The sequence below is a fragment of the Streptomyces sp. NPDC005423 genome (assembly GCF_040606415.1).
Classification (GTDB): Bacteria; Actinomycetota; Actinomycetes; order Streptomycetales; family Streptomycetaceae; genus Streptomyces.
Window position 1 is genome coordinate 1 of record NZ_JBEXET010000052.1, and the last position, 47,354, is coordinate 47,354.

General features: G+C 71.9%; 34 protein-coding genes and 1 other RNA gene. 16 read left to right on the forward strand and 19 right to left on the reverse strand.

The genetic code is table 11. The features are described from left to right. Positions 1-208: 208 nt before the first annotated feature. Positions 209-979 (reverse strand): Rv3235 family protein, encoded by a 771-nt coding sequence (locus tag ABZT12_RS34235; RefSeq protein WP_356392032.1) that lies wholly within the window; start codon positions 977-979, stop codon positions 209-211. Positions 980-1,299: 320 nt separating this feature from the next. On the opposite strand from ABZT12_RS34235, the gene ABZT12_RS34240 reads away from it, so the two are divergent. The 4 genes from ABZT12_RS34240 to ABZT12_RS34255 all read left to right on the forward strand — a co-directional run bounded on the left by ABZT12_RS34240 (position 1,300) and on the right by ABZT12_RS34255 (position 8,577). Next, complete coding sequence (locus ABZT12_RS34240) at positions 1,300-1,815, forward strand: hypothetical protein (RefSeq protein ID WP_356392035.1); 516 nt, start codon at positions 1,300-1,302, stop codon at positions 1,813-1,815. Positions 1,816-1,880: 65 nt separating this feature from the next. Then, positions 1,881-2,546, forward strand: a complete 666-nt coding sequence (locus ABZT12_RS34245) for an HAD family hydrolase (RefSeq protein WP_356392038.1) — start codon at positions 1,881-1,883, stop codon at positions 2,544-2,546. A gap of 506 nt (positions 2,547-3,052) precedes the next feature. Beyond that, positions 3,053-7,987: an NAD-glutamate dehydrogenase gene (locus ABZT12_RS34250; protein ID WP_356392041.1), complete on the forward strand. Its 4,935-nt coding sequence runs from the start codon at positions 3,053-3,055 to the stop codon at positions 7,985-7,987. 128 nt (positions 7,988-8,115) lie between these two features. Beyond that, positions 8,116-8,577, forward strand: a complete 462-nt coding sequence (locus tag ABZT12_RS34255) for a GtrA family protein (RefSeq protein WP_356392044.1) — start codon at positions 8,116-8,118, stop codon at positions 8,575-8,577. Positions 8,578-8,611: 34 nt separating this feature from the next. Here the strand turns inward: ABZT12_RS34255 and ABZT12_RS34260 are convergent, their stop codons facing one another. Next, positions 8,612-9,454 (reverse strand): ABC transporter ATP-binding protein, encoded by an 843-nt coding sequence (locus ABZT12_RS34260; RefSeq protein ID WP_356392047.1) that lies wholly within the window; start codon positions 9,452-9,454, stop codon positions 8,612-8,614. After that, positions 9,447-10,364, reverse strand: coding sequence for an ABC transporter permease (locus tag ABZT12_RS34265; protein ID WP_356392050.1), 918 nt, complete (start codon positions 10,362-10,364; stop codon positions 9,447-9,449). Before ABZT12_RS34265 ends, ABZT12_RS34260 begins: the two co-directional genes overlap by 8 nt. Before the next feature lie 236 nt (positions 10,365-10,600). Here ABZT12_RS34265 and ABZT12_RS34270 point away from each other — a divergent pair, with 236 nt between their 5' ends. Beyond that, positions 10,601-11,239 (forward strand): TetR/AcrR family transcriptional regulator, encoded by a 639-nt coding sequence (locus ABZT12_RS34270; protein WP_356392053.1) that lies wholly within the window; start codon positions 10,601-10,603, stop codon positions 11,237-11,239. A gap of 336 nt (positions 11,240-11,575) precedes the next feature. On the opposite strand, the gene ABZT12_RS34275 is transcribed toward ABZT12_RS34270, so the two are convergent. Beyond that, on the reverse strand, positions 11,576-12,310 hold the full coding sequence (locus tag ABZT12_RS34275; RefSeq protein ID WP_356392056.1) for an NAD-dependent epimerase/dehydratase family protein: 735 nt from the start codon (positions 12,308-12,310) through the stop codon (positions 11,576-11,578). Positions 12,311-12,396: 86 nt separating this feature from the next. Beyond that, positions 12,397-13,653, reverse strand: a complete 1,257-nt coding sequence (locus ABZT12_RS34280; RefSeq protein ID WP_356392058.1) for a glycosyltransferase family 87 protein — start codon at positions 13,651-13,653, stop codon at positions 12,397-12,399. A gap of 143 nt (positions 13,654-13,796) precedes the next feature. Between ABZT12_RS34280 and ABZT12_RS34285 the strand changes: the two genes are divergently transcribed. Then, positions 13,797-15,506: a glycosyltransferase family 39 protein gene (locus ABZT12_RS34285; protein ID WP_356392118.1), complete on the forward strand. Its 1,710-nt coding sequence runs from the start codon at positions 13,797-13,799 to the stop codon at positions 15,504-15,506. Here the strand turns inward: ABZT12_RS34285 and ABZT12_RS34290 are convergent. Then, entirely contained in the window at positions 15,454-15,924 is a 471-nt protein-coding gene (locus tag ABZT12_RS34290) for a MarR family transcriptional regulator (protein ID WP_356392061.1), read from the reverse strand. The genes ABZT12_RS34285 and ABZT12_RS34290 overlap by 53 nt on opposite strands. 108 nt (positions 15,925-16,032) lie before the next feature. Here ABZT12_RS34290 and ABZT12_RS34295 point away from each other — a divergent pair, with 108 nt between their 5' ends. Next, positions 16,033-16,446 carry an organic hydroperoxide resistance protein gene (locus ABZT12_RS34295; protein WP_356392064.1) on the forward strand — a complete coding sequence of 138 codons (414 nt, stop codon included), beginning with the start codon at positions 16,033-16,035 and terminating at the stop codon, positions 16,444-16,446. 86 nt (positions 16,447-16,532) lie between these two features. Here the strand turns inward: ABZT12_RS34295 and ABZT12_RS34300 are convergent, their stop codons facing one another. From ABZT12_RS34300 to ABZT12_RS34335, 8 genes are all read right to left on the reverse strand, one after another. Further along, on the reverse strand, positions 16,533-17,786 hold the full coding sequence (locus ABZT12_RS34300; RefSeq protein WP_356392121.1) for a hypothetical protein: 1,254 nt from the start codon (positions 17,784-17,786) through the stop codon (positions 16,533-16,535). A 74-nt stretch (positions 17,787-17,860) separates the two neighbouring features. Continuing rightward, on the reverse strand, positions 17,861-20,080 hold the full coding sequence (locus tag ABZT12_RS34305; protein ID WP_356392067.1) for a CDP-glycerol glycerophosphotransferase family protein: 2,220 nt from the start codon (positions 20,078-20,080) through the stop codon (positions 17,861-17,863). Positions 20,081-20,087: 7 nt separating this feature from the next. Then, on the reverse strand, positions 20,088-22,280 hold the full coding sequence (locus ABZT12_RS34310; RefSeq protein WP_356392070.1) for a bifunctional glycosyltransferase family 2 protein/CDP-glycerol:glycerophosphate glycerophosphotransferase: 2,193 nt from the start codon (positions 22,278-22,280) through the stop codon (positions 20,088-20,090). A gap of 130 nt (positions 22,281-22,410) precedes the next feature. Further along, positions 22,411-24,687, reverse strand: a complete 2,277-nt coding sequence (locus ABZT12_RS34315) for a bifunctional glycosyltransferase family 2 protein/CDP-glycerol:glycerophosphate glycerophosphotransferase (protein ID WP_356392073.1) — start codon at positions 24,685-24,687, stop codon at positions 22,411-22,413. A 156-nt stretch (positions 24,688-24,843) separates the two neighbouring features. Continuing rightward, on the reverse strand, positions 24,844-25,755 hold the full coding sequence (locus ABZT12_RS34320) for a carbohydrate ABC transporter permease (RefSeq protein WP_356392076.1): 912 nt from the start codon (positions 25,753-25,755) through the stop codon (positions 24,844-24,846). Beyond that, on the reverse strand, positions 25,752-27,092 hold the full coding sequence (locus tag ABZT12_RS34325) for a sugar ABC transporter permease (protein WP_356392079.1): 1,341 nt from the start codon (positions 27,090-27,092) through the stop codon (positions 25,752-25,754). Before ABZT12_RS34325 ends, ABZT12_RS34320 begins: the two co-directional genes overlap by 4 nt. A 7-nt stretch (positions 27,093-27,099) precedes the next feature. After that, the gene (locus ABZT12_RS34330; RefSeq protein WP_356392082.1) at positions 27,100-28,482 is read right to left on the reverse strand and encodes an ABC transporter substrate-binding protein; all 1,383 of its coding nucleotides are present in this window, start codon (positions 28,480-28,482) and stop codon (positions 27,100-27,102) included. Between the two features lie 164 nt (positions 28,483-28,646). Next, a complete protein-coding gene (locus tag ABZT12_RS34335) occupies positions 28,647-32,153 on the reverse strand; it encodes an FHA domain-containing protein (protein WP_356392124.1) in 3,507 nt (1,168 codons plus the stop codon). Positions 32,154-32,481: 328 nt separating this feature from the next. Here ABZT12_RS34335 and ABZT12_RS34340 point away from each other — a divergent pair, with 328 nt between their 5' ends. The 4 genes from ABZT12_RS34340 (at position 32,482) to ABZT12_RS34355 (ending at position 37,660) form a co-directional block, all read left to right on the forward strand. Further along, positions 32,482-34,170, forward strand: coding sequence for a serine/threonine-protein kinase (locus ABZT12_RS34340; protein ID WP_356392127.1), 1,689 nt, complete (start codon positions 32,482-32,484; stop codon positions 34,168-34,170). Between the two features lie 156 nt (positions 34,171-34,326). Beyond that, positions 34,327-35,571, forward strand: coding sequence for a serine/threonine-protein kinase (locus ABZT12_RS34345; protein WP_356392085.1), 1,245 nt, complete (start codon positions 34,327-34,329; stop codon positions 35,569-35,571). 55 nt (positions 35,572-35,626) lie between these two features. Next, positions 35,627-36,733: a peptide chain release factor 2 gene (gene prfB / locus ABZT12_RS34350; protein ID WP_356392088.1), complete on the forward strand. Its 1,107-nt coding sequence runs from the start codon at positions 35,627-35,629 to the stop codon at positions 36,731-36,733. Between the two features lie 297 nt (positions 36,734-37,030). Then, on the forward strand, positions 37,031-37,660 hold the full coding sequence (locus tag ABZT12_RS34355) for a hypothetical protein (RefSeq protein WP_356392090.1): 630 nt from the start codon (positions 37,031-37,033) through the stop codon (positions 37,658-37,660). Between the two features lie 116 nt (positions 37,661-37,776). Here the strand turns inward: ABZT12_RS34355 and ABZT12_RS34360 are convergent, their stop codons facing one another. Continuing rightward, positions 37,777-37,971 (reverse strand): hypothetical protein, encoded by a 195-nt coding sequence (locus ABZT12_RS34360; protein ID WP_356392093.1) that lies wholly within the window; start codon positions 37,969-37,971, stop codon positions 37,777-37,779. A 251-nt stretch (positions 37,972-38,222) separates the two neighbouring features. Here ABZT12_RS34360 and ftsE point away from each other — a divergent pair, with 251 nt between their 5' ends. From ftsE to ssrA, 5 genes are all read left to right on the forward strand, one after another. Then, positions 38,223-38,912: a cell division ATP-binding protein FtsE gene (ftsE, locus tag ABZT12_RS34365; protein ID WP_356392096.1), complete on the forward strand. Its 690-nt coding sequence runs from the start codon at positions 38,223-38,225 to the stop codon at positions 38,910-38,912. A gap of 43 nt (positions 38,913-38,955) precedes the next feature. Next, positions 38,956-39,873: a permease-like cell division protein FtsX gene (ftsX, locus tag ABZT12_RS34370; RefSeq protein ID WP_356392099.1), complete on the forward strand. Its 918-nt coding sequence runs from the start codon at positions 38,956-38,958 to the stop codon at positions 39,871-39,873. A 67-nt stretch (positions 39,874-39,940) separates the two neighbouring features. Next, positions 39,941-41,137: a S41 family peptidase gene (locus tag ABZT12_RS34375; protein ID WP_356392103.1), complete on the forward strand. Its 1,197-nt coding sequence runs from the start codon at positions 39,941-39,943 to the stop codon at positions 41,135-41,137. 58 nt (positions 41,138-41,195) lie between these two features. Next, positions 41,196-41,726 carry an SsrA-binding protein SmpB gene (gene smpB, locus ABZT12_RS34380; RefSeq protein WP_356392129.1) on the forward strand — a complete coding sequence of 177 codons (531 nt, stop codon included), beginning with the start codon at positions 41,196-41,198 and terminating at the stop codon, positions 41,724-41,726. A gap of 119 nt (positions 41,727-41,845) precedes the next feature. Then, positions 41,846-42,234, forward strand: a transfer-messenger RNA (tmRNA) gene (gene ssrA / locus ABZT12_RS34385). 72 nt (positions 42,235-42,306) lie between these two features. Here the strand turns inward: ssrA and ABZT12_RS34390 are convergent. The 4 genes from ABZT12_RS34390 to ABZT12_RS34405 all read right to left on the reverse strand — a co-directional run. After that, positions 42,307-43,317: a LacI family DNA-binding transcriptional regulator gene (locus tag ABZT12_RS34390; RefSeq protein ID WP_356392106.1), complete on the reverse strand. Its 1,011-nt coding sequence runs from the start codon at positions 43,315-43,317 to the stop codon at positions 42,307-42,309. After that, complete coding sequence (gene yicI / locus ABZT12_RS34395) at positions 43,317-45,590, reverse strand: alpha-xylosidase (RefSeq protein ID WP_356392109.1); 2,274 nt, start codon at positions 45,588-45,590, stop codon at positions 43,317-43,319. Before yicI ends, ABZT12_RS34390 begins: the two co-directional genes overlap by 1 nt. A 12-nt stretch (positions 45,591-45,602) precedes the next feature. Continuing rightward, positions 45,603-46,427: a carbohydrate ABC transporter permease gene (locus ABZT12_RS34400; RefSeq protein WP_356392112.1), complete on the reverse strand. Its 825-nt coding sequence runs from the start codon at positions 46,425-46,427 to the stop codon at positions 45,603-45,605. Then, positions 46,424-47,354, reverse strand: a 931-nt coding sequence (locus tag ABZT12_RS34405; RefSeq protein WP_356392115.1) for a sugar ABC transporter permease, incomplete at its 5' end; no start/stop codon positions are given. The genes ABZT12_RS34405 and ABZT12_RS34400, both read right to left, overlap by 4 nt.

Genomic DNA, 47,354 nt, shown 5'->3' on the forward strand with positions numbered 1-47,354 from the left:
GAGGACCCCGACCTGCCCGCGTACTTCTTCGCCGCCACCCCCGTCGACCAGCTCGCCGACCTGCACCTCCGGCTCGACCGCCGGACCTGAAGGGCCGGACGCCGCGGCGTCCGGCCCTTGGCCGTGTCCGGCCCGGTGAATCGGCCGGTGCCGATCGGCGTGAAGGTGCGTCGTGGTGCGGGTGGTCGTGGTGCCGGCGGTCGGGGTGTCAGTCGCCGTCCGGGCGGGGGCCGCGGGGGCCGCCGAGTTCCACGGCCGTGCAGCGCCAGCGGAGGTCCGCTCCCTGTTCCAGCCGGAAGGCCATCGCGCGGAGTTGGTCGCCGGCGCCGATACGGGCGAAGGCTTCCACGGCGCCCGTGCGCGGCACGTAGTAGCCGATGTCGCGGACCACGGGCCGGGTGCCCCGGAGGGTGCGCAGCGGCCCGATCTCGGCGAGGCGGGCCAACTCGTCGTAGGCGCGGCCCGCGGTGTGCCGGAGCATCCAGTGCACGGGCCGCTGACCGCTCAGGACGGCCAGCAGCCGGTCGGCGAAGACATCGGTGGGCCGCGGCTGCGGGACGGGCCCACGCGCCCGCCCGGCGGGCAGGGCGCGGGACGGCCGGGTACGCGCACCGAAGCTGGTGCCGGAGCCGGTCGCGGTGGCCGTACCTGTGCCTGCACCACCCGTGCCGGTGCTTGCGCCGGTGGCGGAGCTGACGGCCGTGCCGATGGCCAGATCCGTACCCGTACCCGTGCCGCCGACCGCGTGGCCCGGCGCGGCGGCTGTCCCGCCAGCGGACCCGGGGGCCGTCCCGCCGACAGCCGTACCGGACCCCGTACCGGACCCCGTACCGGTGCCGGTCGGCGTCCCGTCGGGGGTCGTCCGGGATGTCCCGGCGCCCGGTGTGCGGGGTGATGTGCCGCCGGGGCGGCGGGGGTCGCGGCGGGCCGGGGGGCGGGTGGACGGGTGCTGGGCCGACCTGGTCATGACCTTGTTCATGCGTGTCCCCGCTCAGTGCGCCCGGAACGTACCGGGAAGTAACTTGTTGGTCGGAGACCTTGTACGACGCCGCGCACCAGGACGGCAAGGACCCGGTGGGACGCGTCGGGGGGCCGGGAAGGTTCACTTATCCGAGTGACCGGGCCGTGCCGGAGCCCATGGGCTCGGGGGTGTGCCGGGTGAATCCCGGGCGCCGGGTGGACGCCTCCGCGGCTCTGGGCGGGGACTCGATCGGGGACTCCCGCACGTATCCTGAAGGCCCTCCCGGAGACGCGGCACCGCGCTCCCCGAGGCCCTCTCCGACTACGAAAGCGGCAGCCATGCGCGTCTACGTGCCCCTGACCCTCCCCGGTCTCGCCGAGGCGTACAGGACGGGCGAGTTGGGGGCGGGAGGGTTCGTCGCGTACGCCGTCACACCCGCGCTGCGCGAGTGGTACCTCTCCGAGGACATCGAGGAGCTGGAGTACGCGGCGCTCAACCGGGCCGCGTTCGCCTCGCTCCGGCTGCTCGCGGCCGAGCCGGACGCGGTGCGCCGCCGGGTCGTGGTCGCCGTCGACGTACCCGACGGCACGGCGCAGGCCGACCCGGAGCGCGGGCTCGACCCGGCGGCGCTCGGCGAGGTGCGGGTCACCGGCACCGCGAGCCTGGCGAGGGCCGCCGCGGTCCACGTCGACCTGGCCGACGCGCAGCGGGACGTGGCCGCCGCCGCCGAGGCGCTGGCGGCGGCGGACCGGGGCGACGACGACGCGCAGTCCGTCGTGGACGACGCCGAGGACCACGAGCTGCTCTGGTACGCCACGCAGGAGATCCCGAACCTGGTCGGCCTCGCCGACTGAGCCTCCTGCACCCCTGTGACCTGCGGTTCTCCTGATTGTCAGTGGCGGCGGGTACTTTTTCCGACATGGGGATGCAAGCAAGCGCGCACATCGTGTGGGACTGGAACGGCACGCTGTTCCACGACAACACGGCGATCATCGGCGCGACGAACGCGGCCTTCGCCGAGCTGGGCCTGGCGCCGATCACGATGGAGGAGTACCGGGCGCTGTACTGCGTGCCGGTGCCGAAGTTCTACGAGCGGTTGATGGGGCGTCTTCCGACGGACGCAGAGTGGCTGATCATGGACGAGATCTTCCACCGTTACTACGCGGAACACCGGCTCACCTGCGGGCTGACCGAGGGTGCCGCGGAGCTGCTCGCCGGCTGGCGCTCGGCGGGGGGCAGCCAGTCGCTCCTCAGCATGTACGTGCATGACGAACTGGTGCCGCTGGTAAGGGAGTTCGGCATCGAGCCGCACTTCATACGGGTCGACGGGCGCACCGGCCCCTCGGGCGGCAGCAAGGCCGAGCACATGGTGCGTCACCTCTCCGCACTGACCGGGGTCGATCCCGCGCGCACGGTCGTCATAGGGGACGCGGCCGACGACGCGGTGGCCGCCCTGCACGTGGGGGCGCGGGCGGTGCTCTACACCGGCGGTTCGCACGGCCGGGCCAGCCTCGAAGCGGTGGGCGTGCCCGTGGTGGACTCGCTGGCCGAGGCCGTCACGGAGGCGGAGCGGCTGGCGGCCTGAGAAAGGTCCTGCCCCGCCCGGCCGGACGCCGGTCGGCCGTAGGACGGCCTCCCGGTACGGCGGTCGGGGCCCGCGCGCTTTTGTGCAGAACGTCGAAGTCGCACCCCCGGTTCTGTACACATACGGGTCATGACGACCCCCGGGTGAGGGGCGATAGCCTTGTGGCGTGATCAGCGCGATAGTTCGCGGGGGCACCATCGCCTCTGCTCCGCGCCCGGTGAGCACGGACGACATCCGTGACCGGGCGGCGGTCGCTGGTCCTCGCGGGCGGGACGGAGCTCTAAGGGCTTCCAGGACGCCGTACACACCACGGGAACAGGCGCCGCAGAGAGCAGGGTCACACCCCGTGAGCGTGTCGAGAATGGCTGATAACCCTCCGCTCATCTCACCTTGCGGCATAGCGTCGGAGCAGACCGGAGACCCCGGGCCGTGGCGTCGAGCCGCAGGGGAAGAGACCGTACTTCCTTCTACGTCACGCAACGGCGCGCGACAGGAGTCAGAGGACAATGCAGACCAAGCTGGACGAAGCCAAGGCCGAGCTGCTCGAAAGGGCTGCCCGGGTAGCTGAGAACAGTCCGGCCGGGGGCCACCTACCGACCGGGACGACGGACGAGAGCACCCCGGACCGGGACACCGTGTTCGCGTTCCTCCAGCGCTACTACCTGCACACCGCCCCGGAGGACCTCGGCGACCGCGACCCGGTCGACGTCCTCGGAGCCGCCTACTCCCACTACCGGCTGGCCGAGACCCGCCCCCAGGGGACGGCCAGCGTGCGGGTGCACACCCCGACCGTCGAGGAGAACGGCTGGACGTGCAGCCACTCCGTGGTCGAGGTGGTCACCGACGACATGCCCTTCCTCGTCGACTCGGTCACCAACGAGCTGACCCGGCAGGGGCGCGGCATCCACGTCGTCATCCACCCGCAGATCGTGGTCCGCCGCGATCTCACCGGCAAGCTCATCGAGGTGCTCACCACCCCGCCCCCCGGCGAGCTGCCGCACGACGCGCACACCGAGTCCTGGATCCACGTCGAGATCGACCGCGAGACCGACCGCGCCGACCTCAAACAGATCACCGCCGACCTCCTGCGGGTCCTCTCCGACGTCCGTGAGGCCGTCGAGGACTGGGAGAAGATGCGGGACGCCGCCCTGCGCATGGGCGAGGAACTGCCCACCGAGCCGACCGCCTCCGACCTGCCCGGCGACGAGGTCGCGGAGGCCCGCGAGCTGCTGCGCTGGCTGGCCGCCGACCACTTCACCTTCCTCGGCTACCGCGAGTACCAGCTCCGCGAGGACGACTCCCTCGCCGCCGTCCCCGGCACCGGCCTGGGCATCCTGCGTTCCGACCCGCTGCACGGCGGCGACGACAGCCACCCCGTCAGCCCCTCCTTCGAGCGGCTCCCGGCGGACGCCCGGGCCAAGGCCCGCGAGCACAAGCTGCTCGTCCTGACCAAGGCCAACAGCCGCTCCACCGTGCACCGGCCGTCGTATCTCGACTACGTCGGCGTGAAGAAGTTCGACGCGAACGGCGAGGTCGTCGGCGAGCGCCGCTTCCTCGGGCTGTTCTCCTCCGCCGCCTACACCGAGTCCGTGCGCCGTGTGCCCGTCATCCGGCGCAAGGTCGACGAGGTGCTGCGCGGCGCCGGCTTCTCGCACAACAGCCACGACGGCCGCGACCTGCTGCAGATCCTGGAGACGTACCCGCGCGACGAGCTGTTCCAGACGCCGGTCGACGAGCTGCGGACCATCGTCACCTCCGTGCTCTACCTCCAGGAGCGCAGGCGGCTCCGTCTCTACCTGCGCCAGGACGAGTACGGCCGCTACTACTCCGCCCTCGTCTACCTCCCGCGCGACCGCTACACCACCGGCGTGCGCCTGCGGATCATCGACATCCTCAAGGAGGAACTCGGCGGTAACAGTGTCGACTTCACCGCCTGGAACACCGAGTCGATCCTCTCCCGGCTGCACTTCGTGGTCCGCGTGCCGCAGGGCACCGAGCTGCCGGAACTGTCCGACGTGGACAAGGACCGGATCGAGGCCCGGCTGGTGGAGGCCGCGCGGTCCTGGGCCGACGGCTTCGGCGAGGCGCTCAACGCCGAGTGCGGCGAGGAGCGCGCCGCCGAACTGCTGCGCCGCTACGGCAACGCGTTCCCCGAGGGCTACAAGGCGGACCACTCCCCGCGCGCCGCCGTCGCCGACCTGGTCCACCTGGAGCGGCTCACCGAGGACCAGGCCTTCGCGCTCAGTCTCTACGAGCCGGTGGGCGCCGCCTCCGACGAGCGCCGCTTCAAGATCTACCGCAAGGGCGGCTCGGTCTCCCTCTCCGCCGTCCTCCCGGTCCTGCACCGGCTCGGCGTCGAGGTCATGGACGAGCGGCCGTACGAACTGCGCTGCGCGGACCGGACGACGTCGTGGATCTACGACTTCGGGCTGCGGATGCCCAAGGCGCCCGGCGGCGGCACAGGCGACCATCTCGGCGAGGACGGCCGCGAGCGGGTGCAGGAGGCGTTCGCCGCCACCTGGACCGGCAAGGCGGAGAACGACGGCTTCAACGCGCTGGTGCTCAGCGCCGGGCTCAACTGGCGTCAGGCGATGGTGCTGCGGGCGTACGCCAAGTACCTGCGGCAGGCCGGTTCCACCTTCAGCCAGGACTACATGGAGGACACCCTCCGCAACAACGTCCACACCACCCGGCTGCTCGTCTCCCTCTTCGAGGCGCGGATGTCGCCGGACCGGCAGCGGGCCGGCCGGGAGATCGTGGACGCCCTCCTCGAAGAGGTCGACGCCGCCCTCGACCAGGTGGCGAGCCTTGACGAGGACCGGATCCTGCGGTCCTTCCTGACCGTCATCAAGGCCACCCTGCGGACGAACTTCTTCCAGAAGACGCGGGACGGGCAGCCGCACGCCTACGTGTCCATGAAGTTCGATCCGCAGGCCATCCCGGACCTGCCGGCCCCGCGCCCGGCGTTCGAGATCTGGGTGTACTCGCCGCGCGTCGAGGGCGTGCACCTGCGCTTCGGCAAGGTCGCGCGCGGCGGGCTGCGCTGGTCGGACCGGAGGGAGGACTTCCGGACGGAGATCCTCGGCCTGGTCAAGGCGCAGATGGTGAAGAACACCGTCATCGTGCCGGTCGGCGCCAAGGGCGGCTTCGTCGCCAAGCAGCTGCCCGACCCGGGCGTGGACCGTGAGGCGTGGCTCGCCGAGGGCATCGCCAGCTACCGCATGTTCATCTCGGCGCTGCTCGACATCACCGACAACCTGGTGGCCGGCGAGGTCGTCCCGCCCTCGGACGTCGTACGGCACGACGAGGACGACACCTACCTGGTGGTCGCCGCCGACAAGGGCACCGCGACCTTCTCCGACATCGCCAACGAGGTCGCCCAGAGCTACGACTTCTGGCTCGGTGACGCGTTCGCCTCCGGCGGCTCGGCCGGCTACGACCACAAGAAGATGGGCATCACCGCGCGCGGTGCCTGGGAGTCCGTCAAGCGGCACTTCCGGGAGCTGGGGGTGGACACCCAGAGCGAGGACTTCACGGTCGTCGGCGTCGGTGACATGTCCGGTGACGTGTTCGGCAACGGCATGCTCCTCAGCGAGCACATCCGGCTCGTCGCCGCCTTCGATCACCGGCACATCTTCATCGACCCGAACCCGGACGCGGCCGTCTCCTACGCCGAGCGCCGCCGGATGTTCGCACTGCCCCGCTCCAGCTGGGCCGAGTACGACACCGGCCTGCTGTCGCCCGGCGGCGGGGTCTTCCCGCGCTCGGCCAAGTCGATCCCCGTCAACGGCCACATCCGCGAGGTCCTCGGCATCGAGGAGAAGGTCTCCAAGATGACGCCGGCCGATCTGATGAAGGCGATCCTCAAGGCGCCGGTCGACCTGCTGTGGAACGGCGGCATCGGCACCTACGTCAAGGCCAGCACCGAGACGCACGCGGACGTCGGCGACAAGGCCAACGACGCGATCCGCGTCGACGGCGCCGACCTGCGCGTCAGGGTCGTCGGCGAGGGCGGCAACCTGGGCCTGACCCAGCTCGGCCGGATCGAGTTCGCCCAGCACGGCGGCAAGATCAACACGGACGCCATCGACAACAGCGCGGGCGTGGACACCTCCGACCACGAGGTGAACATCAAGATCCTGCTCAACGGCCTGGTCACCGACGGCGACATGACCGTCAAGCAGCGCAACAAGATCCTCGCCGAGATGACCGACGAGGTCGGCTCGCTCGTCCTGCGCAACAACTACGCGCAGAACACCGCGATCGCCAACGCGCTGGCCCAGTCCAAGGACATGCTCCACGCCCAGCAGCGCTTTCTGCGCCACCTGGTCCGCGAGGGCCATCTCGACCGGGCGCTGGAGTTCCTGCCGACCGACCGCCAGATCCGCGAGCGGCTCGCCCAGGGACAGGGCCTGACCGGTCCCGAGACGGCCGTCCTGCTGGCGTACACGAAGATCACGGTCTCCGACGAGCTGCTGCACACCTCGCTGCCCGACGACCCGTATCTGCGCACCCTGCTGCACGCCTACTTCCCGACCGCGCTGCGCGAGAAGTTCGCCGAGCGGATCGGCACCCACGCACTGAGCCGCGAGATCGTCACGACGGTCCTGGTCAACGACACGGTCAACACGGGTGGTACGAGCTTCCTGCACCGGCTGCGCGAGGAGACGGGGGCGTCCCTGGAGGAGATCGTCCGGGCACAGACCGCGGCCCGCGCGATCTTCCACGCGGCCGAGGTGTGGGACGCCGTCGAGTCCCTGGACAACAGGGTCGAGGCGCCCGTCCAGACCCGTGTCCGGCTGCACTCGCGGCGGTTGTGCGAGCGCGGCACGCGCTGGCTGCTCAACAACAGGCCGCAGCCGCTCCAGCTCGCCGAGACGGTCGACTTCTTCGGCGACCGGGTCGAGCAGGTCTGGTCCCAGCTGCCGAAGCTGCTGCGCGGCGCCGACCTGGAGTGGTACCAGCAGATCCACGACGAACTGACCGGCGCCGGCGTCCCGGACGAACTGGCCACGCGGGTGGCCGGGTTCTCCTCCGCCTTCCCTGCACTGGACATCGTCTCGGTGGCCGACCGCACGGGCAAGGAGCCGATGGACGTGGCCGAGGTGTACTACGACCTCGCCGACCGTCTGCACATCACCCAGCTCATGGACCGCATCATCGAGCTGCCCCGCGCCGACCGCTGGCAGTCCATGGCCCGCGCCTCCATCCGCGAGGACCTCTACGCGGCGCACGCGGCCCTGACCGCCGACATCCTGGCCGCCGGCGACGGCACCTCGACACCGGAACAGCGCTTCAAGGCGTGGGAGGAGAAGAACGCGGCGATCCTCGGCCGGGCGCGTACCACCCTGGAGGAGATCCAGGGTTCGGACTCCTTCGACCTGGCGAACCTGTCCGTGGCGATGCGCACCATGCGCACCCTCCTGCGGACGCATTCGTAGTCCCCACCAGATCGCCCCGCACACAAGGGCGCCCCGGGCCGGTGAGCAATCGGTCCGGGGCGCTTTTCTTGGTCGGCCTTTGCGGTACTCGAACGGTCGGCTTACCGTCGTCCGCTATTGCTTGGGGCGTGACTGTGAATCTCATCGAGGACCGCACGACCGCCCCCGAGCGGCCGGTCCGCCAGGCCCGGCAGGTCGTCCTGGAAGTCGCGAAGTTCGGGATCGTCGGCGGCAGCGGCGTCCTGGTGAACTTCGCGGTCTTCAACGCCCTTCTGCACGGCCTGCGTTGGCCCGCGATGCTCGCGACGGTCCTGGCCAGCTGCGTCGCGATGGGCGCCAACTACCTCGGCTTCCGCTATTACACCTACCGCGACCGGGACGCCCCCGGCGGCCGCCGCATCGCGCTGTTCTTCGCCTTCAGCGGCATCGGCGTCCTCCTGGAGAGCGGCCTCTTCTACGTCGGCTACCACGGCCTGGGCCTCCACGGACCGCTCGAAGTGAACGTCGTGAAGGCCCTGTCCATCGTCCTCGCCTCCGCCTTCCGCTTCCTGGTCTATCGCACCTGGGTCTTCCGGGACGAGGCGTCCTAGCCGCCCCGCGTCCCAGCTGCCCGGCACCCCGGGGTCAGGCGGCTTTGGCCCGGGCCCTGGGCTTGTCGGCGCCGCCGGTGAACGCTTCGTAGGCCTCCAGGACCTCCTCGGTCGGGCCGTCCATCAGCAGCTCGCCGCGCTCCAGCCACAGCACCCGGTCGCAGGTGTCGCGGATCGACTTGTTGTTGTGGCTGACGAGGAAGACGGTGCCCGCGTGCTGGCGCAGCTCGCGGATGCGTTCCTCGGAACGCCGCTGGAAGGACCGGTCGCCCGTCGCCAGCGCCTCGTCGATGAGGAGCACGTCGTGGTCCTTGGCGGCGGCGATGGAGAAACGCAGCCGGGCGCCCATGCCGGAGGAGTACGTCCGCATCGGCAGGGTGATGAAGTCGCCCTTCTCGTTGATCCCGGAGAAGTCGACGATGTCCTGGTAGCGCTCCTTGATCTGTTCCCGGGACATGCCCATGGCCAGACCGCCGAGGAAGACGTTGCGCTCGCCGGTCAGATCGCCCATCAGGGCCGCGTTGACGCCGAGGAGCGAGGGCTGGCCGTGGGTGTAGATGTGGCCGTTCTCCACGGGGAGCAGGCCCGCGACGGCCTTGAGCAGCGTGGACTTCCCGGAACCGTTGGTCCCGATCAGGCCGATCGCCTCGCCCTTGTACGCGATGAAGGACACCTTCTTGACGGCGTGCACCCGGCGCACACCGGCCGCCTTCTCGGTCTGCTTGCGGCGCATCATGCGGTTGAGGGCGGCGGTCGCGGTGCCGCGTCCGCCGCCGGTCCCGTTGACCCGGTAGACGATGTCGACGTTCTCGGCGATGACGGTGGGGATCAGGTCGCCGGCGCCCGCGGGGGCGGCGTCGTTGAGGTGCTCAGCCACGGCCGTACGTCTCCTCAGCCTTCCAGAAGTAGATGAATCCGCCGACACCGGCGACCAGCGCCCAGCCGACGGCAGCCGGCCACACGTGCGGGGGCAGCTGGTGCGCGTGGAAGCTGTCGATCAGCGAGAAACGCATCAGGTCGATGTAGACGGCGGCGGGGTTGGTCTCCAGCAGCACCGTCACGAGGTGCGGCAGGTGGTCCTTGTTGGTCAGCTTGTCGATGCTCCACATGACGCCCGAGACGTACATCCAGGTACGCAGCACGAACGGCATCAGCTGGGCGATGTCCGGGGTCTTCGCACCCATCCGGGCCATGATCATCGAGACGCCCGCGTTGAACGTGAACTGGAGCACCAGCACCGGGACCGCCAGCAGCCAGGAGGCGCTGACCGGCACGCCGAAGCAGAGCAGGATCACCACCAGGGCGGCCATCGAGAACAGCAGCTGCTGGAGCTGCTGGAGCGCGAAGGAGATCGGCAGCGCGGCGCGCGGGAAGTGCAGCGCGCGGACCAGGCCGAGGTTGCCGGAGATCGCCCGGGTGCCCGCCATGATCGAACTCTGCGTGAACGTCCAGATGAACACGCCCGTCACCAGGAACGGGATGTAGTCCGGCACACCGCGCTTGGTGCCCAGCAGGATGCCGAAGATGAAGTAGTACACCGCCGCGTTCAGCAGCGGGGTCATCACCTGCCAGACCTGGCCCAGCTTCGCCTGGCTGTACTGCGCGGTGAGCTTGGCGGTGGCGAAGGCGGTGATGAAGTGGCGCCGCGCCCACAGCTGGCGGACGTACTCGGGCAGGGTGGGGCGGGCGCCGCTGACCGAGAGCCCGTGGTGGGCGGCGAGCGCCGCGAGGTCGTCTTCGTCGGCCGGGGCCGACGAAGGGGGCGGTGTGTCGAGGACCTGGCTCACATCCGCTGCTTTCGCTCGGGGGGAGGGGGTGGTGCGTGCGTCCGGCTGCCGTGTTCCCGTTACCCGCCGTTTGCTTACGCTTCTCTTCACGTTTTCTTACGTCGGGACGGGACCGTATCGTCGCAACGTGAGAGTAGGGCGTCACGGCGTCGGAACGCAACCGTTTCGTCGCGACGAATCCGAGGAGCGAAACGCCCCGTCTCGTCGGGACGCAACCGTTTCGTCGCAACGCCCCTATGCTGGACCGCATGACGACGAACGCCGACGAGCCCCAGACGCGTCCGCGCCGCCGCACCCCCGCCGGGGCGGCCGTACTGCGCGAGGATGTGACCGACGCCATCCGCGCGGCCGTCTTCGAGGAGCTCGCGTCCGTCGGATATGCCCGGATGTCGATCGAGGGCATCGCGCGCCGCGCGGGCGTCGGCAAGACGGCGGTCTACCGCCGCTGGCGTTCGAAGCTGCACCTGGTCCTGGACGTCGTGTCGGCGATCGCGGTGATGGGCCTGCCCGCGCCCGACACCGGCTCCCTGGAGGGCGACCTGCGGCTGCTGTTCGAGGTGACGGCACGCGCGCTGCGCCACCCCGTCGCCTCGCAGATCATCCCGGACCTCCAGGCCGAGGCGGCCCGCAACCCGGAGATCGCCGAGGCCATGCAGAAGACGCTGCGGGAGGGCCAGGAGGGGGTCGCCACCGGCATCATCGCGGCGGCCGAGCGCCGCGGCGAGATCCGTCCCGGTATAGACGAGGACCTGGCCCTCGACCTGATCTCCGGCCCCCTGTACTGGCGCTCCGTGGTCATCCGCGGCACGAAACCCCCGAAGGGCTACCTCGCCGCACTGGCCCGGGCGACGACGGAGGCACTGAAGGCGCTGTAGGCGCCGGGCAGGGGGGAAGCGCGGGCAGTGGGGAGGCGCGGGCAGCAGGTGCCACAAGGCAGCGGGCCGCCGCTGGGCAGCCGGACGCGCGGGCAGGCACGGAGGTGCGGGCAGGCGCCGGGAGGCAGGAGGCGCGGGGAGGCAAAGGAGCGCGGGGACGTAGTAATGCGCCGGGAGGCGCGCGAGGCAGAGAAGCGCGGGGAGCTACGGCGGGACGCGCGCCCCTCCCCGCCTCTACCCGCTCCCCGCCTCTACCTGCACTCCACCTCTACCTGCACCCCGCCTCTACTCCGACCGACCCCTACCTCCACCCCCCTTCACCCCGTGGCCCGTCCGTCAGCCGCGTGCCGCCTCCGGGTGTCGCCGTACCCAGCCCGCCCACGCCGACGTGATCATGTCCTGGACGTCGTGCCGGGCCTTCCAGGCGAGTTCGGTGGCGGCGCGGTCGGCGGAGGCGACGACACGGGCCGGGTCCCCGGGCCGGCGCGGGTCGACCACCGGGGGACGGTCGTGACCGGTGACCGCGTTGACCACATCGATCATCTCGCGGACCGAAACGCCCTCCCCGCGTCCGATGTTGAGGGTGAGGTCGCGGCCCAGGGCGGCGGCCAGGGCGCGGGCGGCGGCGACGTGCGCCTCGGCCAGATCCACCACGTGGATGTAGTCGCGGACACAAGTGCCGTCCGGGGTCGGGTAGTTGTCGCCGAAGATGCGCGGGGGCGCGTTCTCGGTGAGCCTTTCGAAGATCATCGGGACGAGGTTGAAGACGCCGGTGTCGGCGAGTTCCGGGGTGGCCGCGCCCGCCACGTTGAAGTAGCGCAGCGACGCCGTGGCGAGGCCGGTGGCCCGGCCGGTGGCGCGCACCAGCCACTCACCGGCCAGCTTCGTCTCGCCGTACGGTGACATCGGCGCGCACGGGGTGCGCTCGGTCACGAGGTCCACGTCCGGCACCCGCTCGGCGGCACCGGTGGACAGGTCGTCGTAGACCACCGTTCGTTCGCCCGCCGCGGTCAGCGCGCGGACGACGTGTGCTCCGATGTAACCGGCGCCGCCGGTGATCAGCCAGGTCATGTGCGGCGTCCCCCTCTGTCTGTCGTCCACGGCGGCGTGCGTGGTGCGTGGTGCGTGGTCTTCGCGCTCAGTCAAGCAGCCGTCGCTCAGGCCCGGGAGCCCGCCGGGGCGGGGCGGGGGGAGATGCCGTGCGGGCCGACCGGGCGGAGGGGGTCGCGGGGTGTGGGGGCCGGGCGGCCGGAGCGCCACAGGCGGACGAAGGAGAGGACGGCCGCCGCGCCGAGCAGGCCGTTGCGTACGACCATGAGCGCGCAGCCCGTCCAGGTGCCGCCGATGACCTCGCCGTAGAGGACGGGGTAGATGACGGTGCTGACGGCGCTCGCCGCGGCGATCAGCGCCGTCACCGGGCGTTGCCGGGTCCGCCGCGAGGTCAGGCAGACGGCGGCCAGGCCGAGCAGCCAGATCATGTACTGGGGGCTGATCACCCGGCTGGTGACGGTGAACAGCAGCACGGCGCTCAGCGCCGCGTCGTAGGGCGTGGCGTCGGTCCAGTGGCGGGCCCGGACCCGCCACAGCAGCAGGAGGCCGAAGGCGACGGCGGTGAGCGCGAGGGAGAGACGGGCGACGGTCGCGACGTACGGTCCGGTGTACTCCATGGCGCCGTACTGGTAGCGCACCCGGCCCGGCCAGCCCGCGTGGGTCGCCAGGCCGAGGACCGTGCCGCCGAACGACTCGATCTGCACGCCCCGGCCGTCCTGCTGGCGGAGGAAGGCGAAGGGGTGGTCGAACAGGACGACGAGGGCCGTGAGCGACAGGGACGCCATGCCCGCGGCCGACAGCCAGGCCGAGCGCGTGGGGCGTCCCTTGGGCGTTCCCAGCAGCACCAGCGCCGGCCACACCTTCACCAGGGTGCCCAGGGCGGCGAACGCGCCGCACGCGCGCGTGGAGCGCGACAACGTCAACAGGGAGATGACGGCGAACGCCGTGACCTGCACGTCGTAGCGGGCCAGCGGGACGTGCAGCAGCAGGGGGAGGCCGCCCGTCCAGTAGGCGGCGCCGCGCAGCGAGCGGCCCGGACGGCTGCCCGCGCGGGCCAGCGCCAGCGCGATCAGCGCGTCGGCGGCGAGGGTGAGGACGACGAACCCCTGGAAGTACGTCAGCTCCGGGAGCAGCGCGGGGCCCAGCAGCACCGGCCCGGCGCCGGGCGGGTACTGCCACAGCCGGTCGTGCGCCGGGAAGGAGCCGTGCGCCAGGAGGCCGTACCAGTGGTGGTACAGCCGCCACACCTCGCGGGCGACCGCGCCCTTGCCGAGGAAGGGCAGGGTGCTGTGGGCGAGCAGCCACAGCATCAGGGCGCGGGTGGCCAGCCAGGCGGCGGAGAGGGACAAGAGGCGACGTTTCATCACCGAGGATCGTAAGGTCGTCGTATGCCGCGCGGTGGCTGATACGCCGTCAATGGGCGGTAAGAGATCGTTAATAGCACAAAATCGGGCCCGTGAAGAACGTGAAGAGTGCTGCGGTCGCCGTGGCTGTGCCCGCGGCCGTGATGTGCGGGCTGGGTCTGTGGGGGATCGACCGGGGCGGCATGTGGCGCGACGAGGCGGTCACCGCCCAGGTCGCCCGCCGTTCGGTGCCGCAGATCTGGCGGCTGCTGCACGGCGTGGACGCGGTGCACGGCGTGTACTACCTCCTCATGCACGTGGTCCTCGCGGTGCGCCCCGGGGAGGTCGCGCTGCGGCTGCCCTCCGTGGGCGCGGCGGCGCTGACGGCCGGCCTGGTCGCCGCGATCGGGGCCCGGCTGGCCCGGCCGAGGGTCGGACTGTGGGCCGGTCTGCTGTACGCGGTCACCCCGATGACCGGCCACTACGCGCAGGAGGGCCGGTCGTACGCGCTGGTCGCGGCGGGCGCGGCGGGCGCGACGCTCCTGCTGCTACGGGCCCTGGAGGGGCGCTCGTGGTGGCCGTACGGCCTGGTCGTCGCGGCCACCTGTCTCCTCCACGAACTGGCGGTCCTGGTGCTTCTCGCCCACGCCGTGACCCTCGCCCTCGCGCGGGTGCCGGCCCGGACCTGGCGCGGCTGGGCGTACGCGGGCGGGGGCGCGGTGCTCGTCCTGCTGCCGTTGGCGGTGGTGTCCCACGGGCAGGCGCGGCAGGTGGCGTGGCTCACCGCGCCGGACGGGGAGCAGGTCAGGATGTTGCTGCACGCGTTCACGGGCCCGACGAGAGCGGTGCGCTGGACGTACGCCGGACTGGTCGGCGCGGCCCTGGCCGAGGGGTGGCGGCGACGGCCGTCGGTGGTGGGCGTGGCGCTGCCGTGGGCGGTGCTGCCGCCCGCGCTGCTGATGACGGTCTCCCAGGTGCGCCCGCTCTACGACGACCGTTATGTGCTGTACGCGCTCGCGGGTGTGCCGCTGCTGGCAGCGGCGGGCGCGGACCGACTGGTCACCGCCGCGGGGCGGCTTCGGCGCGCGGCCGGTTCCGGGGCGTACGCCGCTTTCGGGGCGTGTACCGGTTCTCGCGGCGGAGTCGATACGAGCGCTGGCCCCGGTACGCGCGCCGGAGCCACCCCGGTCCCCGTTCTCCGCGCCCTCCGCGCTGTCCCCGTCCTCCGCGTCCTCCGCGTCGTTCGCGTACTCCGCACCCCCCGTCTTCCCCTCGCCGCGCTTCTCGGTGCCCTGGCCGTCGCCCTCTCCTTCGTGCACCAGTTCCCGGCACATCGCGAGGACCGCTGGGCCGGGCACCGTCCCGACAACCTGGCCGCCGTATCCGCGCTCGCCGCGCGGGAGTTGCGCCCCGGCGACCCGGTGCTGTTCCTGCCCGCTCTCGGGCGGCGGTCGGAGGCGGCGTATCCGGGCGGCTTCCGCAAGGGGCGGGACGTGGCGCTCGCCACGCCGGGTGCCGAGTCCGGGACGCTGTACGGCCGGGAGGTGGGCGTCCGGGCGCTGCGCCGCCGGCTCGCGCCGTTGGACCGGCTGTGGGTCTTCGCCGAGCCGTACGCCCTGGACTCGCCCTGGTATCCGAGCGATCCGACCGAGCGGCTCAAACTCACGGTGGTGGGCGAGGAGTTCGTGCCCCAGGAGCAGTTCGTGCGCCGGGGCGTGACCCTGCGGCTCTATGTGCGGCGGCCGACTGCCGTCCGGCCGGCCGACGGAAGTGCGGCCGACAGGGATGCGGCTGACGGGGATGCGGTCGGTGGGCGTGCGGTCAGCGGGGATCCTGCGGTGTCGCCTGGGCCGCCGCGTCGAGCGCCGTGGTGAGCTGGTCGAGGCGGGCGCGCAGATCGCGGATCCCGTCGAGGTCGAAGCCGGTCGCGCCCAGGATGTGGCGCGGCACCTCAAGGGCCCGCTCGCGCAGCTCCGCGCCCTGCTCGGTGAGCCCCACCTCGACCGAGCGCTCGTCGCGCGCGCTGCGCTCCCGGCGTACCAGGCCCGCTGTCTCCAGCCGCTTGAGCAGCGGGGAGAGGGTGCCGGAGTCCAGGCGCAGATGTTCGCCGAGTTTCTTCACGGGCAGGTCGCCGTGTTCCCACAGCACCAGCATGACCAGGTACTGGGGGTAGGTGAGCCCGAGGTCCTTGAGGAGTACGCGGTAGACGCCGCCGAAGGCGCGCGAGGCCGCGTTCAGGGAGAAGCAGATCTGCTGGTCGAGCCGGAGCCAGTCGGATGTGGGCGCGTTCATGTCTTCCAGGATAGCTCTTGCGGGCCATTTAGTTGTGCACAATTAAGTTGTGTGCTCTACTTACTCCGTCGCACCGCAGCACCGAACTTCCGAGAGGGATGGTTTTCCATGGACGCGCTGTACACCGCTGTCGCCACCGCCACGCACGGCCGCGAGGGCCGCGCCGTCTCCAACGACGGCAAGATCGACCTCGCGCTGGGCATCCCGGTGGAGATGGGCGGCAACGGCCAGGGCACCAACCCCGAGCAGCTGTTCGCCGCCGGTTACGCGGCCTGTTTCGGCAGCGCGCTGGGGCTCGTCGGCCGGCAGGCCAAGGTCGACGTCACCGACGCCGCCGTGACCGCCGAGGTCGGCATAGGCAAGCAGGGCGAGGGCTTCGGCCTGAAGGTGACCCTCCGGGTGGAGCTGCCCGACACCGTGGACGAGGAGACCGGCCGCAAGCTCGTCGAGACCGCCCACCAGGTCTGCCCCTACTCCAACGCCACCCGCGGCAACATCGAGGTCGACCTCGTCATCGAGTAACCCCTCCGTACGACACACGGCACACAGCACACGACCCGCGCCGCGACCCGTCAAGGGCGCGGCGCGGGTCGCGTCCGGGCACCGCCTCACCGCAGCGAGTGTGCCCGTTCGGCCTTCATCTGTGGTGGCACCGCCGCCCGGCCCTGGACGACGGGCTCCAGCAGCAGCGGCACCCCCACCACCGGCAGCAGCCACGCGAGCACGATCAGCCGGCCGCCCCACACGGTGATGTCGGGATGCGCGGCCTGCGTGAGGATGCCGGTGAACGCCGCCGCCAGCAGACAGACCCCGAACGCCGGCCGCCGCAGCGCACCCCACGCACCGGTCGCCAGCGCCGCCGCGAAGAGTGGTTCCCACAGCTGCCGTCGGGTCCACTCCACCCAGAAGTCCGCCTCCAGGTGCAGGAATTCGGGCCAGAGACGGGTCCGGTCGGGACGGGCGTAGTGGTCGGTGAGCAGATCCTGGAGGCTGTCGGTCTGGGACGGGTAGTGGAGCGCCTTCGCCAGCAGCAGCGTGCCGAGGACGGCCGCGCAGCCCAGTACGGTGATCGCCGCCACCCCGCGCCCGGGAACCCGCCCGCACCGCCGTCTCCGTACGCCGATCAGGGCGCCGGCCGCCGCCAGGCACACCCCGAGGAACAGCGCCTGCGAGTGCTTCACCGCGAAGAGGACGAGCAACGAGCCGCCGATCAGGGCGAGTCCGGCCCGCGCCCGCTGCCGGGTCAGCACCAGGGCGCAGCCCCACACCGCCGCCAGGGTGAGCGCCAGCATCAGGCCCTCGGTCATCGGGCGCATCGCGGTCGTCCCGCACGGCAGGACGTAGAAGAGGACCTGTCCGGTCAGGGCTAGGGGCAGGGGTACGGAGAGGGTGCGCAGGATCAGGAAGGCGAGGATGCCGCCCGCGACCGCCGCGACGACACTCGCCGTCCACAGTCCCCAGGTGATGCCGAACACCGTCACGAACGGAACCAGGAAGACCGGGTATCCGGGCCGCGCCTCGAAGATCCGCATGAACCGCTCGGACATGAACGGCAGCGTGTGCCCGCCCTGTCCGGCGTGCGTCCGTTCCTTCAACTGCCGCCACTGCTGGGCCCGGCAGCCGGCGGTGAAGCGCGCGGTCGGGTCCGGGTCGTGGAAGTCCAGGACGTTCACGCTCTGCGCGCGGCGGGCCAGTGAGGCCCGGCCCCGGCAGGCGTAGTCGATGGTGAGGACGGCGGTCTCGTGCCGGCTGTGGCCGCTCAGACTGAGCGCGTACGCCAGGTAGTTCTTCGTGTCGGGGGTGGCCCGGACGGTGACGTTGGCGAGTTGCAGCAGCGAGAAGACGGCGGCGACGAGGAGCACCCAGCTGCGCGCGGTCAGGGCGGCACGGCGCAGGGGGAGGCGACCGGCGGAGAGCCGGCGCACGGTGGCCCGGCTCATGACGACACGACCAGGCCGTGACCGGAGGCCGGGGCGGGCACCCGGGCCGTCGTCTCCGGGGGCAGCCACCCGTCCTCGCCGAGCAGCAGCGTCCGTACGACCCGTTCGGCGGCGTGTCCGTCGTCGAACTCGCAGAACCGCGACCGGAATGCGGCCCGCAGCCGCGCCGACTCCCCGTCCGCCCAGGCACCGGTGGCGAACAGCTCCGCCAACTCCCGGTAGCAGCGCGAGACATGACCCGGCGGCTGGGCGGTGATGTCGAAGTAGGCACCCCGGCTCGCCGTGTACGCCGGCCAGTCGTCGGCGTGCAGCACGATCGGCCGGTCGAGCAGGGCGTAGTCGAACATCAGGGCCGAGTAGTCGGTGAGCAGGACGTCGGCGGCGAGCAGGACGTCCTCGACGTCCGGTACGTCGGTGGCGTCGACGAGGATGCCCCGCCGGTGCAGTTCCGTCAGGCCCGTCCCGCGCGCCGGGCCGGTCGCGAGCCCGGGGTGCAGCCGTACCACCAGGGTGTGCTCCGGACCGAGGCCGGCGGCGAACCGGGCCAGGTCGATCCGGTCGGTATGGCCGCCCCGGACGTACTCGCGGTGGGTCGGCGCGTACAGCACGACCGTCTGCCCGGCCGGGATGCCCAGCCGGGCGCGGACCGCGCGGCCCGCCTCGGGACCCGCGTTCACCAGGGCGTCGTTGCGCGGGCTGCCGGTACGCAGTGAGGTGAAGTGGCAGGGGTAGGCGCGCTCCCAGACCAGTTCGGAGTGGCGGTTGGCGACCAGGCTGTAGTCCCAGCGGTCGGCGCGGCGCAGTATCTGCGGTACGTCGACACCGTGCCGGGCGCCCGGCTTCTCCAGCAGGTCGGCCGCCATGTACTTGAGCGGGGTGCCCTGGTGGGTGTGGACGTGGACGCTGCCCGGCCGTTTGGCCGGCAGCGCGGGCCAGTTCACGTTGTTCACGAAGTACGTTGCCCGCGCCAGGAGTTGGCGGTGACGCAGGGTGTCGGGCAGGACGTGCTCGACGTCCGGCGGCAGCAGCGCGGCCTGTTCCTCGTCGCGGACCACCCACACACCGCGCAGGTGCGGGGCGATCTCCCGGGCCTTGCGGTAGATCGCCCCGGGGTCGCCCAGGACGCCCTGGTGGGAGAAGGCCGAATAGACCGCGAGGTGCGGGTCGAGCGGACGCCTGGCGTGCAGTGACGACCAGCCGCCCCTGATCCGCCCCGCCGCCGACCTCCGCACCGGCGCCGCGCGCCGCGCGATCTCGCGGCGGCCCCGTTCCGCCTGCCGCCTGACCCGGTACAGCGCGTAACTCCCCTCCAGGACACGGAGGTCGGCGTCCACGGCGGTGTCCGCCGGCCGGTGGGCGCGGAACAGCGCGGCCGTACGGCGGAAGAACTCGGCCTTGTCGGACGGGGGCAGCCGGTCCGGCTTGGCGAGGATGTCGAGGCAGTGCTCGGCCATCTTGCGGTGCAGGCAGGGCCGCCAACTCGTCAGCTCGGGGCGGGAGTCGAGGAAGGCGAAGACCCGCTCGTACTGGTCGTGGATGTCGAAGTGCTTGCGGCTGGTGGTGGAGAGGATGTTGCCCTGGCGGCGCTGGCGGTAGTGGAGGCAGATCCGGTCCAGGGCCGCGACGCGCTCGGCACTGAGCAGGACCGGGAACGTCCAGGGGGTGTCCTCGTAGTAGCCGGGCGGGAACTCGAAGCCGTGCTCGTGCACGAACGCGCGCCGGTAGACCTTGTTCCACACCACCATCAACAGGTCGAGGAACTCGGGGTGTTCGGCGACGGTGAAGGTGCCCTCGGCCGCCGCGAGGACGTGCGCGAGCACATTGCGCCGCGTGCCGCCCCACCAGTAGGTGCGCGCGTAGTCGAAGACCAGCACGTCCGGGTCGCCGCTCTCGTCGAGCCGGTCGGCCATCGTGCCCAGGGCGCCCGGGGTGAGGGTGTCGTCGCTGTCGAGGAAGAGCAGGAAGTCGCCGGTGGCATGGGGCATTCCGGCGTTGCGGGCGCGGCCCAGGCCGACGTTCCGCGGCAGGTGCAGCACCCGTACTCGTGGGTCGAGGGCCGCGTACTCGTCGAGGATCGCGCCGCAGCCGTCCGGCGAGCAGTCGTCGACGGCGATCACCTCGATGTCCCGGTACGACTGGTCGAGCACCGAGTCGAGGCACTCGCGCAGAAAGCCCTGCACCTTGAAGACGGGGACGATGACGCTGAAGCGGGGCACGTCGGGGTCAGCTCCTTACGAGGGTGGCGGCGGGGGCCGGGATGCGCTCCGCGAGCGGGATCACGGGCGGTACCCCCGCCGGGGGCTCACCGAGGAAGACCCGGCGTACCACCCGCTCGGCGGCCAGCCCGTCGTCGAACTGGCAGAACCGGGACCGGAATGCGGCCCGCAGCGCCGTGGACGCGTCGTCGGCGTGGGCGCCGTCGCGGAAGATCCGGGCCAGCTCCTCGGGGGTACGGGCGACCGGTCCCGGCGGGGCCGCCATGAGGTCGAAGTAGACGCCCCGCGTCTCCCGGTAGACCTCCCAGTCGTCGGCGTACACGACGATCGGCCGGTCGAGGTTGGCGTAGTCGAACATGATCGACGAGTAGTCCGTGACCAGGGCGTCGGCGGCCAGGCACACGTCCTCGGAGGAGCGGTGCCCCGTCACGTCGATGACCCGGCCGGTGCTCCGGGCGCGGCCCTGGTCGTAGAAGTAGTGGGCGCGCATCAGCACCACCACGTCCTCGCCGGCCGCCGCGCAGAACGCCTCCAGGTCGAGGCCGGGGTCGAAACCGGACCGGTAGTCGCGGTGCGTGGGCGCGTAGAGGACGGCGGTGCTGCCCTCCGGAACGCCCAACTCCCGTCGTACGCGCGCCACATCGGCGGCCGTCGCCGTGTAGTAGACGTCGTTGCGTGGATAGCCGTACTCCAGCGTCTCGTACCGGCCCGGGAAGGCGCGCTCCCACATCTGGGTGGAGTGCCGGTTGGCGGAGATGTTGTAGTCCCAGCGGTCGACCCGGCCCAGGAGCCTGGCGAAGCTGCCGGTCGCGGCGGCGACCACCGGGTACGTCGACTGGTCGACGCCCATCTTCTTCAGCGGGGTGCCGTGCTGCGTCTGGACGTGCACGCTGCCGGGCCGCTTGACGACGCCCTCCGCGAAGTTGGCGTTGTTCACCAGGTAGGTGGCGCGGGCCAGCACGTCCCAGTAGCGGCGGCTGCCGATGACGGCGTGCTCGACCCCCGCCGGTACGGCGTCCACGGCGTCCGGCTCGACCAGGAACACCGACCTCAGGTGCGGGGCGAGTTCACGCGCCTTGGCGTGGATCGCGGCCGGGCTGCACACATAGCCGCGGCCCCAATAGGCGCAGTACACAGCAAGGTTGGGGTCGAGCGGGCGGCGCAGCGCACGGGCGTAGCGCAGCCGGGTGCGGAGCATCCGGGGCCGCGGGACGCGTTCGGCCGCCCTCGCCGCCGACCGGTTGGCGGCCCGCAGGGAGTGGAACGCCGTGTAGGCACCGGCCGCCAGCAGCCGGTGCTGCATCCCCACGCTGCCGCCCGGCGTCCGGAACCCGGCCGGACGGTGGCGGCGGTAGAGCCGGGCCGCCCGGCGGAAGAAGGCGCGCCGGCCGGAGGGCAGCCGCTCAGGGCGGGACGCCGTCTTCAGGACGGCCGCGAAGACCTGCTCGAAGAGGGCGTACGACCGCTCGGCCGGCAGCTCTTGGCCCGCGGTCAGCGCGGTCTCCGCCTGGTCCAGGAGCTGCCGCTGGTGCTCGCCCGGCTGGTTGAGCCGGCTGCCCTGCCGGCGCGGCCGGTGCCGGACGGCCACCGAGCGCAGCACCGCGAGCCGTCCGGCGGCGGCCGTGACCCGGCCGCCCCAGCCGAGGTCCGTGAAGTGACCGTCCGGGAAACGGAGTTGGTGGTCGGTGACGAACTCGCGGCGGTAGGCGGCGCTCCACGCGGGGAGTTGTACGGCGGTCAGCCTCGGGGCCTCGGCCGGGGCGAAGGCGCCCTTCGGGGCCGGCGCGAGCAGCGGGGCCGCCGGGTTGGCCGGCTCGCCCTCCCACCACGGGGTCCGCTCGTGCTCGAAGAAGAGCACGTCGACGTCGCCGGTCTCGGTCAGCCGGGCGTCCAGCGCGGCCAGCGCGCCCGGCACCAGCAGGTCGTCGCCGTCCAGGAAGAGCAGGTAGGCGCCGGTCGCCGCGGCGAGGCCGGTGTTGCGCGCCCCGCCCAGTCCGGCGGAGGGCGGGGAGTGCACGGGGGCCACCCGGGAGTCCCGTCCGGCGTACCCGGCGGCGACGTCGGCGGCCGGGGCGCCGGGGGCGTCACAGACCGGGATCAGCTCGACGTCGCCGAACGACTGGGCGAGGACCGAGTCGAGCGCCTGGGACAGCCGGCCCGCGACCCCATGGGACGGGACGATGATGCTGAAGCGGGGCATTCTGTTCTTTCTCCTGTGGTCGGAGCGCGCGGCGGCCGGGGCGCCCGGCCGGCCGCCGGCTGGACGGACGGCTCGGGGTCGGCCGCGACGGGCTGGAGGGCATACGAACTCCCCTGCTTGAGAACGCCGTTCAGAGGCTGTCGGTGACGGGGGCGACCGCGGTGGGTTGCGGCCCGGTGGGTTGCGGCACGGTGGCGAGCGGGGAGCGCGCGAGGGGCGGGGCCGGCACCGGACGGCGCTCGGCGAGCGGCACCACCGGCGGCAGCGCCGCCTCCTCCTCGCCGAGCACGATCCGGCGTACGACCCGCTCGGCGGCGCGACCGTCGTCGTGGGGGCAGAAGCGTTCGCGGAAGGCGGCGCGCAGCTGGTCGGAGCGGGAGCCGCGCCAGCGGCCGTCCGCGAAGATACCGATCAGTTCGTCCTCGCTGCGCGCGACCGCGCCGGGCGGGCGGGCGCGCACGTCGAAGTAGGTGCCCCGGGTGGCCTCGTACACCTCCCAGTCCTCGGTGTGCAGCACGATCGGCCGGTCCAGGCCCGCGTAGTCGAACATCAGGGACGAGTAGTCGGTGACCAGCGCGTCCGAGGCGAGACAGAGCGACTCCACGCTCGGGTGGCCGGTGACGTCGATGACCCTGCCCGGTCCGGTGGCGAGCGGGCCGCCGTGGCGGGGGTGGGCGCGGGCCAGCACGACGAAGCGCGGGCCCAGCCGGCGCAGGACACGGTCCAGGTCGAGGGCGGTGCGCTGGGTGCGGCGGTGGTCGCGGTGGGTGGGCGCGTACAGGATCGCGACCGTGTCCCGGGGGATGCCCAGCGACTCGCGCAGCCGGGCCACGTCGGCCGAAGTGGCGTGCTGGAACACGTCGTTGCGCGGAGTGCCGTATTCGAGGGTCGTGTAACCGCCGGGGAACACCCGCTCCCAGGTCAGGGTGGAGTGCCGGTTGGCGGACAGGACGTAGTCCCAGGTGTCGACGGACCGGAGGAGCTCGGCGAAGTCCATGTCCCGTGCGGCGGCCGGGTGTTCCTGGAGGTCGAGGCCCATGTGCTTGAGCGGGGTGCCGTGTGGGGTCCGGATCACGATCTGACCGCGGCGCTTGACCAGCCGGCGGTCGAAGTCGGCGTTGTTCACGAGGTACTTGGAGCGGGCCAGCGCCGTCCAGTAGGCGGCCGTGCCGGGGCTGACGCCGAGGGTCGCGGCGGGCAGCGTGTGCTGGTGCTCGGGGCGGGCGATCCACGCCGTGCGGATCTGCGGGGCGAGCGTGCGGAACGCGGTCTCCAGGGCGCCCGGGTCGCAGCCGTGGCCGCGCCCCCGGTAGGCGGTGAACACGGCCCGGTCACCGCGCAGCGGAAGGCGCAACTGGACGCGGTAGTGCAGCTGGAGGAGGGCCGCCCGCACCGCGCGCCGCGCCTTGCCGGTCAGTCTGCGGGTCCTGCGGTGGGCCGACGCCGCCCACTGGAGCGTCCGGAAGGTGCGGTGGACGCCGAGCCGGACCAGGGCGTGCCGGACGCGCTTGCGCGCCGGGGCCCCGCGGCCCGGGACGCGGTGACGGCGGTAGTGGGCGCGGGCGGCGCGCAGGAAGTCGGCGCGGGTGCCGCGCGGCAGCCGGTCCCGCCTGGCGACCACCGCGAGCAGGTGGTCGACCATGCGGCGGAACAACACCGGTCGCCAGCAGTCGAGTTCGGGGCGCTCGTCGAGGAAGGCGAAGACCCGGTCGTACTGGTCGAAGATGTCGAAGTGCCGACGGCTGGTGGTGGAGAGGATGTTGCCCCCGCGCCGCTGGCGGTAGTGGACGCAGACCCGGTCCAGCGTCGCGAGGGAGTCCGCGGTCAGCAGCACCGGGAAGGTCCAGGGCGTGTCCTCGTAGTAGCCGGGAGGGAAGGCGAAGCCCTCGCGCTCCACGAACTCCCGCCGGTACGCCTTGTTCCAGGCCACCATGAGCACGTTCAGCAGCCCGGGCCGGTCCGCCAGCCGGAACGGCGCCGGGCCCTCCTCGCCGAGCTGGGCGGCGACCTTGTTGCGCTCGGTCCGGCCCGACCAGTAGGTGCGGGCGTAGTCGTAGACCAGGACGTCCGGCTCGCCGGTCTCCTTGATCCGGTCGGCGATCGCCCGCAGCGCGTCCGGGGTGAGGGTGTCGTCGCCGTCCAGCAGGACCAGGTAGTCGCCCCGCGCCGCCGCCAGCCCGGCGTTGCGGGCCGGACCGAGGCCCTGGTTCTCCGGCAGGCGCACGGCCCGCACCCGGGCGTCGCGGGCCGCGAACTCGTCGATGATCGCGCCGCAGGCGTCCGGCGAGCAGTCGTCGACCGCGATCAGTTCGAGGTCGGGGTACGACTGGGAGAGCACCGATTCCAGGCACTCGTGCAGGTACGCCTGAACCTTGTACGCGGGGACAATGACACTGAACCTGGGCAAGGGACATCCATGGGTCGGTCGGCGCGGGCGTTCTGCCCGGGAACGGCCAATGGAGTGACTTGGTTACGGCGACTACGGCATACGGGGGACCCCCGGTGAACGGGAAAGGGCGGCCCGGTAGCGGACCGCCCATGCCCAACTGCGCCTGTACGACGCCTACTTCACGGCGCCCGCCATGACGCCGGTCACGAACTGCCGTTGGAACGCGAAGAACACGGCGAGCGGGATCACCATCGAGATGAACGCGCCCGGCGCCAGCACGTCGATGTTGTTGCCGAACTGGCGTACCTGCGTCTGCAACGCCACCGTGATCGGCTGGGTGCTGGACTTGGTGAAGACCAGCGCGACCAGCATGTCGTTCCACACCCACAGGAACTGGAAGATGCCGAGGCTGGCGATGGCCGGCCCGCCCAGCGGCATCACCACCCGTGTGAACAGCCGCAGTTCGCCCGCGCCGTCGAGACGGGCCGCCTCCAGCAGTTCGCGCGGGATCTCCGCGAAGAAGTTCCGCAGCAGGAAGACCGCGAACGGCAGCCCGAACCCGACGTGGAACAGCACCACCCCGAAGATCGTGCCGAACAGCCCGATCCTGCCGAAGAGTTCGGCGATCGGGATCAGCGCCACCTGCACCGGCACCACCAGCAGCGAGACCACGCCCAGGAACCACCAGTCGCGGCCGGGGAACTCCATCCAGGCGAAGGCGTAGCCCGCGAGCGAGCCGATCACCACCACCAGCAGGGTCGCCGGGACCGTGATCAGCACCGTGTTCAGCAGGGACTTGGTGATGTCACCGTTCTCCAGCAGCGTCTTGTAGCTGTGGAAGGTGAGCTGGGAGGGCGCGCTGAACACCTTCCACCAGCCGCTCGCGCTCATGTCCTGCGGCGAGCGCAGCGAGGAGAGCAGCAGTCCGATCGTCGGCACCAGCCAGAACAGACCGACCACGATCAGGAAGAACTGGACCGCGCCCTTGCTCACCCAGCCCAGCAGCCGCGTCCCGAGCGACTCCTTGGCCTGCACGGCCGCGAGGGGGGCCGCCGTCTCGGGGAGACTTCCGGCATGCGTCGTCATCTCCGCACCTCCCGCCTCAGCCGGCGCACATTGAAGAGCATCACCGGGATCACCAGCAGCAGCAGGAAGACCGAGATGGCGCTGGCGATGCCCGGCTGGTCCTCGGCGAAGCCCTTGCGGTACAGCTCCAGGGCGAGCACGTTGGCGTCGTCCTGCGAGGAGCCCGGGGCGATGATGTACACCAGGTCGAAGACCTTCAACACGTTGATCATCAGCGTCACGGCGACCACCGCGAGCACGGGCGCCAGCAGCGGCACCGTGATGCGGCGGAAGACCTGCCACTCGTTGGCGCCGTCCACCCGCGCCGCCTCCAGCAGCTCCCTGGGCATCCCGGCGAGCCCGGCCGCGATCAGCACCATCGCGAACCCGGCCCACATCCAGATGTACGAGCCGATGATCGCCGGCGTGACCATCGACGGGCCCAGCCAGTCCAGGCCGTTGTAGGGCTCCTTGAAGTTGCTCGCCGGCAACCGCAGTCGGGCTCCGTCGGCGGCGGCGGGCAGCGTGAACGTGCCGTCGTCCGCCGCCTTCGCCGAGGCCACCACCCGGCCGTCCTTGACCGCCTCGATCCGCATCCCCGCGTAGCCCACCTCGGAGGGGTCGACCGCGCCCAGCTTGCCGACGCCCTTGCCCCGGGTGAAGTCCTGCCAGGTCGTGCCGGTGATCTTCCCTGGCTCGGGCTTCGCCGCGACGGCCCCCTTCACCCCGTCGGGCAGCTTGTCCGGGGCGACACCCACCAGGGGCAGCTCGACGGCCTCGCCGGTGCGGACGGTCGCCCTGGTGACGAAACCGCCGTCCCGGGCCACGAGCGGCGACTCCCGGCCCGGGTGCGCCTTCGGGAACGCGGACGACTGCGCGAACGTGTCGTGCACGCCCACCCACACCGCGTTCGCGACGCCCTTGTTCGGGTCCTGGTCGTACACCAGCCGGAAGATGATCCCGGCGGCGAGCATCGAGATCGCCATCGGCATGAAGACGATCAGCTTGAACGCCGTTCCCCAGCGCACCCGTTCGGTCAGCACCGCGAAGATCAGACCGAGCGCGGTCGCGACGGTCGGCGCGAACACCACCCAGATGACGTTGTTCTTCAGGGCGGTGCGGATGCCGTCGTCGGTGAAGAGGGACTTGTAGTTGTCGACGCCGGCGAACCCGTCGCCGGACTGGTCGTAGAAGCTGCGGACGACCGAGTACCCGATCGGGTAGACCACGAGCGCGCCCAGCAGTACCAGCGCGGGCAGCAGGAAGAGCGCCGCCACCGTCCTGCGGGTACCGGTCACGCTCTTGCGCGTGCGGGGTGGGGCGGGGGTCCCGGGGACCCCCGCCGCTGCCGACGTCATCGCCGGATCAGCTCCCGCTGCCGTACGCCGCCGCCGCGTCCTTCTCCAGCTTGGCCTGGGTGCCCGCGATGTCGGCCGGGTTCTTCAGGAAGTCCTGGAGGTCCTTCCACTCGCCCTTGCCCGGGGTGCCGCCGAAGGCCTGCGGCGCCTGGTCGGACATGTCGAAGCGGAAGTTGTCGCCGGAGGCGATCAGGGCCTTGGCGATCTTCTGCTGCACCGGGTTCGGATACGCCGAGACCGGCACGTTCTTGTTGGGGGAGAGGTAGCCGCCGAGCTTCGCCTGGATCGTCGCCGCGTCCGGGGAGGCCAGGAAGGTGGCGAGCGCCTGGGACGCCTTGGAGTCCTTGAAGATGACGGCCGCGTCACCGCCGGAGACCACCGGCGAGGCGCTGCCCACCGCGGGGAACGGGAACACCTTCGCGCCCGCGCCCACCTTCTCCTTGGTCTCGCCGATGTTGACCTGCACGAAGTCGCCCTCGTAGACCATGCCGGCCTTCGGCTGGTCGCCGCCGGTGAAGGTCTGGGTCACCGAGGCGGGGAACTCGGTCTGCAGCGCGCCGTCCGCGCCGCCCGCGACGAAGTCCTTCTTGCCCCACACCTGGGCCAGGGTGGTCAGGGCCTGCTTGACCGACGGATCGGTCCACTTGATCTTGTGCTGGGCCAGCTGGTCGTACTTCTCCGGGCCCGCCTGGGAGAGGTACACGTTCTCGAACCAGTCGGTGAGGGTCCAGCCGTCGGCGCCGCCGACCGAGAACGGGGTGACACCGGAGTCGTAGACCGTCTGCGCGGTGCTCAGCAGCTCCTGCCAGGTCTTGGGTTCCTTGGCGCCGGCGTTCTCGAAGACCTTGGCGTTGTACCAGACCAGCGACTTGTTGGCGGCCTTGTAGTAGACGCCGTACTGCTTGCCGCCGACCTTGCCGATGTCCTGCCAGCCCTGCGAGTAGTTCTTGGCGAGTTCGGCCTGCGCCGCCGCGCCGAGCGGCTTGGCCCACTTCTTGTCGACGGCCTGCTTGATGGCTCCGGGCTGCGGCAGCATCGCGACGTCCGGCGGCTGGCCGCCCGCGATCTTCGAACCGAGGAAGTTGATGATCGGGTCCTGGGCGGGCACGAAGGTCACCTTGGCGCCGGTGCGCTTCTCGAACTCGGCGAGGACCGCCTTGAAGTTCTTCTGCTCGGCGCCGGTCCAGACGGCGGCCACCTCAAGGTTCTGCCCGTCGAGCCTGGGGAGGCTGACCGTACCGGCGGTCGGTGACGGGGTCGTCTTCTCGCCGTCGGACTTGCTGCCGCCGCCCCCGCACGCGGTGAGCGAGAGCGCCAGTGCCCCCGAGGCGACAACCGCCGCTGTGCGTACGGCACTTCGTGTCCGAATGGTGCTGCTCGTACTGCGCATCACTGCCCCGTTCCTCGCTCCTCGTCGAACGCTCGAACGCTGTCCGTCCGCACTGGTCTACGCCCGGGGACTCGAGGGCTGCAAGAGCGCGTTCGGTGTCAAGACCGTGATCGTGACCCGCTCGTGACGTCGGCTTGAATCCATGGGACCTCCACAGGCGGCGCTCAGAGAAGTGACGGCACCTCCGCCGCCGACACCGACCGGGCGGCCCGCTCCAGCGCGCTGGCGAGCAGCGCCAAGTCCGTGGGCCCGTTGCCCAGTTCGCGCACCGGGCGGCGGGCGGGCGGGTCGCCCATGCGCTGCCACTCCAGGAGCACCACCGTCGGACGCAGCGTCGCCGTACGGGGGATGCGGCCGGTGACCCGGCCGCCCTGGAAGGGGGTGCTCCGGCCGTCCGCCGTCGTCAACCTTCCCCGCCCTGGGGCCGGTTGGTCCGGTCCCGCGGCGACCGCGTCGAGGGTGACGCGCAGCGTCGCGTGCCGGGCCGGCTCCGTCCCGCCCGTCCCCGCCTCCGGCGCGGCGGCGGCCACCAGGTGCACCCCGAGTCGCTCACCCTCGCGGGCCACCGCCTCCAGCGCCCGTATGACAGAACCGGCGGCGGGCCGCCCCGGCGAGCCGAGCGGCGGCCGCACCAACGCGTCCAGGTCGTCCACCACCACCACGAGCCGGGGCAACGGCGGCCGGGCCTCCGCCCGTTGACGTGCCGCCGGCGGGCGCAGCCGGATCGTCGAACTCGACGCGGACTCTATGTCCCCCGTCCCCGCCGCGCCCCGGGCGGGTGCCCCGCGCTGCGCGACCAGACGGCCCGACACCTCGTGCCGGGTGTGCCAGTCGGCGAAGTCGGCGCGGCCCAGCAGCTCGGCCCGCCGCTTCAACTCGGCGCTCAGCGACTGCGCGAACTCCCGCATCCGGACCGGGTCGTTGGCCGTGAGATGCGTGGTGACATGCGGTACGTCCGTGCAGACCCGCAGCCCCTCGCCGTGGCCACCGCCCGCGCCCACGCTGTCCCGGCCGTCCATCAGCACGATGCCGAGGCGGTCCGGCCGGTCGGCCGCGGCCAGCGAGGCGACCACCGCCCGCAGCAACTCCGTACGCCCGCTGCCGGGCGGGCCCTCGATCAGCAGGTGCGGCCCCTCGGCGGCGAGATCGGCGCAGACGGGGCCGCGCGGTCCGGCGCCGAGGACCGCCCAGGCCCGGCCGCCGAGCGCTTCCGGGTCGTCGCCCGCGTCCGCCCAACGGGTCAGCAGCGATGCGGGGGTGGCCCGGGCGAGCCCCAACTCGTCGAGCAGCCGCGCCGATCGGGGCAGCGGAACCGACACACGCGCGTGCCGCTCACCCGCCGCGCCCTCCGCCCGCAGGGGCGCCAGGGCCCGCGCGAACCGCTCGGCCCAGGCCGGCGACACCGCGTCCACCGCGGCCGTCGTGCCGTGCCCCACGGGCACCGGCGCCGAGACGCCCGCCCCGGCCGCCGGGGAGACCCCGTCCGGCCGCGAGGCGCCCGCACCGGGGCGGGCGACCCGCACCAGCCGCAGCGCCGTCGCCACATCACCGCTGAGCAGGGCGACCGCCCCGCACTCCCGGAACACCGGAGAGGCGGCACAGGCGGCCTCGTAGGTCTCCGTGACCGGCCAGGAGGGCGGGGCGGGCTCGGTCTCGGCGAGACAGATCACGTGGATCCCGGCGGCCGGCCCGTCGTGGGCCAGCCGCGCCACCGCCTTCCGCACGGCCGCGCCGCCCGGATCGCCGTCCACCACGAGCACCGTGTACGGCCCGGGGAAACCGCCCGCCGGACCGTCGCCGTCCTCCCTGGCCCAGGCGGGGCGATGGACCCCGCCCCGGGCCGGCTCGCCCGCGTCCTGGGGGTGCGGCGCGGGTGCCGGATCGCCGGCGCCCCCGCGCGGGGCGAGACCGAGGGACTCGTCGTCGGAGGGGTGCGGACGGGTGCCGCCCGGGGGCCGCTCGTCGAAGCGGGCCGGGGACGTGTACGGGGAGCCGGGGCGGGTCGTGCCCTGGGTGTCCGCGGTGTGGTCGTCCAGGCGGCGCAGGAGCTCCTCCGTGCGCGCCGTGGCCTGTTCGCGGTCGTAGGCGAGCAGGAGGCGGCAGTCCTGGCCGTGCGCCGGGCGCAGATGGGGCAGCCAGCCGAGCCAGGACCACTCGGCGGTGCGCTCGTCCGCGGACCGCGCGCGGTCCGCGCTGACGAGGACGATCTCCAGGCACTCGGGGGAGTGCAGCGCGACCAGTTGGGCCACCACGGCGCGGGCCAGCCCCGCCAGCCGCGCGCGCGGACCGGCCAGCCCCAGCGCCCCCACCTCGCGCAGCCCCGCGGTCACCGGCACGGCGGGCAGCAGCCCCGAGCCGTCGGGCGCCGCCCGGTCGGCCGTACCGAGCCGGACCGTCAGGGCCTCCGGGTGGCCCGGCCCGCGCTCCCACAGCCGCGGTCCCGGGCCCAGCGCCGTCAGCAGCAGGGCCGCCAAGTCCGGCCAGGTGTCCGGCTGTTGCGGGAGGGACGGGGTCGGCGCCGGGTGCTCGCCGGGCACGTCGTCGGCGTAGGACCCCTCCGGGCCGGCCGCCAGGTCCTCGCCGCGGCCACCGGCCAGCCGGCGCGCCCACTTGCCGAGGCCACCGCGCCTGCGCGCCCCCTGCTCCCCGTCCGCGCCCCGAAGTGGCGTGCCCTGTAGGCCGGTTGAGGGATCGGCGGAGGAACCGGACGCGTCGTCCGGGAAGTCGTCGTAGGGACCGCCGTGTCGCGTCGTACGGGAGGACGGCGCCTCGTCGGGGAGGTGCGCGCCGAGGCGGCCCGCGTGCGTGTCGCCGCCGGTGACGCGGGGCGGCGGCTCGGAGCGGGAGGCGGCCGGCCGGTTCTCGATCCCGGGGGCGGAGCCCTGCCCGGGGACGAGGGTCTGCGCGGCCGGCGGAGCCTGCGAGGCCGACGAGCCCCCGGTGCCCGCCGGCATCCGGATGTGTCCCTCGCCGTCCGGGGCCGTCTCCACGCGCGCGCCAGGCCCCCCGGCCGGGGTCAGCCGCAGCGCCGACTCGCCGATGCGCAGCAGCGTCCCCGGCGCGAAGCGCACCGGGCGGGTGCCCACGCGGGCGCCGGCCAGTGTGGTGCCGTTGGTCGAGTCCAGGTCGGCGACCGAGACCCGGCCGCCGGGGTCGACCGTCACCGCGCAGTGCAGCCGGGAGACGTCCGGATCGTCGAGCGGAACGTCGGCGTCGGCGGAGCGGCCGATGTGGATCTGCCCGCCGTGCAGCAGGTGGACCCCGCCCGCGTCCGGCCCGGCGACCACATGGAGCTGGGTCGGCGCGTCGTCCAGCTCGGGGTGCGGCTCGGGCTCGGCCGGGGCGCCCAGGGACAGCACCGCGCCGTCGGTCAACGGGGGCTCGCCGAGCGTGCAGCGCTGGGCGTCGAGCCGCTCCGCGCCCGCGTACAGCACCACCGGTCCGCCGCCCTCCCGGCCGCGCTCAGGCGTGCCCGCGCCCGCGTCGGCGGAGACCGCCGAGGCCAGCGCGGACGCCACGGCGGCCAGCGCGGTACCCGCGGGCGCCGTCACCAGCACGTCGCAGCTCGCGGCACGGCCCCGCGACGACGGGGCTCCCCCCTGGTCGGGCGCGGTCGAGCCCTTGGCGGAGGGCGGCCCCAGCGGGTCTACGACGGTCAGCCGGATCTGCATCGCCGTCAGCGGTCCCTTCTGTACGGGCACGGAATTCCCCCACCCCGCACAAGCACGTCGGCCAGTACTCCAGGCATCCTCGCACCTGTCACTGACAACTCGCCCGGGACCGGACGAGAAGTGATCTTGATTGGTCAGCTCTGTCCCCAAAAGTGCCTGACGAGTGACGCGCCGAAGACCGAATGAGTCCGGACCTGTCTCGCCCCGGCAACCGTCGGACCAGCGGAAGCGTCTTTCCCTCGAACACGAACGGGAACGCTTACGCGGCCCCCCGAGGGGCGGCACTACAGTGGACCGGAACACAGGCAAGCAGCAGGGAGCCCATGACGTGCGGCCGGTAGGCAGCAAGTACTTGCTTGAGGAGCCGCTCGGACGCGGAGCCACGGGAACCGTGTGGCGAGCCCGCCAGCGTGAGACCGCGGGCGCCGAGGCGGCCGTCCAGGGCCAGCCCGGGGAGACCGTGGCGATCAAGGTCCTGAAGGAAGAGCTCGCGAGCGACGCCGACATCGTGATGCGGTTCCTCAGGGAGCGGGCGGTGCTGCTCCGGCTCACCCACCCGAACATCGTCCGGGTCCGCGACCTGGTCGTCGAGGGCGATCTGCTGGCGCTCGTCATGGACCTGGTGGACGGTCCCGACCTGCACCGCTACCTGCGCGAGAACGGCCCCTTCAGCCCGGTCGGCGCCGCCCTGCTGACCGCGCAGATCGCCGACGCGCTCGCCGCCAGCCACGCCGACGGCGTCGTCCACCGCGACCTGAAGCCGGCCAACGTGCTGCTCAAGCAGACCGGCGGCCAGATGTACCCGATGCTGACCGACTTCGGCATCGCCCGGCTCGCCGACTCCCCGGGCCTGACCCGTACCCACGAGTTCGTCGGCACGCCCGCGTACGTCGCGCCCGAGTCCGCCGAGGGCCGCCCGCAGACCTCCGCCGTGGACATCTACGGCGCCGGCATCCTGCTGTACGAGCTGGTCACGGGGCACCCGCCGTTCTCCGGCGGCTCCGCCCTCGAAGTCCTCCACCAGCACCTGAGCGCCGAACCGCGCCGGCCCTCCACCATCCCCGACCCGCTGTGGACGGTGATCGAGCGCTGTCTGCGCAAGAACCCGGACGAGCGGCCCAGCGCCGAGAACCTCGCCCGCGGCCTCCGGGTCGTCGCCGAGGGCGTCGGGGTGCACGCGAACTCCGCGCAGATCGCCGCCGCCGAGCACGTCGCCGTGCTCCTGGCCCCCGACCCGGCGCCCGCCGCCGTACCGGGTGTCCCGGGCGCCGCCGACCCCACCACGGTCCTGTCGCACACCTCGGGTGGCTACGACCCGAACGCGGCGACCAGCTTCCTGCCCCACACCGGAGGCCCGGCCGGCGCCGCCGACCCCACCACGGTGCTGCCGAGCCGGGGCGCGGCCGATCCGACCACGGTCATGCCGTCCGTCCCGCCGGACCAGCCCGGCCAGGGCGGCGGCCCCCAGGACCCGCACCCCTGGCAGAACCAGCTCCGCGCCGCCCGCGACCGCGCCGAGCAGACGCAGTACCAGCCGCACCTCGACCCCGGCGAGGACCCGCTGCGCCGCCGCCCCCAGCGCCAGGTGGCCCGCCCGCAGCAGCAGCAGCCCCGCCAGGACCGCCAGCGGCCCCCGCAGCAGGGCTACGGCTACCCGCAGCAACAGCAACAGCAACAGCAACCGCAGCAGTACGCCCCCCAGCGCCGCCCGCAACAACAGCCGCAGCAGCAGCGCTACCAGCCCGCCCCGCAGCGGCCCCAGGAACCGGCCCCGGCGCGCGAGCCGCGCCAGGCCAGGCAGCGCGGCGCCAACCCGATGAAGATCCCCGGGCTCGGCTGCCTCAAGGGCTGCCTGTTCACGATCGTCGTCCTGGTCGTCGCCGGCTGGCTGATCTGGGAGCTGACCCCGTTGCAGCACTGGATCGGGACCGGCCGGAGCTACTGGCGGGAGATCAGCCACGTGGCCGGCCAGGTGAGCGGCTGGGTCAAGGACCTGAGCAAGGCGGGCGGCAACTGACACCCGCCGCAGGCCGGTTGGGCCCCCGTGGGGGCGCGGATCGGCCGTGAGCCTGGGGATTTGTCGACATCCGGCAGGTGAATTCCGCCTCGGCGGTGAAGGTTGGCTCATCGGACGCGTAGTTTTAACGACAACACGCGTCTGGTAGGAGCAGTCTTGGCACGGAAGATCGGCAGCCGGTACACCGCCAACCAGATCCTGGGGCGGGGCAGCGCCGGCACGGTGTGGCTGGGCGAGGGGCCGGACGGGCCCGTCGCCATCAAGCTGCTGCGCGAGGACCTCGCGTCCGACCAGGAACTCGTCGGCCGCTTCGTGCAGGAGCGCACCGCCCTGCTCGGCCTGGAGCATCCGCACATCGTCTCCGTACGCGACCTGGTCGTCGACGGCAACGACCTCGCGCTCGTCATGGACCTCGTCCGCGGCACCGACCTGCGCACCCGGCTCGACCGGGAACGCCGGCTCGCACCCGAGGCAGCGGTGGCCATCGTCGCCGACGTCGCCGACGGACTGGCGGCCGCCCACGCCGCCGGAGTCGTGCACCGGGACGTCAAGCCGGAGAACGTCCTGCTGGACATGGAGGGCCCCCTCGGCCCCGGCGGCGCCCACCCCGCGCTGCTCACCGACTTCGGCGTCGCCAAGCTCATCGACTCCCCGCGCCGCACCCGCGCCACGAAGATCATCGGCACCCCCGACTACCTGGCCCCGGAGATCGTCGAGGGCCTGCCGCCGCGCGCCGCCGTGGACATCTACGCCCTGGCCACCGTCCTGTACGAGCTGCTCGCCGGGTTCACCCCCTTCGGCGGCGGCCACCCCGGCGCGGTGCTGCGTCGGCACGTGACCGAGACGGTCGTCCCGCTGCCCGGCATCCCCGAGGAGCTGTGGGCGCTGCTCGTCCAGTGCCTGGCGAAGGCCCCGGCGTCCCGGCTGCGCGCCTCCGAACTGGGAGCGCGGCTGCGGGAGCAGCTGCCGCTGCTGGTCGGGATGGCGCCGCTGGACGTGGACGAGCCGGACACCGAGCCCGCCGAGGAACCGCGCGAGGAGACCCCGCCCGCCGAGGCGCCGGCCGGCGGGACCCGGGTGCGCCGGGGCGCGGTGCCCCTCGTACCGGGCGCCAAGCCCGCCGACTCCAACCGCGACACCCACACCTCGATGCGGGTGCCCGCGCCGGACGAACTGGCCGGCGGCGCCCGCGGCACCGCCCGTGCCCCGCGCGCGGCCGGCGTTCCGCGCCCCGGCTCGGCCCGCCACCGCGCGGCCACCCGGCGCCGTCGGCTGACACTGGGCGCGGCGGCGGTGGCGCTGGTGGCGGCCGTGGGCGTAGGCACCTGGCTGGCCACCTCGGACGACGGCGCGGGGGCGACTCCGCAGGACACGAAGGACTCGGCGCCGGCGTCCCCCTGACCCGGCGGGGTCCGGCCCGGCGCTCCCCGGTTGGCGGAGCCGTTACGCTGGAGGCGTGGCAGTCGTCGATGTATCCGAAGAGCTCAAGTCCCTCTCCTCGACCATGGAGTCGATCGAGGCCGTCCTGGACCTGGACAAGCTGAGGGCAGATGTCGCCGTGCTGGAGGAGCAGGCCGCCGCGCCCTCCCTCTGGGACGACCCGGACGCGGCGCAGAAGGTCACCAGCAAGCTGAGCCACCTCCAGGCCGAGATCCGCAAGGCCGAGGCTCTCCGCGGCCGGATCGACGACCTCTCCATCCTCTTCCAGATGGCCGAGGAGGAGGACGACGTGGACACCCGCGCCGAGGCGGAGCACGAGCTGACCGCCGTCAAGAAGGCGCTGGACGAGATGGAGGTCCGCACCCTCCTCTCCGGCGAGTACGACTCCCGTGAGGCCGTCGTCACCATCCGCGCCGAGGCCGGCGGCGTCGACGCCTCCGACTTCACCGAGAAGCTCCAGCGCATGTACCTGCGCTGGGCCGAGCGGCACGGCTACAAGACCGAGCTCTACGAGACGTCGTACGCGGAAGAGGCCGGCATCAAGTCGACCACCTTCGCCGTCCACGTCCCGTACGCCTACGGCACGCTCTCGGTCGAGCAGGGCACCCACCGGCTCGTCCGCATCTCGCCCTTCGACAACCAGGGCCGCCGCCAGACCTCGTTCGCCGGGGTCGAGATCCTGCCGGTCGTCGAGCAGACCGACCACATCGAGATCGACGAGTCCGAGCTGCGCGTCGACGTGTACCGCTCCTCCGGTCCCGGCGGTCAGGGCGTCAACACCACCGACTCCGCGGTCCGCCTCACCCACCTGCCCACCGGCATCGTCGTCTCCTGCCAGAACGAGCGCTCGCAGATCCAGAACAAGGCCAGCGCGATGAACGTGCTCCAGGCCAAGCTGCTGGAGCGCCGCCGCCAGGAGGAGCAGGCCCGGATGGACGCCCTCAAGGGCGACGGCGGCAACTCCTGGGGCAACCAGATGCGTTCGTACGTCCTGCACCCGTACCAGATGGTCAAGGACCTGCGCACGGACTACGAGGTCGGAAACCCCGAGGGTGTGTTCAACGGCGAGATCGACGGTTTCCTGGAGGCCGGAATTCGCTGGCGCAAGCAGCAGGAGAAGTAAGTTTGTCGACAAGGCAACTGCCGCCCGCGGGGCGGCAGTTGCCTTTTCCGTATCCGGAAGTCCGGGTTTTACGTCACAGTCACGGACTCCATCTCCCGGCAAAGAGCGCTTAGTCGGACATCGCGTACGCAACGCCCTTGACGTTGCTTTGAAAAGTGGGAATGGTGAAGCGTGGCACGCGTATCTCTGGGACGCATGTGAACCGGGGGGACCTGGGCTACCGCCAGCCGCCCCCGTCGATCACCGTCCCGGGCGCTGATGCTCCATCGACGATGAGCTCCTGGGGGTAGCAACCTAATGACCAAGAAGACACGAATCCGTGTCGCGCGGATAGCGGCCGGCGTCGTGATCGCCGCGGGCGCCTCGCTGACCGCGGCGGGTGCCGCATCGGCGCTCGACCTCGGCGTGACCGTCAGCAACGACGGTGCCGGCGCGAACGTCACCGCCGACGGGACCGACGACCCGACGGCTCCGGCCCCGACCCTGACAGGTATCCCGACCGACCCGGTGACCACGCCGCCGGCCAGCTCTCAGCCGCCCACCTCCCAGCCGCCGACCTCGGTGCCGCCCACGACCTCGGTCCCGACGCAGCCCACCGGCAACCCGACCGAGCCCACCGGTGCGCCGACCGACTCCTCGGAGCCCACGGACGGCAGCACCAGCGGCTCCGGCACCGGCGGCTCCAGCGGCGGCAGCAACACCAACCCCGACGGCGGCTCCGGCACCTCCGCCCAGGAGGAGGGCAGCTCCGCCCTCACCGACACCGGCTCCGGTACGCAGGCCCAGGGCAGCGGTGACGAGCTCGCCGAGACGGGTGCAGGCCAGACCACGTTTCTGCTGGTGGGTGCCGCGACGATGATCGCCGGCGGTATCGCCTTCCGCATCCTGCCGCGCCTCGCGAGCGGCCGTGGCGGCACGGCCGCCTGACGGTAGCCGCCCCCGCGCGTACGCACACGCTGCGTGAGAGAGGGCCCGGAGCGATCAGCTCCGGGCCCTCTGTCATGTCAGGTGGTGCGGCTGTCGGCCCGCCGCGAGCTGTCGAGCTACGCGGTCTGGTGGGCCACCAGCGCCAGCGCGGCGATCAGCACCCCGAGCAGGGCGATCAACGCCATCGGGTTGAGATTGCCCCACGGGTTGTTCTCCTGCTGGAGCCGCTGGCGGCTGGCTCGGCAGACGGGACAGCGGCCCTCGTTGACGGGCGCCGCGCAGTTCGCGCACACCAACCGGTCGTACGTCATGCGCTCGCCCTCCTCGCACCGGCTTTCACGGGTTCCAACGCCTCGGAAGACGAGAACGTTCCCCTCCACTGTGCCAGGTTCTGCGGGATTCGGCGCGGCTCGCCTTATCCTGCCCCGACCCGGGCTCTTCCAGCCCTTCAGATCCGCGACAAAACACGCAAGCCTCGCGCAACGTCGGAGGCCGCCTGCGCCCGCCCGCCCGGTTCGCGTATGGTCACGCTCAACTACCCCCGGCTACCCGTGGTGCACCCGTGATCCGATTCGACAACGTCTCCAAGGTCTACCCCAAGCAGACCCGCCCCGCCCTCCGGGATGTCTCCCTGGAAGTGGAGAAGGGCGAGTTCGTCTTCCTGGTGGGTTCCTCCGGCTCCGGAAAGTCCACTTTCCTGCGGCTGATCCTCCGCGAGGAGCGGTGCAGCCACGGTCAGGTGCACGTGCTGGGCAAGGACCTCGCCCGTATCTCCAACTGGAAGGTGCCGCAGATGCGCCGCCAACTGGGGACCGTGTTCCAGGACTTCCGTCTGCTGCCCAACAAGACGGTCGCCGAGAACGTGGCCTTCGCGCAGGAGGTCATCGGCAAGTCCAAGGGCGAGATCCGCAAGTCCGTGCCCCAGGTGCTCGACCTCGTCGGGCTCGGCGGCAAGGAGGAGCGCAGGCCCGGCGAACTGTCCGGTGGTGAACAGCAGCGCGTGGCCATCGCGAGAGCCTTCGTCAACCGGCCCAAGCTGCTCATCGCCGACGAGCCCACCGGCAACCTCGACCCGCAGACCTCCGTCGGCATCATGAAGCTGCTCGACCGCATCAACCGGACGGGCACCACCGTGGTGATGGCGACGCACGACCAGAACATCGTGGACCAGATGCGCAAGCGCGTCATCGAGCTGGAACAGGGCCGCCTCGTCCGCGACCAGGCACGCGGCGTCTACGGCTACCAGCACTGACCGCCGTCTGATGACCGTCCACGGAAAGGCTTGACCAGACGCCATGCGCGCCCAGTTCGTTCTGTCGGAGATCGGTGTCGGTCTCCGCCGCAATCTGACGATGACCTTCGCCGTCATCGTCTCCGTCGCCCTGTCCCTGGCCCTCTTCGGCGGGTCGCTCCTGATGAGCGACCAGGTCACCACGATGAAGGGCTACTGGTACGACAAGGTCAACGTCTCGATCTTCCTCTGCAACAAGAGCGACGCCGAGTCCGACTCCCACTGCGCCAAGGGCGCGGTGACCGACGACCAGAAGAAGCAGATCCAGTCCGACCTGGGCAAGATGTCGGTCGTCGAGAAGGTCACGTACGAGTCGCAGGACGAGGCGTACAAGCACTACAAGCAGCAGTTCGGCGACTCCCCGCTGGCCAGCTCCCTCACGCCGGACCAGATGCAGGAGTCGTACCGGATCAAGCTGAAGGACCCGGAGAAGTACCAGGTCATCGCGACCGCCTTCGACGGCCGGGACGGCGTGCAGTCGGTCCAGGACCAGAAGGGCATCCTGGACAACCTCTTCGGGCTGCTGAACGGCATGAACTGGGCCGCCCGCGCGGTGATGGCCCTGATGCTCGTCGTCGCCCTGATGCTGATCGTCAACACGGTGCGCGTCTCCGCGTTCAGCCGCCGCCGCGAGACCGGCATCATGCGGCTGGTCGGCGCCTCCGGGTTCTACATCCAGGCGCCGTTCATCATGGAGGCCGCCGTCGCCGGTCTCATCGGGGGCACGGTCGCCTGCGGCTTCCTGGTGGTCGCCCGGTACTTCATCATCGACCACGGCCTGGACCTGTCCCACAAGCTCAACCTGATCAACTTCATCGGCTGGGACGCCGTCCTGACGAAGCTCCCCCTCATCCTCGCGACGAGTCTGCTGATGCCCGCGCTGGCGGCGTTCTTCGCGCTGCGCAAGTACCTGAAGGTGTGACGCATGCCAAGAGGGCCGCACGGGCAACCGCCCGTGCGGCCCTCTCAGTTGTCCTAGACTCACCGCCATGTCGGGCCCCGACCTGTTCCGTTCGCCCCGCCGCATCCGCCGCGGGGCCGCCCTGACCTTGGTCTTCGCGAGCGTGCTCGTGGCCGGGGCGGCGACCGGATCGTTGCCGGACGCGGACCGTTCCGACCGCAAGTCCCCGGCGGGGACGGCCCGTTCGGGCGCCCCGGGCGGTCGTCACGACGCCGTGGCCGCCGCAGCCGCCGCGGCCGCCGCGGCGAAGGCCGACGGCAAGTCGCCCATGGAGGCCGCCGAGCGGGCCGTCAGCCGCAGCGGGGACCGGTGGGGCGCCGTCTACTCCCAGGGCGAGTTCGAGGAGTTCGAGGAGGCCCTGGACGGCCAGTACACCGGTGTCGGCCTCTGGGCCCGGCGCGAGCGCGACGGCCGGATCGAGGTGACCCGGGTGCAGTCCGGGTCGCCCGCCGACGACGCCGGGATCCGCGAGGGCGACCGGCTGCGCACCGTCGACGGCGAGCAGGTCGACGGCGAGCCCGTCACCGAGGTGGTGTCCTTACTCCGCGGTGACGCGCAGGACGCCGCCGCCGGCACCGCCGTCACCCTCGGTCTGGAGCGCGGCACGCGCGCGTGGCGCGAGACCCTGCGCCGGGCCCGGCTCTCCACCGACTCCGTGACGGTGCGCAGGCTCGCCGACGGCGCCACCGTCATCAGGATCGCCGCGTTCACCAGAGGCGTCGGCGCCACCGTGCGCACCGCCGTACGACAGGCCCCGGCCGGCTCCGGGATCATCCTCGACCTGCGCGGCAACTCCGGCGGCCTGGTCACCGAGGCCACCGCCACCGCCTCCGTGTTCCTGGACGGCGGCCTGGTCGCCACCTACGACGTCGACGGCCGGCAGCGCGCCCTCCACGCAGAGCTGGGCGGCGACACCACCAGACCCCTCGTCGCACTCGTCGACGGCGGCACCATGAGCGCGGCCGAACTGCTCACCGGCGCCCTCCAGGACCGCGGCCGGGCGGTCGTCCTGGGCACCAGGACCTTCGGCAAGGGCTCGGTCCAGATGCCGAGCGAGCTGCCCGGCGGCGCGGTCGCCGAGCTGACCGTCGGCCACTACCGCACCCCGTCGGGCCGCAGCGTCGACGGCCACGGCATCACCCCCGACCTGGACGTCACCGTGCCGGGCGAGGCCGCCGTGCGGCGCGCGCGGACGGTACTGGGCGGCCTCGGGGACGCTTCGTGAACGCCTTTCCCACATGCCCCCCTGTAGTGCGAAAATGGCCAGCACTATGAGCAAGGGAATGTACGTACCCAAGGAGTCCCAGCCCAAGCAGGGCGCGGGGGCCGCGAAGGCCAAGGACGGCAAGCGCAAGATCGTCGCGCAGAACAAGAAGGCCCGGCACGACTACGCGATCGTCGACATCTACGAGGCCGGGCTCGTCCTGACCGGCACCGAGGTCAAGTCGCTGCGCCAGGGCCGCGCCTCGCTGACCGACGGCTTCGTCCAGATCGACGGGGGCGAGGCGTGGCTGCACAACGCCCACATCCCCGAGTACAGCCAGGGCACCTGGACCAACCACACGGTGCGCCGCAAGCGGAAGCTGCTGCTGCACCGCGAGGAGATCGACAAGCTGGAGTCGAAGTCGGAGGAGACGGGTCACACCATCGTGCCGCTCGCCCTCTACTTCAAGGACGGCCGGGCCAAGGCCGAGATCGCCCTCGCCCGGGGCAAGAAGGAGTACGACAAGCGGCAGACCCTGCGTGAGAAGCAGGACCGCCGGGAGTCGGACCGCGCGATCGCGGCGGTGAAGCGGCGGCAGCGGGGTGAGTAGCCGCGCTCCGCGGTAATGCGGTGGCATCCGCGGGCGTCGGTCACGTACGATGGCTACTGCACCCCCTGGCGGGTGCGTGCAGTGGTTTGACTGGTTTGACTGGTTTGACAACACAACATGGGGATGATCGGTTTCGACAGCGGCTGTCGAAGCAGGGGAAGCGTGTCGAGGAAGCGACAATGATCTCGTTAACCATATGTCGCAACCAATAATCGCCAATTCCAAGAGCGATTCCCAGTCCTTCGCCCTCGCTGCCTAATAAGCAGTGAGTGAAGGACCCTTAATGGGTGTCAGCCCGGGAGTGTTCCCGACCCGGATCCTGGCATAATCTAGGGAACTAAACCATCGAGCCCGGTCACGGGGTTCGATGGGAAACCAAACAGTGACTGGGCCCGTCGGCGACTTGTTCGCGGGATCGCCGGGGCCGAGAAAATCACAGCGAACTGCACACGGAGAAGCCCTGATTCTGCACCGGTGGACGCGGGTTCGATTCCCGCCATCTCCACTCATCCCATGTGTGAGCACAGTGACCGAGGCCCCGCCACTTCCGAGTGGCGGGGCCTCGGTCATGCGCTTGTCGTCAGGGCGCGTCGCGCGGTGCCGTACTCGCCCGTTCCGTCAGCCGGGGCGCCAGCAGCGTCGACTCCGGTACGGCCGTGCCGTCCAGTTTCCGCATCAGCGACTCGACGGCACGCGCGCCGAGCTCCGCGGAGGGCAGCGCCACCGACGTGACCGGCACCTGTAACGACTCGGCGAGTTCGTCGGGGCAGATCGCGGTGACCGAGAGATCGCCGGGGACGCGCAGCCCGAGCTGCTGGAAGGCGTCGATCAGCGGTTCCAGGACCGGCTCGTTGTGGACGACGACACCGGTCAACGCGGGCTGTTCGCGCAGCAGTTGCTCGGCGACGGCGCGGGCGGCGGCGGGCGTGGCCTCGCACGGCAGGACGCGGGCGGCGAGGCCGTTGCGGTGGGCGGCGGCGGTGAACCCCTGCACCACCCGCTGCGCGAAGGCGGTCTGGCGCACGTACACCTCCGGCGGTGACCCGACCAGCGCCACCACCCGGTGTCCGAGCCCCGCGAGCCGCTCCACGCAGAGTTCGCCCGCCGCCCGGAAGTCCAGGTCCACGCAGGTCAGCCCGGACGCCTCGGCGGGGAACCCGATCAGTACGGACGGCAGGTCCAGGGAGCGCAGCAGCGGCAGCCGGGGGTCGGTCAGCTGGACGTCCATGACGATCAGCGCGTCCACCAGCGCCGTGTCGGCGACCCGCCGCAGCCCCTCCTCGCCCTCCTCCTGGGTGAGGAGCAGCACATCGTGGTCGTGGCGCCGGGCGGTGGTCACCACCGACACCACGAACTGCATGACGACCGGCACATGGATTCCGGTGCGCAGCGGGACCACCAGCGCCAGCACGTTGGAGCGGCTGCTGGCCAGGGCCCGGGCGCCGGCGTGCGGGCGGTAGCCCAGCTCGCGGATGGAGGCCTCGACGCGCCGCCGGGTCTCCTCGGAGATCGGGCGCTTGCCGCTCAGCGCGTAGGACACGGTGCTGGGGGAGACCCCGGCGTGCCGTGCCACGTCAGTGATCTTCACCATCAGTCCTCCGCCGGCTCCAGGGTGAGGAACCCGGTGCCCGCCGCGGCCCGCGCCGTCCGCGTCCCGGCCGCCAGCGACCAGGGTGCGGAGGGGTCGTCGCAGGAGGCGCGCAGGGTGTCCCCCTCGCGTACGACGGTGAAGGTGACGTCGCCGGCCCGGACCGTCACCTGCGCGCCCCGTTCCAGGCCGTAGGCGCGCAGGGTGACCCCGTCGGCGTAGTCGTACTCGGGCCGGTCGGTGACGGCGCCCACCGGGATCACCGCGCCGGGCCTGACCAGCAGCGGCACGCTGTCGAAGGCGTGCCGTTCGCGCACCCAGCGCGGGCCGGTCACCGTGCGGCCGGTGAGGTAGTGGGTCCAGGTGCCCTCGGGGACGTAGTACGAGACGTCTCCGGCGTCGCTGAAGACCGGCGCGACCAGCAGATCGGGGCCGAGCATGTACTGCCGTTCCAGGTGCGCGCACCCGGGGTCGTCCGGGAACTCCAGGACCATGGCCCGCATCACCGGCACGCCTTCGTCCCGGGCGGTGCGGGCGGCCTCGTAGAGGTAGGGCATGAGGCTCAGCTTCAGGCGGGTGAAGAGGCGCAGGACGTCGACGGACTCCTCGTCGAAGAGCCAGGGGACCCGGTAGGAGGAGCTGCCGTGCAGCCGGCTGTGGGAGGAGAGCAGGCCGAAGGCGAGCCAGCGTTTGAAGAGGGCCGGTGTCGGGGTGCCCTCGAAGCCGCCGATGTCGTGGCTCCAGTAGCCGAAGCCGGACAGGCCGAGCGAGAGGCCGCCGCGCAGCGACTCGGCCATCGACTCGTAGGTCGCCTCGCAGTCGCCGCCCCAGTGGACGGGGAACTGCTGGCTGCCGGCCGTCGCGGAGCGGGCGAAGACGACGGCCTCGCCCTCGCCGCGGTGCTTGCGCAGCACGTCGAAGACGGTGCGGTTGTAGAGGTGGGCGTAGTAGTTGTGCATCCGCTCGGGGTCCGCGCCGTCCGCGTAGGCCACGTCGACGGGGACCCGTTCGCCGAAGTCGGTCTTGAAGCAGTCGACGCCCTGGTCGAGCAGGGCCTCCAGCTTGGCCGCGTACCAGTCGCGGGCGGCGGGGCTGGTGAAGTCGACCAGGGCCATGCCCGGCTGCCACAGGTCCCACTGCCAGACGCCGCCGTCGGGCCGGCGCAGCAGGTGTCCGAGTGCCTTGCCCTCGGCGAAGAGCGGGGAGCGCTGCGCGATGTAGGGGTTGATCCAGACGCAGATGTGCAGGCCCTTGGATTTCAGCCGGCTCAGCATGGCCGCCGGGTCGGGGAAGACCCGCGGGTCCCACTCGAAGTCGCACCAGTTGAACTCGCGCATCCAGAAACAGTCGAAGTGGAAGACGGAGAGCGGCAGTTGCCGCTCCCGCATGCCCTCGATGAAGGAGGTCACCGTCTCCTCGTCGTAGGACGTGGTGAACGACGTCGACAGCCACAGCCCGAAGGACCAGGCGGGCGGGAGGGCCGGCCGGCCGGTGAGGGCGGTGTACTTGCGCAGGATGTCCTTGGGGGTGGGGCCGTAGATGACGTAGTACGTCAACTGCTGGCTCTCCACGCTGAACTGGACCCGGGAGACGGCTTCGGAGCCGACCTCGAAGGAGACCCGGCCGGGGTGGTCGACGAAGACGCCGTACCCCGCGTCGGTCAGGTAGAAGGGGACGTTCTTGTAGGCCTGTTCGGTGGCGGTGCCGCCGTCGGCGTTCCACATGTCGACGACCTGGCCGTTCTTGACCAGCGGGCCGAAGCGCTCGCCGAGGCCGTAGACGGAGGTGCCGACGCCCAGGCCGAGTTGCTCGCGCAGGTAGTGGGCGCCGGTCGCGTCCCGCATGATGCCCATGCCCTTGGGGCCGCTGCCGGTCAGCACGCGCCCGTCGGCGAGGAAGTCGACGTGCCAGGGCCCGGTGCGCGCCACCCTGACCGACAGCGCGCCGGAGGTGAGGGTGGCGCGCTCGTCGTCGTAAGCGGTGTGGACCGCGAACTCCTCGCGGTGCACGTCGAATCGGGGGCCGCGGGGCTGCTCGCCGTCGAAGTGGGTGAAGGTGACGCCGATGACGTCGGGCAGCGGGGCGTGCGCCCTGATGGTCACGACCGGTCCCTTCAGCAGGTCGCCGCGGTGGCGGATGGGCTGGGTCGGCGCGTGGATCTCCAGCGTGCCCTGCCCGGAGGTGCCGGGCCCGGGGGCGGTGACGTCGAGGACCTCGACCGGGTGCGCGGCGGTGACGCCTTCGCGCAGCAGCCAGTAACCGTCGGTGAACTTCACGTGGGGGGTTCCTTACTTGACGGCACCCACGGCGATGCCGCGGGTGAGGGTCCGCTGGAAGACAAGGAAGAAGACGATGGCGGGCAGCACGCCGAGCAGGGCCGCCGCGTTGGTCATCGTGGCGTCCATCAGGCGCTGGCCCTGGAGGACGCCGAGGGCCACCGACACGGTCTGGTTGTCGTTGGAGATCAGCATGACCAGGGGGAGCAGGAACTCGTTCCAGGTCCAGATGAAGAAGAAGACGAGCAGCACGCCGATCGTGGGGCGGCTGACCGGCAGCACGATGCGCCACAGCACCTGCCACTTGTCGGCGCCGTCGATCCGCGCGGCCTCGATGATCTCGCGGGGGAACTGGCCGAGCACCGAGGCGAGGAGATAGGTGCCGAACGCCGCCTGGATCACGGTGAAGACGATGATCACGCTGAGCCTGGTGTCGTAGAGGCCGGCTTCCTTGCTCAGGTAGTAGACCGGGTAGACCAGCGCCTCCTGCGGCAGCACGTTGGCGAGGACGAAGAAGGCCAGGACCCAGGTGCGGCCCCGGATACGGCCGATGCCGATCGCGTACGCGTTCAGGATGGACAGCGCGGCGGCCAGGACCGCCACCGACCCGCTGATCAGGACCGAGTTGAGGAGTTTGCGGCCGAAGTCGACGCGGGTCCAGAAGTCCTCGACGCCGTGCAGATAGAGGCCCTTGGGCAGGCTCAGCGGGCCGTGCTGGGAGTACTCGGCGGGCGACTTGACCGCGTTGACGGCGACGATCAGGAACGGCAGCACCATGAAGAGGGCCGCGATGCACAGGGCGATCAGCACCGGGTAGCGGCGCAGGGCGTTGGTCATGCGCGGACCCCTTCCTCGGCGTCCTCGGAGCGCCTCTGCAGTCTCAGCCCGACGACCGAGAGGACGAGGATCAGTACGGTCAGCACGGTGGAGATCGCGGCGCCGTAGCCGACCTGGGTCTTCTCGAAGAACGTGGTGAAGGAGAAGTACGACGGCACGTCGGTGGCGCCGCCGGGGCCGCCCTTGGTGAGGACGTACACCGCGCCGAACACCTTCAGCGCGGCGATCGTGCACCAGGTCAGGACGACGTACATCTCCGGCCGGATCTGCGGCAGCGTGATGTGCCAGAAGCGGCGCCACCAGCCGGCGCCGTCCAGTTCGGCCGCCTCGTGGAACTGCGGGTCGACGCGTTGCAGCCCGGCCATGAACACCACCAGGGGGAAGCCGAGTTGGACCCAGATCATGACGCCCATGACGCTGTAGAGCGCGAGGTCGGGATCGCCCAGCCAGTCCTGTTGCCAGGAGCCCAGCCCGACCGCCTTCAGCACCGCGTTCAGGGAGCCGTTCCCGGGGGCGAGGATCCAGCTCCAGACGATGCCGGCGACGGCGATCGGCAGCACCTGGGGGAGGTAGAAGCAGGCCCGCAGGACCGCCACGATCCGGCTGCCGAAGTGCTTGCCGACGTAGTCGAAGAGCGCGGCCGCCAGGACCAGTCCGAGCGCGGTCGGTACGACGGACATCGCGACGACCATGAACATGCTGTGCCGGAAGGAGGCCCAGAACTCCGCGTCGTCCAGCAGTTCGCGGTAGTTGGCCAGCCCCGACCACCGGGGAGTGCCGACGCCCTGCCAGTCGGTGAAGCTGACGCCCGTGTTCATCAGGAACGGCACGACGATCACGACGAGGGCGGCGAGCGCGCCGGGGAGCAGGAACAGTGCGTAGGAGTCGCGCGGGCCGGAGCGGCGCGGGCCGGTGGACCGGCCCGCG

Excerpts from the sequence above, each read along its gene's own strand:
- ABZT12_RS34285 (WP_356392118.1), top strand. The coding sequence starts at position 13,797 with ATGTGCGGGCTGGGTCTGTGGGGGATCGACCGGGGCGGCATGTGGCGC.
- smpB (WP_356392129.1), top strand. The coding sequence starts at position 41,196 with ATGTACGTACCCAAGGAGTCCCAGCCCAAGCAGGGCGCGGGGGCCGCG.
- ABZT12_RS34375 (WP_356392103.1), top strand. The coding sequence starts at position 39,941 with ATGTCGGGCCCCGACCTGTTCCGTTCGCCCCGCCGCATCCGCCGCGGG.
- ABZT12_RS34335 (WP_356392124.1), bottom strand. The coding sequence starts at position 32,153 with ATGCAGATCCGGCTGACCGTCGTAGACCCGCTGGGGCCGCCCTCCGCC.
- ABZT12_RS34310 (WP_356392070.1), bottom strand. The coding sequence starts at position 22,280 with ATGCCCCGCTTCAGCATCATCGTCCCGTCCCATGGGGTCGCGGGCCGG.
- ABZT12_RS34330 (WP_356392082.1), bottom strand. The coding sequence starts at position 28,482 with ATGCGCAGTACGAGCAGCACCATTCGGACACGAAGTGCCGTACGCACA.
- ABZT12_RS34325 (WP_356392079.1), bottom strand. The coding sequence starts at position 27,092 with ATGACGTCGGCAGCGGCGGGGGTCCCCGGGACCCCCGCCCCACCCCGC.
- ABZT12_RS34270 (WP_356392053.1), top strand. The coding sequence starts at position 10,601 with ATGCTGGACCGCATGACGACGAACGCCGACGAGCCCCAGACGCGTCCG.
- ABZT12_RS34250 (WP_356392041.1), top strand. The coding sequence starts at position 3,053 with ATGCAGACCAAGCTGGACGAAGCCAAGGCCGAGCTGCTCGAAAGGGCT.
- ABZT12_RS34280 (WP_356392058.1), bottom strand. The coding sequence starts at position 13,653 with ATGAAACGTCGCCTCTTGTCCCTCTCCGCCGCCTGGCTGGCCACCCGC.
- ABZT12_RS34360 (WP_356392093.1), bottom strand. The coding sequence starts at position 37,971 with ATGACGTACGACCGGTTGGTGTGCGCGAACTGCGCGGCGCCCGTCAAC.
- ftsX (WP_356392099.1), top strand. The coding sequence starts at position 38,956 with ATGCGCGCCCAGTTCGTTCTGTCGGAGATCGGTGTCGGTCTCCGCCGC.
- ABZT12_RS34400 (WP_356392112.1), bottom strand. The coding sequence starts at position 46,427 with ATGACCAACGCCCTGCGCCGCTACCCGGTGCTGATCGCCCTGTGCATC.
- ABZT12_RS34275 (WP_356392056.1), bottom strand. The coding sequence starts at position 12,310 with ATGACCTGGCTGATCACCGGCGGCGCCGGTTACATCGGAGCACACGTC.
- ABZT12_RS34240 (WP_356392035.1), top strand. The coding sequence starts at position 1,300 with ATGCGCGTCTACGTGCCCCTGACCCTCCCCGGTCTCGCCGAGGCGTAC.
- ABZT12_RS34295 (WP_356392064.1), top strand. The coding sequence starts at position 16,033 with ATGGACGCGCTGTACACCGCTGTCGCCACCGCCACGCACGGCCGCGAG.
- ABZT12_RS34390 (WP_356392106.1), bottom strand. The coding sequence starts at position 43,317 with ATGGTGAAGATCACTGACGTGGCACGGCACGCCGGGGTCTCCCCCAGC.
- ABZT12_RS34290 (WP_356392061.1), bottom strand. The coding sequence starts at position 15,924 with ATGAACGCGCCCACATCCGACTGGCTCCGGCTCGACCAGCAGATCTGC.
- ABZT12_RS34245 (WP_356392038.1), top strand. The coding sequence starts at position 1,881 with ATGGGGATGCAAGCAAGCGCGCACATCGTGTGGGACTGGAACGGCACG.
- ABZT12_RS34320 (WP_356392076.1), bottom strand. The coding sequence starts at position 25,755 with ATGACGACGCATGCCGGAAGTCTCCCCGAGACGGCGGCCCCCCTCGCG.
- ABZT12_RS34355 (WP_356392090.1), top strand. The coding sequence starts at position 37,031 with ATGACCAAGAAGACACGAATCCGTGTCGCGCGGATAGCGGCCGGCGTC.
- ABZT12_RS34235 (WP_356392032.1), bottom strand. The coding sequence starts at position 979 with ATGAACAAGGTCATGACCAGGTCGGCCCAGCACCCGTCCACCCGCCCC.